Genomic DNA, 56,501 nt, shown 5'->3' on the forward strand with positions numbered 1-56,501 from the left:
CCTTGACGGAGATTTCATCAGGGTTGCCCAGCAGCGTGCGCGGGAAGCCGAGGCCGGCGGCGCCAGCTATACCGAAAGCTGGATCTCCTATGTGCTGTCGACCGGCGCCAACTGGGCGGGACCGATCAAGCGCTTCCAGCTGACGATCGACAAGGGCAAGCCCGGCAGCCTCATCAGCTTCTGCGGCAGCAACGTTCAGAAGATCGGTCCGACGACCTTCCGGATGAAGGCCGAGGATTTCGATCCTGCAAAGGATTTCGACATCCTGATCCTCAATCCTCCAGAAACGGCACAATAATCCGCAGGCTTGGCCGCTGTTGCGCCGCACAAATTTAAACAAATTTAAAGCCTGCCCGGATAGGTTCGGGGTGATTGTAGCGGTTCATCCAAGCCGCTCGGCGCCATGACGGCGCAAGCGTTTCCACGCCGATCATGTTCTCAGCTTCAAACATCCCGGCGGTTGCGTCTCGTGCGACCTGCCTCGCCGCGTCGACTGTCGTCAGGAGAAATCACCGATGTCCGCCAAAAACATATCCTTGAACGGTAAGCTTGCGGCCACGTTCGCAGCCCTCATCCTCATTTTCGTCTCCGTTTCCGCTTTCGTCTATTCCAAGGCGACGGCGTCCGCGGCCGCGTCTGCCGAGCAGGAAAAGTCCGAGCTGCTCGTCAACCAGATCGACGATGCGCTGCAGGCGATGCTCGAGCAGGCCGTCAACCTGCGCGGCTTCATCCTCTTCCGCAGCGACAGCACCTATGGCGATGTCTTCGCCAACCGCGAACGCATGCTGAAGGCGATTGCCGCCGCCAAGCAGACGGCGGCCGGGGAGCCGCAGCTGGTCGAGATGATCGACGGTATGCAGAAGGCCGCCGATCTCTATTTCCATGAACTCGCCGAGCCGCAGACCAAGGCGCGCAAGGAAACCGACATGCCGATCGCAGAGGTCGTCAAGATCGGCGTCAACGCCACCAAGGGCCAGCTCGACGGCTTCCGCCAGGCCTCGGCCAAGATCAAGGCCACCGCGCGTGAAAAGTCGGAAGCGCTGGCCGCGATCCGGGCCGATGCCAACAGCCATCTGAAGACGACGCTGCTTGCCGGCGGCATCGTCGCCTCGCTTGCCGCCGCCATGCTCGCCTGGCTGATGTCGCGCACCATCGTCCGCCCGGTCGTCGGCATGACTGCGGCCATGGATCGCCTCGCCGGCGGCCAGAACGATATCGAGGTTCCGGCGACCGACCGCGGCGACGAAATCGGCCGCATGGCTCAGTCCGTCCTGGTCTTCAAGCAGGCGGCGATCGAGAAGCTGCGCCTTGCCGGCGAGACCGACCGCATGCGTGACGATGCCGAGCGCCAGCGCCGGGCAGGCGACGAGCAGAAGGCGCGCGAGGAAGGCGAAATCCGCTATGCCATCGACGCTTTGGCGGGCGGCCTTGCCGAGCTTGCCAATGGCGATATGGCCGGTCGTCTCCAGACGCCGTTCGCCTCGCAATATGACAGCCTGCGCAATGACTTCAACCATGCCGTCGAAAAGCTGCAGGCAGCACTGCAATCGGTCGGCCGCAATGCCTCGGCGATCAATGCCGGCGCCGGCGAAATCCGCTCGGCCGCTGACGATCTTGCCCACCGCACCGAGCAGCAGGCTGCCGCCGTCGAAGAGACGGCCGCGGCACTCGAGGAAGTGACGACGACCGTCCGCGACAGCGCCAAGCGCGCCGAAGATGTCGGCAATCTCGTCGAGCGCGCCCGCCTCGGCGCCGAGAAATCAGGCGAAGTCGTCCGCAAGGCCGTCTCCGCCATGCAGCAGATCGAGAAGTCCTCGGGCGAAATCTCCAACATCATCGGCGTCATCGACGACATCGCCTTCCAGACTAACCTTTTGGCTCTGAACGCGGGCGTCGAAGCCGCCCGCGCCGGCGATGCCGGCAAGGGCTTTGCGGTCGTCGCCCAGGAAGTGCGCGAGCTCGCCCAGCGTTCGGCCAAGGCCGCCAAGGAGATCAAGGCGCTGATCACCACCTCGGGCGAACAAGTCGTTGCCGGCGTCGGCCTCGTCGGCGAGACCGGCAAGGCGCTGGAGGTCATCGTCTCCGAGGTGCAGGAGATCAACCACCACGTCAGCGCCATCGTCACCGCCACGCGCGAACAGTCGATCGGCCTGCAGGAGATCAACACCGCCGTCAACAACATGGACCAGGGCACGCAGCAGAACGCCGCCATGGTCGAGGAGCAGACCGCGGCAAGCCATGCGCTCGCCCAGGAGGCAAACGCCCTCGAAGAATTGCTGCGCCAGTTCAAGCTCGGCCAGGTGGCCCCGGCACCGCGCGCAAGCGTTGCCGGCACGAGTTCCCGCCCGGTCGCCTCTCCAGCCCACGCCCTGACCCGCACCGTCGCCAAGGCCTTCGGCGGAAGACAGGCAGCTGCTACGGCTACCGTTCAGGAAGAGTGGACGGAGTTCTGAGGGGGCCCTTCACAGGGACGTTAAATGAAGAGGGCGGTGCAGTGATGCGCCGCCTTTTTTGTTGGATGGACCTGCCGGGCAGCCCCCTCATCCGCCCTACGGGCACCTTCTCCCCGAGGGGAGAAGAGGGAATCGAGACGTTGCGGCATATCTCTTCTCCCCTCGGGGAGAAGGTGCCGGCAGGCGGATGAGGGGGCCACACGGCACGCCCTCACATAACCTTACCCCGCAACCCCAACCGCAACACCGCGCCCCAGCGCCTTGAACACCGTCGAGACGATGCCGGCGCGGTCCAGCCCCGCATGGGCGTTCATCGCTTCGGGCTTGGCCTGTTCCATCCAGATGTCGGGCATCACAAGCGAGCGCAGCTTCAGGCCGTTGTCGAGCAGGCCTTCGGTGGCGAGGAAATGCATCACGTGGCTGCCGAAGCCGCCGATCGAGCCTTCTTCGACGGTGATCACCATCTCGTGGTGGCGGGCAAGCTGGCGGATCAGGTCGTGATCGAGCGGCTTGGCGAAACGCGCATCGGCGACCGTCGTCGAAAGCCCGGCGGCATCGAGATCCTCGGCGGCCAGCAGACAATCGGCAAGCCGGGTGCCGAAGGAGAGCAGCGCCACCTTGGTGCCTTCCTTGACGATGCGGCCCTTGCCGATCTGCAGGATTTCGCCGCGTGCCGGCATGTCGACGCCGACGCCTTCGCCGCGCGGATAGCGGAACGAGATCGGCCCGCCATCATAGGCGACAGCCGTGCGCACCATGTGCTTGAGTTCGGCCTCGTCGGCGGCTGCCATCACCACGAAGCCGGGCAGGGTGGTGAGGAAGGCGGCGTCGAAGGAGCCGGCATGCGTCGGCCCGTCGGCGCCGACGAAGCCGGCACGGTCGATCGGGAAACGCACCGGCAAGCCCTGGATCGCTACGTCATGCACGACCTGGTCGTAGGCGCGCTGCAGGAAGGTGGAATAGAGGGCCGCGAACGGCTTGTAGCCTTCCGCTGCCAGGCCGGCAGCGAAGGTGACGGCATGCTGCTCGGCAATACCGACGTCGAAGCACCGTGACGGAAAGGCCTCGGCGAGCTTGTCGAGGCCGGTACCATTCGGCATGGCGGCGGTGATGCCGACGATCTTGTCGTCGAGGGTGGCTTCCTGCACCAGCGCTTCGGCAAAGACGCTGGTATAGCTCGGCGCATTCGGCTTGACCCTCGCCTGGGCGCCGGTGATGACGTCGAACTTGTTGACGCCGTGATATTTGTCGGCTGCGGCTTCCGCCGGCGGATAGCCCTTGCCCTTCTGGGTGACGACGTGGATCAGCACCGGTCCGCGCCCATTGTCGCGCACATTGCGCAGGACGGGCAGCAGGTGGTCGAAGGAATGACCGTCGATCGGGCCGATATGATAGAAGCCCATCTCCTCGAACATCGTGCCGCCGGTAACGTAGCCGCGGGCATGCTCGACGGCGCGGGTGATCGCCCGGTCGATATTCTTGCCGAGATAGGCCGTCAGCTTCTTGCCGAAGTCACGGAAGCCCATATAGGTGCGACCCGAGGCAAGGCGCGCGAGATAGGCGCTCATTGCGCCCGTCGGCGGCGCGATCGACATGTCGTTGTCGTTGAGGATGACGATGAGGCGCGCATCGAGTGCTCCGGCATTGTTCAGCGCCTCATAGGCCATGCCGGCCGACATCGCCCCGTCGCCGATGACGGCGATGACGCGGCGGTCCGATTTGTCGAGGTCGGCGGCAATCGCCATGCCGAGGCCGGCCGAGATCGAGGTCGAGGAATGCGCCGCCCCAAAGGGGTCATATTCGCTTTCGGCCCGGCGGGTGAAGCCGGACAGCCCGTCTTCCTGACGCAGCGTCCGGATGCGGTCACGCCGGCCGGTGAGAATCTTGTGCGGATAACATTGATGGCCGACATCGAAGATCAGCCGATCATCAGGCGTGTCGAAGACGCTGTGAATGGCGATCGTCAATTCGACGACGCCGAGACCGGCGCCGAGATGGCCGCCGGTGCGCGACACCGCATCGATCATTTCGTCCCGAACTTCGCGGGCAAGCTGCGGCAGGTCGCGATCCTCGAGCTTGCGCAGGTCGGCGGGATAGATGACCTGGTCGAGCAGGGGGGTCTTCGGCAGTTGTGTCACGGGCGGGCGCTCTTTCTTGCTTTTCCTTGTTCCGCTTTATTCGATTAGATTGCGGCAAAACAAGTGCATTTCAGGAACCGAAGGTTTTTACCTTAGAGCATGGTGCCGAAAAGTGTGAGCGGTTTTCGGCGGATATCACCCTCTATTTCTCCGATCCGGAGCATTCGGATCAGGGGTTCAGCCTTCCGGCAAAGGCACGAATTCCTCTTCGTCACCGGGAACGATATCGAAGCGGCCGGTGCGCCATTCCTCCTTGGCCTGTTCGATCCGCTCCTTCGAGGAGGAGACGAAATTCCACCAGATATAACGTTTCGAATTGAGCGCCGCCCCTCCGAAAAGCATCAGGTGGCAGCCATCGCGGCCGGCTTCCAGCGTGATCGCATCGCCCGGCCGGAAGACCAGCAACTGGTCGGCGGCGAAGCGGTCGCCTGATATGACGACCTCGCCCGACAGCACATAGACGGCGCGCTCTTCGTGGCCCGCGCCGAAGGGAAATTTGGCGCCCGGCTGCAGGTCGAGATCGACATAGAGCGTGTCGGAGAAAACGCCGACCGGCGATGTCATGCCTTCGAACGAGCCGATGACCACGCGCCCGCGCACGCCTGCCGTCTCGATCAGCGGCATGGCGGATTTTTCCGTATGGGCGAAGGCGGGATCGATCTCCTCCTTGTCGTCGGGCAGCGCCAGCCAGGTCTGCAGCCCGGACATCAGCAGCGGATGGCCGCGCAGATTGTCGGGCGTCCGCTCGGAATGGACGATGCCGCGGCCTGCCGTCATCAGGTTGATATCGCCGGGACGGATGACCTTTTCGGTGCCGAGGCTGTCGCGATGGCGGATCTCGCCGTCGAACAGATAGGTGACGGTCGACAGCCCGATATGCGGATGCGGCTTGACGTCGAGCGCCTCGTCGGGCTTCAGGATCGCCGGTCCCATGCGGTCGAAGAAGATGAACGGCCCGACCAGCCGCCGCTGCCGGCTGGGCAGCGCGCGGCGCACCTGGAAACCGCCGATATCGCTGGTGCGCGGGATGATCAGGTTCTCGATCGCATCACAGGCGAAGGCATCGCCGGGCAGGGGATCTTTACCGGGAAAGAAGGACATGGGGATCTCCGATCGCTACAGGGCCGCGCGTCATCGCCCACAGATAGCGCCTGGAGCGCCGCGCGTCCAATCGGACGCGCCAAGACGCTCCAACACTTGAAAGCGCGTCGCGCGTCCAATCGGACGCGCTAAGGATGCTCCGGCACCTTAAAGCGTGTCGCGATTGGTTCAGATCGCGGTAAAACCATTGTCGACGAAGAGATGGGCGCCATTGACGAAGCTCGACTCGTCGCTGGCGAGATAAAGTGCTGCCCGCGCAACGTCTTCGGGCTCGCCGATCCGCCCCTGCTGCGCGGCAATGGCGGCATCCGAGACATCGACGCCAAGCGCCTGCAGGTCGGCCACCTCGCGCAGGCCATGCGGCGTGCGGATGAAGCCGGGGCAGACGGCGTTGCAGCGGATGTTGCGGTCGCGGAATTCCACCGCGATGGCGCGGGCAAACATATGCACGGCTCCCTTGGTCGTGTCGTAAAGCACTTCCATCGGCGTGGCGGCGACCGCCGAGATCGACGAGGTGCAGACGATCGACCCGCCGCCGCTTGCAATCATCTTCGGCAGCACGGCCTTGGTCATCAGAAACATCGAGCGCACATTGACGGCGTGCAGCCAGTCCCATTCCTCGACGGTCGTTTCGAGAAAAGGTTTGATGACGATCGTGCCGGCATGATTGAAGAGCACGGTCACCGCGCCGTAGCGTTCTTCGACGCCGGCGACGGCGGCATGGACGGCGGCTTCGTCCGAGACATCGGCAGTCCAGCAATCGGCCTCGCCGCCGGCATCACGGATTTGCTTCACGGTCTCTGCGGCTGCATCGCCATTGCGGTCGATGATCGCAACGCGCGCGCCTTCAGCGGCAAAAAGCTTCGAGGCGGCACCGCCCATGCCGGTCGCGCCGCCCGAGATAATGGCGACCTTGCCCTTCAACCTGTCCGTCATTCCTATGTCCCCTCACTGTTTTGCAAAGGGATCATAGATCGGTCCGAAGCCGATAGCCAAGCATCTTCAAAAGGGAGTTTGCTGCCTCAGGCGCCGTCGAGCGGCTCGACGCCCTGCGGCTTGCCGGCGCGGTCGAGCCGGATCTTCTCGATGCGGTTTTCGGCGGCCGAAAGCAGCGTCTCGCAATGTTTCTTCAGCGCTTCGCCGCGCTCGTAGATCTCGATCGATTCATCCAGCGCCACATCGCCGCGTTCCAGCCGGGCGACGATGCTTTCGAGTTCGGCGACCGCCTTTTCGAAGGAAAGGCCGGACACCTCCGGCTTGGCGCTGTCAGTCATTCTCAACCCTTCATCATTCTCAAAATATGCATGCCCGCCGATTCGGCGAGTCCCTCGAGATCATAACCGCCTTCGAGCAGGCTGACGACCCGGTTCTTCGCGTGCCGATCCGCCAGTTCGAGCACCCGCCCGGTCGCCCAGTCGAAATCCTCGCCGGTCAGATTGATCTGCGCCAGCGGATCGCGGTGATGCGCGTCGAAGCCGGCGGAGATGATGATGAGATCCGGCCGGAAATCGTCAAGGGCGGGCAGTACGCGCGATTTGAATGCCTCGCGGAAGTGGTCGCTGCCGACATTCGGCGACAGCGGCGCATTGACGATGGTGTTGTGCTTGCCCTTCTCGTCCTTGGCGCCGGTGCCGGGATAGAGCGGCATCTGATGCGTCGAGCAGAACAGCACCGAGGGATCGTCCCAGAAGATATCCTGCGTGCCGTTGCCGTGGTGCACGTCCCAGTCGACGATGGCGATGCGCTCGGCGCCATGCGTCTTCTGCGCATGCCGGGCGGCGATCGCCGCATTGTTGAAGAAGCAGAAGCCCATCGCCGTCATCTTTTCGGCATGGTGCCCCGGCGGGCGGGCGGCGACGAAGACATTGTCGGCCCGGCCGGTAAAGACATCGTCCACCGCCGCCATCGCCCCGCCGATGCCGGTTAGCGCCGCCTGCAGGCTCTTGCTGCTGGCATAGGTGTCGGCTTCGATCTGGTTGATCTCGCCCTCTTCCTCGGGGATCTCCCGCATGACGGCGATGAGATGTTCTTCGGGATGGGCCAGCAGCACCGCATCCTCGTTCGCCTGCGGCGCCTGCCGGCGCTCCAGCCGCTCGAAATTTGGATGTTCCAGCGCAACGTTGATGGCGCGGATCCTGTCCGATCGCTCCGGATGGCCGGCGGGCGTGACATGTTCCAGGAAGATCGGGTGTTCATAAAGACGGGTGCTCATGAAGACACTCTATCGGTCGCTTATGTCATGTGCCACAGCAGATGGGGCATCGCCTGACGATTTCAACAAGCGCTCTTGCCGCGCCTTCCGACAGTTCGCTGATCAACACTGTCTCATTTGTGCCTTTTCCATCGAGCCGGTCCATTGCAGCGGCGCCGCATCTTTTCAGGCGCGTGGGGGACACTGTAACACTTTGAACTATTGCGTAATTTTATCCTTAAGCAGGTTCCGGTATAAGCAATTATGAAGTAGTGTTGCGATGGGAACTCTGTAAGGCAGATCTGTTGATGAGTCAGTCGAAACGTCCTGATGTGGCGGAAATACGCGTGCCGTTTCGCGATGTCGATATGACCGGCCGGATGTTTCTGGCATCCTATATTTCCTATGCCGAGTCCGTGCTTGCGAGCTTCTGGTCGTCGCGGCCCGATGTCGACGACGAACCCGTCTATAGCCCCAGCAAGGTTTCCTGCTTTCTCCACCGTCCGCTGCACTACGACGAGCCGGCAACCTTCACCGCCACCATCGACAAGATCGGCGTGCGCTCCATCGGCTTCCTCATTTCGATCGATACCGGCGAGGAGCGCGCCGCCGAGGTGGAAATCATCTGGCAGGCCCACGCCCCCGAAGACCAGTCCCCGGCTTCGTTGCCGGAGGAGACGCGCGACTGGCTTTATCGGTTTTTGAACTAGGGGATTGCCAGGAAAGGTGCAAAGCAGTTTCCTGGGGAATTGCGTGAGAACAAAAGGGTGTTCGGCCCATGTCGGGCGAAGGTGGCATTGTGTTGATTGGTTCGTGCCGACATGTCGGCATATTAGCTCCGATAGCCCTGTGCTTTCCTATGAAGTTTGCAGCATTTTTCTGAGACAAGTCTTCCGCGATGCAAGTTTGAATGGCAAAGATTAGCCCGGTGAGCAAATATCTTCCACTAAACATCGGGATCGCCATTCGGGCTAGCGCCAGCGACCTGCATTCCTTCCGCTGGAAGACCGGCAAACGCGTCGAAGCAGACTTTTTTGTCGATGACCCCGAACACTTGCTGAGGGTCTCATTTGATGGTCCCTGCATCGTCCGATTGATTGATGAAATGCCGCTGAGCACCGAACACGAGCACAGTGCCGACGAAGGCTTGGTTCGCGACCACTTCGCATATCAAGTGGAGGGAGCTGCCTTCAATAAGTCGCAGTCTGAAATCTGGAAGACGGCAGTTGGTATACACGGCCCGACTTCACACTTCCGCTTCGTAACTGGCTGGACTTGCATGGATGTTGTGACACCAGCCATGCCCGAATTTGAGATAGTCCCCCAAGCCATTGCACAACAAACCTAACCTGCTTCGGGTTGGGTTTTGTGCAATCAGCCAAGTTTAAATTCAGGGGGCGTGATGCTGCTTGCATCAACGTAAAATGATGCACGTCAGATGACATCCTGATTGCCTTCGATCAAATTGTGGAGTTTTCGATGAAAGACGAGCGCAAAGGGCAGTGGGACACTGATGACGTGGTGAGGTTCATGTACGGAAAATACAACGGCGCACTCCTTCTGGCGCTACGGGATTTCTGGAAGACACTTCGTTCAGCTTGGCCCGACAAGCAAAAACCTCCCATATCTCCGCATCGTGGAGATGAACCTCAAGACTAAGAACCCGTTGCTGCCGGTGACGAGCCAAGGAGGTCCGGGCAGGTCATAAGTCAAGAATCGTACAGCGACTTTATCCGACGTCACGGACAGCAAACCAAAGCGATCCGGCTTCGACACCTTCTTCCAGGTCGGCTCGGGCGGCAATTCCATCAGGACGGACGAGCAGGGCAGCCAGTCCCAATGGGCCTCTCACGTCGCCCTGGACCGGATCACCCAACGGTGCGTGATCGGCCGGAGCCCAGGCCCAGGCCCAAGCCCAAGCTACGCGATGACCGGCTCCGAAACGCTCTTTCGCGAACGCCACTCCTCCTTGGTCTGGGTCTTGACGTCGAACTGATCGCGCGTCCTTGTGTAGGTGTGGCCGCCCATCCTGCCGACGGCGTCCATCAGTTGCTGGTCGATATGCAGGTTTGTCGGATTGACCGCATCGCTTCTGACATAGACGCCGAGCACTTCGCCGAGGATGATTTCGCGCGCCGGGCCGACCTGCAGGGTGGTGTGGCGGCGGCATTCGAGTGCTGCGGGCGCTGCCAGGATGCGCGGGCTTCTGACCATCTGTCCCGGCGCCGTTGCCAGTCCGGCTTCCGAGAGTTCGTCGACCTCGGGCCCGAACTTGATGGCGCAGACCTCCATCTGGTCGACGAGGGCATCATCGCAGATGTGGACCGTGAACTCGCCGGTCTCGCGGATGTTGCGGGCGGTATCCTTGAAGCGCATGTCGGCATAATTCTCGACGCCGATGGCGACGATCGCCGGGTCGTGGGTCAGGACGTTGAAGAAGCTGAACGGCCCGGCATTCGGCAGGCCTTCCTTGCTCACTGTCGTCACCAGCGCGATCGGGCGCGGGATGACCGTGCCGATGAGGATCTTGTAACGCTCGCGCTCGGTCAGCTTGGCGAAATCGAAATGCGTGTGTTGTTTATGATTGCTCATGTCAGGCCTCGGCAGCGACGCGGTGGGTTTCAAGCGGGGTATGGCGGCTGAGGTTCTCGAAACCGTCCTTGGTCACGACATACATGTCGCCGATGTTGCAGCCGGCCGAGAGCGGCTCCAGCCATTGCGTGTGCAGCACGAAGACCATGCCCTCTTCCATCCTGTCGTAGTTATGCGAGGAGATGTTGAAGCTGTTCTGGCCGCCGGCCATGCCGACCGAATGGCCGAGGTTCGGATTGTGCGGTCCGTGCGTTGCCGGATAGACGTGCATAAGCTTGCGGCCCTGCGCCTCCCAGTCGATGTCCTTCACATACTGATGGGGGATCAGGCGTGCGCCGCCGTCTTCCATCGGCGACCAGTTGTAGGGCATGGTGCGCGCCTCGGCTGAGGTGAGCATGCCGCGCTCGATCATCGGTTCGAAGGCGGCATTGTTGACGTCGCGCATCAATGCGCCGGGCCTGATCAGCTTTTCGGCCCGCTTGACGCCTTCGGTGCAGGCGGCAAGCACATCCTCCTGACGGCTGGTAATATCGCCGACCGCGATCATGCGGGCGGTCTGGGCGGTGTAGCCGCGATAGGTGACGTTGGAGATATAGAGGTTGATGAGGTCGCCCGGGCGGACGATATGGCCATAGGGCTTGCCGCAATGGGTGCCGAATTCATTGATGCCGATCTGGTAGCCGTCGCCGGTTTCGCCGCCGAGCGCCATCTGCGCATAGGTAAAGGCGGCAAGGATTTCATGGTCGGTGACGCCTGACTTCGCCACATGATAGGCGGCCTGCGTGCCGATGCTGATCAGTTGGGCGGCGGCGCGGAACATCTCGATCTCGGGCAGTGAGCGGACCTTCTGCATGCGGTCGAGAATGGCGTTGTCAGCCACGAACTTGCTCTTCGGCATCAACTCGTCGAGCGCCGACCAGAAGGTCAGCGATGTGCGGTCGCCGATCCTGCCGATCTGGGCCTTGGCGAGGCCCAGGCTGGCGAGAACCTCGGCGCATTTCTCGGCGGTCTTGATGACGGAATCGCCCGGACGGTCGGCATATTCGCGGCCGATCGGGCCGATCTGCCAGATTTCGTCGACGAGCACAGGCTCGCCGCCCGGCGGCAGCAGGACGGATTGGGTGAAGAAGGAGAGAAGCACCATCGCCTTGTCGGCATCGGTCGGGATGATCAGCACGCCTTCGCGCATCCAGTCGCAGATGTAACGCAGATAGGCGTTCGAGGCGTGGAACCAGCCGACGCTGCCGGCATGGACGATCAGCGCGTCATGACCGGCTTCGACCGCCTGACGGCGAATTCTGCGAAGGCGATCCTCGAACTCTTCGACAGGAAGCGGCAGCGGAGCGGAGAAATCGAAATCCGGCTGGAAATCGGCCAGCAGCGATCCCATCCGGTAGCCGCCTGCGTTTGTCGCACGCATGTTCATGAATATGTTCCTTCCAAGTTCAGGCATAGGTCAAATGGCGGATTGTTCAGGCCTGCCGCGACGGCGCGAGCACGCGCCGGGCAACCAGCAGTCCGACCAGCGTCACGGCGATCAGAATTCCGGAGATTGCCGCGACGCGCACATCGAGCGATTCCTCGATCAGCGCGAACATGCGCAGCGGCAAGACGGTCGTTCTGGCGTCGGCGAGGAAAAGCGATACCGACACATTATCGAGCGACTGGATGAAGACGAGGAATGCGCCGGCCAGGATGCCGGGCATCAGCAGCGGCAGGGTCACGCGCCGCAATGTCATGAACCAGCTCGCGCCCATCGTCGTCGATGCCTCGGCAAGCGAGGGATTGAGGCCCTGGGCGACGACGGAAGCGGCGCGGTACATCAGCGGCCCGAAGACCACGACATGGCCTGATACGGTCAGCCAGAGCGACGGCTTGAAGCCGATGAAATTGGCGACGATCAGGGCGGCAAGGCCGTAGACGAGGCTCGGCAGGACGAGCGGGGCGAGCAGCAGTGGCTCGATCGTGCCGACCGCGCTGCGCTTCATGCGCGTCATGCCGATGGTTGCCGGAACCGCAAAGATCAGCGATCCGAGGACGGCAAGGCCGGCGATCTTCAGCGAATTCCAGGCGGCGATATGTTCGGTTGCCGAGCGCACCGGATCGAGCAGCGCCGCATACCACCTGAGCGAAAAGCCCTGTGGCGGATATTTCAATGTCTGCCCCGAGGTAAACGACATCGTCAGCGCAATCACGATGGGTGCCACGAGATAGATGACGCAGAGGCCGCCGAAACCGTAGACGAATGCCTTATAGAGCATGACGGGAATGGGATTTTCGCGACGATCAGGCATGACCGACCAACCTCCTGTGACGGGACATCATGGTAAGGGCGACCAGCAGGCAGCCGGTGGACAGCAGCAGAACGACGGCGATGGCCGAGGCCAGCGGCCAGTCGAACAGCGTGCCGACTTCGCGGTAGATCAGCTGCGGCACATAGACGTTGCGCGCACCACCGATGACGGCCTGGGTGACGAAGGAGCTGCTGGTGCTGGCAAAGACCAGAATCCAGCCCGCCAGCAGGCCCGGCAGCATCAGCGGCAGAAGCACGGTGACAAAGATGCGCCAGGTGCCGGCGCCGGAAACCTGAGCCGCTTCCGTCAGTTGCAACGGCGTGCGCGACAGGATGGCAATCAGCGGCAGGATGATCAGCGGCAGGTCGATCTGGCACATGGCCATGACCAGGCCGAGTTCGGTAAACAGCAGGCTGGTCGGCATTCCCGTCAGGCCGAGCGCGACCAGCGCTTCGCTGATCGGCCCCTGGCGTCCGAGGATGACGATCCAGGCGAAGGTGCGCACGACATTGCTGGTCAGCATCGGAATGAGCGTCAGGAAAATCAGCACCTGCCGAAGGTTTCGGCCGCCGTGCCAGTAGAGGAGTGCGATCGGTACGCCGAGCAAGGTCGTGCCGATGACGGTTTCGAGCCCAAGCCTTGCGGTATTGACGAGGACGCGGAAATTGAACGCGTCGCCGAAGAAGCGGGCATAATGTTCGAGGGTCGCTCCGCCGGGGCCGGCGAAGCTGAAACCGACGAGGACGGCGAGCGGCGTTGCGAAGAACGCCACGGAAAGCAACAGCATCGGTAGGACGTATGGGAAGCCGCTCGCCTTCATCACATCACCTCAACCGGCAACGAGGGCGTCGAACTGGCGGATCCAGCCGTCGCGGTTCTTGTTGATCGCGACCCAGTCCGGATAGACCATGGTCTTGATCTGGTCGCGGGTGACATAGGCTTCGATGCCCGGCGTCAGCGCCACGTCCTTGTTGGTCGGGAACATCTCGGTCGGCGGCTCCTTGAGCTGATCCTGGGCGGCCTTGGAGATCGCGGCATCCATATAGGCATAGGCCGCATTGAGATTGGCCGTGCCCTTGGTCAGGTGGATATTGACGGGGGCTGCCGGCGAGCCGGTTTCGGGTTGGACGAACTCGGCGTTGAGGCCGAGGCTCTTCAGGCGGGCGACGTTGCCGGTCGAGCACATGAAGACGGCGATTTCACCCTGCTGAAACAGCGTCATCTGGTGGTTGGTGCTGTCGACCACGCCCTTCAGATGCTCCGGATGATCCTTGAACAGCTTGAAGACCGCGTCCATGTCGTTGGGGCCGGAACCGAAGATCTTGGCGATCTCGGTATAGGCCATGACGGCGGTGTTCGAGGCAAAGCCGGTCCAGGAAACTTTGCCGCTATAGGCCGGGTTTTCGAAGAGATCGCGATAACCCTTCGGCTTCGGAACGAGATCGGGATTGTAGGCGATGCCGTTGACTTCGATGGTCACGGTCGGGCCGTATTCGCCCTGGAAGGACGGATCGAGCATGCCCCAGTTCTTGAGCTTGCTCGGATCGATCTTCTGGATGAGATCCTTCTCGATGGCGACGGCCATCTGGCCGGGCGACATCAGCAGCGTGTCATAGGGCGGGTTGCCGGGGCTCGCCATGATCTTGGCAAGCTGGTCCTGCGCCATCGCCGGGGCAATGGTCAGGTCATAGCCTGCATCCTTGACCATCGGCGTCAGCACTGTGCGGTAGGCGTCTTCCCAGCTGCCCGGGAAAGTGGCGGCAACGGCTCCGCCGCCGGCAGCGCGGGCGGCAAATGGAAGCATGGCCGATGCGGCAGCACCGGCCGCCAGGAAACCGAACCCACGACGGGTAATCTGAAAGTCCTTCATCACGTTCACCTCTGTTGAATTGTTTCTTCACTCATGATTTCCGGTTCGGCCGGAAAGGCGTGACACCTTGCGGTGTCGATCTCGGCAAATAGCTGCGTTCCCGGTTCGGGAATGAATGTGGTGGGTCCCCTGACCTCGGAGGCGCGCAGGCCCGTGCCGTCTTCCAGAACAAGGTCATGGACGAGGGAAGGGCCGAGCGGCACGGAAACCGTCATGCGAACCGGCAGGGTGCTCTCGCTTGGCTGCGTCGACAGGCGAACCTCTTCCGGCCGGAAGGTGATCGTGACCTTCGAGCCGAGGGTGAAATTCAACCGGCGCGGCAGGAGCAGGGTCCGGTCATTGGCAAGGCCGATCAGCGTGCTGTCGGCATCGAGGCGCAGCACCGTTCCATTGAGCAGGTTGGCCTGGCCGATGAAGGTGTTGACGAAGAGCGTCTTCGGGCGATCATAGACGGTCATCGGCGTGTCGATCTGCTCGACATTGCCCTTGTTCATCAGCACCAGGCGGTTTGCGAGGCTCTGGGCCTCCTCCTGATCATGAGTGACGATCAGCGTCGTGATGCCGAGCGTCTTCTGCAGGTGCAGCAGCTCCACCTGCAGATCGAAACGCAGGGCGCGGTCGAGCGCGCCGAAGGGTTCGTCTAGAAGCAGAAGGGAGGGGCGCCCGGCGATGGCGCGGGCGACGGCGACGCGCTGCTGCTGTCCGCCGGAGAGTTCCCGCGGCAGGCGGTTGCCATAATCCTTGAGCCTGACGAGAGACAGCATCTCCTCGACGCGCGCCTTGCGCTCGGTGCGGGGAAGCTTCTGGCAGGCGAGCGGATAGGCGATGTTTTCTGCGACCGTCAGATGCGGAAACAAAGCATAGTTCTGAAAGACCATGCCGACGCCGCGTGAGCGGGCCGAGACATCGGCCAAATCTCTCCCCCCGAGCACAATCCTGCCGGTCTTCGGCTGGATCAGCCCGGCAATGGCGCGCAGCACGGTTGATTTGCCGCAGCCGCTCGGCCCGAGCAGGGCAACGATCTCGCCGGCCTCGATATCGAAGGCCACGTCGCTGATGGCATTCTGGCCACCATAGCTGTGGGTGAGGCCCTGAACGCTGAGCCGTTTGCGTTCAGCCATATTCGGTATGCCTGGCATAGGGCCTCCCTGGTTCTGGGTCGAGGTCACGGATTGCTGCGCGGTCTCCGGCACAAGACGGAGATGCGGTCCAGCGAGAAATTTTGTGTCGAGCTTGTTCATGAGAAACGAATTGCAAGCGGCGTGCCAGTTTTGCCAATCGCCGTTGATGACGGTTCCAAGACTATGAAAATAAAGCGATATTTTTGACTTATAAAGTTTCGAAAGTTTGTAATAATGATTATTCGATTTGAAATTCGTATTTGCTTTTTGTATAAATTTTCGCCAGCGCCGTATATTAAATGGGCATCAAATAGAAATAGCCACGGCCCCTGAGCGGGTGATCAAGCGCCGAAAAGCGCGGGATTTGGCATCTGAAGAGGTGTTTTTGGGTCTCGTGAGCAAATAAGGCGGTCAAAAGTGATGCGGCAGGGCAGGGGAGCGTAAAAATTGTGCATCATATGTTCGAAACTTTATGCGAATTATATTGCGAAACTCTGTCCGAAATGTCGTCATCAACAAAAGTCCTATTGATATCAGATATTTATTGATCAAGAACTGCAAATGGCACGGCGATTGCATGGGTGATCCCGAGAATTCACCGATACAAAAATGAAGGGGATCACATGATGCGCATCCAGAAAATCTTGCGGGCCGGAGTTGCCGGAGCGATGGTCACTTTGATCGCGACCTCTGCTTACGCTGCCGGAGGTGCCGCCGAGAAGATGGCGGCCGACGCCGATGTCGCCAAGCTCCCCGGCGTCGTCCTCACGCAAAAATTGGCCGACGGGCTGCCGCCCTCCATCAAGTCATCGGGCGTGCTGAAGGTCGCGACCGACCTGACGCCGCCGATCAGCTTTCATGGCGAAGACGGCAAGCTGATCGGCATCGATGCCGATATCGCTGCCGCACTCGGCGTCATCCTGGGCCTCGATGTTGAGATGACCGATGTCGGCGCAGGTGCCGCAATCGTGCCCTCCATATTGGCGAAGCGCTTCGACCTCTCGATCTCGGGCATCAACGACGATCCGGAGCTGGAAAAGCAGGTCGACGTCATCGACTATATGTATGACGCGACGACGATCATGACGATCAAGGACAATCCTCTCGCCATCAAGGGCATGGAGGATCTGTGCGGCAAAAAGGTCGCCGTTCCCGTCGGTACCTTCCAGGCGAAGATGGTCGAGGCGGCATCGGCCAAATGCGCGACGCCGGTCAACATCATGTCGATCCCGAAAATGCCGGATGTGCTGCAGGCCGTCCGCACAGGGAGGGCTGACGCCACGGTCAACGGTTACGCCACCAGCGTCTACACGACCGAACACCAGACCGGAAACGGCAAGGGGCTGCAGGCGCTGCCGGATATCCGCCTTGCCGTCGGTTATCTCGGCATGCTGACCGCCAAGGACAATCCGCAGCTGCGCGACAGCGTCGTTGCCGCCTTGCAGCAGATGGTGGACTCCGGCGCCTACGAGACCATTATGAAGAAGTGGAGCCTGGGACCGCTGGCCGTGAAGACCGTCAAGGTCAACGATGCCGTCAGCATGCCCGCGGATTGACGCCGATGGCCCTGTTTCAAGCGTCACCCATATCGCTCTCCCTTGCGCCATCGGTCGGAAGACCGATGCGTTGGGGCCAGATCGCAACCGGTGCCATCGCGATTTCAGCGCTGGCCTTCTTCGCGCTCGTCGTCGGGCAGAGCCAGAGCATCCAGTGGTCCGAGATCCCCCGCTACCTGGTGGATCCTTCGATCCTGCGCGGCGTGCTGCTGACGCTTGAACTGACGGCAGGCGCCATGGTGTTCGGCATCGTGCTCGGATGCCTGCTGGCGCTGATGGCGACGAGCCAGAACCTGGTTCTCAAGGTGATCGCCGCCGGCTTCGTCTGGTGGTTTCGCGGCGTGCCGCTGATTGTCCAGATCTTCTTCTGGTTCAATATCGCCCTCTTCATCCCGCAGGTCGGGATGGGAAGCTTCACCATTTCGATCAACGATCTGGTGACGCCGGCCCTGGCCGGCTTCCTCGCACTCGGGCTGCATGAAGCCGCGAACATGTCGGAGATCATCCGCGGTGGCCTGATTGCGGTCGATCGCGGCCAGCGCGAAGCGGCCACCGCGCTCGGGCTGAAAAAGACACAGACGTTTCTGACCGTCATCATGCCCCAGGCTACGCGTATCATCGTGCCGCCGACGGGGAACCAGGCCATCGGCATGCTGAAGGCCAGCGCCATCGTCTCGGTCATCGGCATGCAGGATCTGCTGACGCAGGCCCAGGCGATCTACGCCCGGAACTTCCTCGTCATCGAACTGCTGTTCGTCGCTTCGATCTGGTACCTCGCCATCACGAGCGTCGCATCCATAGGCCAGCACTATCTCGAAAAGAGTCTCGTTCCGAAAGGCCGGACAGCGGAGAAGCCTCGCGCTCCCGGACGGGCGTGATCGCGGATCCATCGACCTGAATTGAGATCAACAACGAAGGGTCGCCAGTGCAGCGCGCCCCATCAGGAAACAGCAGAGGAGCATGACATGAAATTGGGAATCGACAGCATAAAGCTGCCCGAGGCAAAGAAGCGGGGGCCTCTGGCAAGCCTTGATCACGTCAAGGAACTTGGGCTCGCAGGCATTTTCTTCAGTACGGCGCTGGACATGAGCCCTGATCTCGACAGCGGCCTGCTGCGCGAGATCAGGGCGAAGGCCGACGACCTTGGCCTCTATCTCGAAAGCGGCATCGGCAAGATCAATCCCTATTGCAGCGCCGAGGAACCGGCGCTGCGGGCAGCCGGCGGCGGCGATATCATCGCCGGTTTCACGCGCATGATCGAGGCAAGTGCCGCGATCGGCTGCCACGAGCTCTGGGTTGCTCCGGGCAATTTCAAGAGCGAATATCGCGGCCGGCTGGCCAATGACCGCTTCCGCACCGATGTGACCTGGGAAGAGCAGCTGCTCGGGATCGAAAAGGTCCTCCGCAAGCTGGCGCCCGTCGCCCGCGCCAATGGCGCGCACATGAACATCGAAACCCACGACGAGATCACCTCCTTCGAGATCCTGCGATTGATCGAGAAGGTCGGCGCCGATTGCGTCGGCGTCGTCTTCGACACCGCAAACGGACTGCAGCGGGGCGAGCATCCGGTCTTCGCCGCCAAGCGGCTGGCTCCCTATATCCGCCAGACCCATGTCAAGGATGCCTATGTCGGGCGTGCTCCCGGTGGTCTCGATTTCCAGACCAGGCCCGTTGGCGGCGGCATCGTCGATTTCGCTGCGATCCTCCCCATTCTTGCGGAGGCCAACCCCGCGCTGAACCTGTCGCTGGAGGTTGCCCAGTCTGTCGCCGACAAGCCCCGCAGGGCCAATCCGCGCCAGTGCATCGAGATCGACGATCCTATCTGGCGCGCCGGCCACCCCGACCTGACGGCGGATGAGCTCGCGGCCTATATGGCGATGGTGGATGCCTATGAGAAACGGGTCGCCTCAGGGGCTGTTCTCGACTGGGAGGCCTATGAGAGCAGCCGCTACGGCTATCCGACCTATGAGGTGCAATCCTACGGTTTCGACGAGGCAATCGCTTTTATCCGGCAATCGGCGCGTCATGTCGAGACGGTTTGCGCTGAAAAGGGCGTTGCCCTGTCGGTGCCGGAAAAGAAGCAGAAAGCAGCTTGAGTCCCGAGGCGGTGCCGGTTTTTCCATCGGCACCGCCTATCGAAATGCTGGCGCCGGAATTATTTACGCAAAAATATTCTTATGGAAATAATTATGGCGCTTGGATATCTGGTGATCAATCGAATCCACGCCGAGCCGCCAGAGGCAATTTGGAGACTGCAATGAGGAAGATGCGCCGTCAGAGTGCCAAAGTGATGACAGCGGCCAATGGGCCGGTGGAAAGCACCGATACCAATGACGATGTTTCGGAACGCATCCGCTCCACGCTTGCCGCCGCCATCGGCGAAGGGGCGCTGAAGCCCGGCACCAAGATCCTGGAGGAAGCGATCGCCGAGCATTTCGGTGTCAGCCGAACGGTGGTGCGCGGGGCGCTCGGCGTGCTTGAAAGCGACCACCTGCTGGAGCGGAAGAGAAACCGCGGCACTTTCGTTGCCGAGCCGAGCGTCGAGCAGGCCAAGAGCCTTTTCGAGGCGCGCCGGAAGATCGAGGGCCTGCTGCTCGAACTGGTGATCGACCGCGTCACGCCCGAGCAGCTGGATGCGCTGCAGAAGCTGACGGATGAAGAAGAGCACATCCACCACCATGGTGACGAAAAGTCGAAGACGGTTCTGTCCGGCAAGTTCCACATCGTGCTTGCCGAAATCGCCGGCAACCCGGTGCTGACGGAAGTGCTCGCCAAGATCGTCGCCCGGCTTTCGCTGGTCATGTCCTTGTACGAAGAGGACCGCAAGGACGACTGCGGCGCGGACCACCATCGCATGATCGTTGCCGCCCTGAAGGAGAAAAACCTTGCCAAGGCGCAACAACTGATGGACCACCATCTCGCCGACATCGAGGGTCGCGTGCGTCTGACCGAAGGGCAGGGCGACCGGCACACATTCCTGGCCGTGCTGGAGAATTTTTCCTGATGGAGACCCGCGCGTATCGGATAACGGCTTCCATCGCGCGGGTGTGGGGCTTTCCTGCCGCCTGAGCTCGGTCACGCCGTCCAATCATCTCGCCGCCATGCTGGCTACCAGATCGCTGAACCTCTCTCCCTGAATGCCGACATGCGTCCGCAGCAGGCGGCGGGCTTCATCTCCATTTCCGGCAAAGATCGCATCGACGATGGCGCTATGTTCTGAGAAGGAGGTCGACAGGCGGTTGCGCACGCGCAGCTGGAGGCGGCGATAAGGCCGCAGGCGGCGGTGCAATTGCACACATTGCTCCTCGAGGAATTCGCTTCGGCCGGCTGCATAGATGGCCTTATGGAATTCCTCATTGTCGTAATAATAGGCATCGCTGTCACCGGCCGCGGCTGATTGCTCGCAGCGGCTGTGGGTGGCCGTGATCGCTTCCCGGGAAGCCTTGTCCAGCCGTCGTGCGGCGAGCGACCCGGCCAGGCCCTCCAATTCGGCCATCACCTCGAACATCTCGTAGACGCGGTGCGGCCCCGGATCGATGACGATTGCGCCTCTGCGCGGTCGAATTTCGATGAGGCCGATCGCATCGAGCTGCATCAGCGCCTCGCGCACCGGCGTGCGGGAGACCCCGAAACGCGTCGCAAGCACCATTTCGTCGAGCCGCTCACCTGGGGAGAACTCGTTGGAAAGAATTGAATTTTCAATCTCATCACGAAGCCATCGGCCGACATTCTCGGACATTCGTTTCAATTCCCTCATACATAAAAGCACTTCTTGTATACACGATCATTGACCTAGTGTACGAAGAGTGGCATTCTACATACTACCGGTGAAACCCGACGATGGGAAGCAGCCGTCAAACGGTCCGCACCCAGCCGGCCGGTAGAAGAGAGGAGAATGGCATGTCTGAGGCTTCCTTCTTCACCGACATGCTGCAGAGCATCACGGATCGCGGACGCCAGCTTCTGTTTTCCGGCTCCCGCGCCACGCAGGTCGCAGCCAAGGCCGATCTCCAGACACTCTGTGAAATGCTGCTGTCGAGCCGGGGCGAAGCCTCGGGCATGGCGTTTGCGGCCGAGATACTCGATCGCTGGGGCGCGCTCGAGAGCGAGGGCGCGCAGGCATTCCTCGATATGCTGCATGAAAAGTTCGGGCCCGACACGGCCAAGCTCGACCAGGCGATCGAAAATTACCGCACCGACAAAAGCTCTGCCGCGATCATCGCGCTCCACCAGGCAGCCGAGCCGCGGCGACAGGAGCTTCTGCGCCGATTGAATCACGCGCCGAACGGCACCGCCAAGCTTGTCCGGATGCGTGAGCAGCTGCTTGCTTCCAAAGACCAATCCGCAGGATATCACGCGCTTGACGCCGACTTCACGCATCTGTTCGGCTCCTGGTTCAATCGCGGCTTTCTCACGCTGCGCCCCATCGACTGGTCGACGCCGGCCTACATTCTTGAAAAGATCATCAAATACGAGGCCGTGCACGAGATCGCCGGCTGGGAGGAATTGCGCAGTCGTTTGGCACCGGCCGACCGCCGATGCTTTGCCTTCTTCCACCCCCGACTGGCCGACGAGCCGCTGGTGTTCGTCGAAGTGGCGCTGACACGATCCGTGCCCAGCGCGATCGGAGATGTGCTCGTCGAGGGCAGGGAGCAGATCAATGCCGACGAGGCCACGACGGCTGTCTTCTATTCGATCTCCAACTGCCAGGATGGCTTGCGCGGAATCTCGTTCGGCAACTTCCTGATCAAGCAGGTCGTGGAAGACCTGCGCAGAGACCTGCCCGGCCTGAAGAATTTCGTCACGCTGTCGCCCGTTCCAGGCTTTGCCCGCTGGCTTGCCAAGGCGCGTGCCTCGGCCGCCGACCGGTTGCTGCCGGAAGCGACCCGCGAAACGCTGATGCTGCTCAACGATCCGAGCTGGCCTGACAACGAGAATACGGCGAGCGAAGTGGAGCGCGTGTTGCTGCCTCTTGCCGCGCGCTATTTCCTGACCGAACGGACGCCGGAGGGCCGCCCCATCGATCCTGTCGCCCGCTTCCATCTCGGCAACGGCGCTCGACTGGAAAGACTGAATTTTCTTGGCGACCGCTCGAGCAAGGCGATGCAGCAGGCCCACGGCCTGATGGTCAACTACCTCTACAAGCTCGACGACATCGTGGCCAACCACGAGGCCCTGGCGCAGCGCGGCGAAGTGATTGCCTCGCCCGCCGTCAAGAGCCTGCTCAACCAGAACGACGAAAGCCGCCGCGGCGGCAATGGCCAGCAAGGCTCCCGGCCATTCGCACAGATAATGAACTCAACGCTTGGAGGAGGGCGAAAGTGAGCAACCATCTTTTCGACGCCATGCGGATGGCTGCGCCCGGTGACGCACCGTTCATCCGGATCGATAGCACGCGCACATGGACCTATGATGACGCGCTCGCTCTTTCCGGCCGCATTGCCGGCGCGATGGACACGCTCGGCATTCGCCCCGGCGACCGGGTGGCGGTGCAGGTCGAGAAAAGTGCCGAGGCACTGATCCTCTATCTCGCCTGTCTTCGAACCGGCGCCGTCTACCTGCCGCTCAACACCGCCTATACGCTGGCTGAGCTCGATTATTTTGTCGGCGATGCGGAGCCGCGTTTGGTGGTTGTTGCGTCGGCTGCGAGAGAGGGCGTGGAGAAAATCTCCAAGCCTCACGGCGCAATCGTCGAAACGCTCGATGCCGACGGCAGCGGCTCGTTGCTGGATCTCGCACGCGATGAGCCGGCCGACTTTGTCGATGCCTCGCGTTCCGCGGATGATCTGGCTGCGATCCTCTACACGTCGGGAACGACCGGACGCTCCAAGGGGGCGATGCTCACGCATGGGAACCTGCTCTCGAACGCCCTGACCTTGCGAGACTATTGGCGCGTCAGCGCCGGCGATCGGCTGATCCATGCCTTGCCGATCTTCCACACGCATGGGCTGTTTGTCGCCACCAACGTCACGTTGCTCGCCGGCGCCTCGATGTTCCTGCTGTCGAAGTTCGATCCGGAGGAGATCCTGTCGCTGATGCCTGAGGCAACGATGCTGATGGGCGTGCCGACCTTCTACGTGCGTCTCCTGCAAAGCCCGCGCCTCGACAGAGGGGCGGTCGCCAGCATCCGCCTCTTCATTTCCGGTTCGGCTCCCCTGCTGGCAGAAACCCATACCGAGTTCCAGGCGCGTACCGGTCACGCCATTCTCGAGCGCTACGGCATGACGGAAACCAATATGAACACGTCCAACCCCTATGAGGGCAAACGGATTGCCGGAACGGTTGGTTTCCCGCTGCCTGATGTGACGGTGCGCGTCACCGATCCCGCCACCGGGCTCGTGCTGCCACCTGAAGAGACGGGAATGATCGAGATCAAGGGACCGAACGTCTTCAAGGGCTATTGGCGCATGCCGGAAAAGACCGCGGCCGAATTCACCGCCGACGGTTTCTTCATCAGCGGCGATCTCGGCAAGATCGATCGGGAAGGTTATGTCCACATCGTCGGTCGCGGCAAGGATCTGGTGATCTCGGGTGGATACAACATCTATCCGAAAGAGGTCGAAGGCGAGATCGACCAGATCGAGGGTGTGGTTGAGAGCGCTGTGATCGGTGTGCCGCATCCCGATTTCGGAGAAGGCGTAACGGCCGTCGTCGTGTGCAAGCCCGGCGCTGTCCTCGATGAAAAGACCATCGTCAGCGCCCTCCAGGACCGTCTCGCCCGCTACAAACAACCCAAGCGCATCATCTTCGCCGACGACCTGCCGCGCAACACCATGGGTAAGGTTCAGAAGAACATCCTGCGGCAGCAATACGCCGATCTCTACACCAGGAGGTAAGGCGACCGCGCCCTCTGGGAGGAGGGTGCGTCGACATCCAGCATCGATCTTAAAACAGCAACTACGGCGCTGGAGGCGTCGGAGGGAGGGGAATCATGGGTATTGAATTACTGGCCATAGGCCTGCTGGTCGCTATGTTCATCATTGCGACGATCCAGCCGATCAACATGGGCGCGCTCGCCTTTGCCGGCGCCTTTGTGCTCGGCTCGATGATCATCGGGATGAAAACCAGCGATATTTTTGCCGGCTTTCCGAGTGATCTGTTCCTGACGCTCGTCGCCGTCACCTACCTCTTCGCCATAGCGCAGATCAACGGCACGATCGACTGGCTCGTCGAATGTGCCGTCCGCCTGGTGCGCGGGCGGATCGGCTTGATTCCCTGGGTGATGTTCCTGGTCGCCGCCATCATTACCGGTTTCGGTGCACTTGGGCCTGCCGCGGTCGCCATTCTCGCGCCCGTCGCGTTGAGCTTTGCCGTGCAATACCGCATTCACCCGGTCATGATGGGCCTGATGGTGATCCATGGCGCGCAGGCGGGCGGCTTTTCGCCGATCAGCATCTATGGCGGTATCACCAACCAGATCGTTGCGAAGGCCGGCCTGCCTTTCGCGCCGACCTCGCTGTTTCTCTCCAGCTTCTTCTTCAACCTGGCGATCGCGGTGCTGGTCTTCTTCATTTTCGGCGGCGCCAGGGTGATGAAGCAAGAACCCGCATCATTTGGCCCCTTGCCCGAACTCCATCCCGAGGGCGTATCGGAGTCGATCAGAGGTCACGGCGGCACGCCTGCAAAACCGATCAGGGAGCATGCCTATGGCACGGCGGCTGATACCGCGACGACATTGCGCCTGAACAACGAGAGAATTACCACCTTGATCGGCCTGACGGCGCTCGGCATCGGCGCCCTGGTTTTCAAGTTCAACGTCGGCCTCGTCGCCATGACCGTGGCTGTCGCCTTGGCGCTGCTGTCACCGAAGACCCAGAAGGCGGCAATCGACAAGGTCAGCTGGTCGACCGTGCTGCTGATATCAGGCATCATCACCTATGTCGGCGTCATGGAGAAGGCCGGGACGGTCGACTACGTGGCGAACGGCATATCCAGTCTCGGCATGCCGCTGCTGGTAGCACTCCTGCTTTGCTTTACCGGCGCCATCGTCTCGGCCTTTGCATCCTCGACCGCGCTGCTTGGCGCGATCATCCCGCTTGCCGTCCCATTCCTCTTGCAAGGACATGTCAGCGCCATCGGCGTGGTCGCGGCGATCGCGATCTCGACGACGATCGTCGATACCAGCCCATTTTCCACCAATGGCGCCCTTGTGGTCGCCAACGCGCCGGACGACAGGCGAGAGCAGGTGCTGCGACAGCTGCTGATATACAGCGCGCTGATCGCGATCATCGGCCCGATCGTCGCCTGGTTAGTGTTCGTCGTGTCCGGGCTGGTGTGACGACCGGCTGCCAGGAACCATCGCTTTCCGCCGCAGGTCATGGCCCGCGGCGGCCAACGCATCCGGATCAAAGAGCGCGCTTGTCCGAAACTTCCCTTGATGCTAGGAAATTTGCATGGACAACACCGTGATCAGCACTTTCGTGATGATGATGCCGCGCTCATAGCGTGGCGGGTTTCGTGCGTCCAGAATGCACCAGCGACCGCCCTCGAGGCGGTCTTTTCATGGGTCGATCCGTCTCGCGGGGCAAACAGCCTTCGAAAGGAACACCGATGAACAAGATCTACATCACCACCTCGATCCCCTATGTGAATGCCGCGCCGCATGTGGGCTTTGCCCTCGAACTGGTCCAGGCCGATGCCTATGCCCGCCATTTCCGCCTTCTCGGCCATGACGTCAGGTTCCAGTGCGGAACCGACGACAACAGCCTGAAGAATGTCGGGTCGGCGGAAGCCGCGGGAGTGCAGGTCAAGGACTTCGTCAATGCGAATGCGGACAGGTTCGAGCACCTTGGCGGCCTGCTCGATATCTCCAACGAGGAATTCGTCCGCACCTCCCGCGATCCAAGGCATATCGCCTGCGTTCACGCCTTGTGGAGGGCATGCGCAGGCAATGGCGACCTCTATCGCAAGGCATATGAGGGTCTCTATTGCGTCGGCTGCGAGCAGTTCTACGAGCCGTCGGAACTCGATGACGGGCGCTGCCCGGAACACGGCATTGCCCTTGAGACCATCCGTGAAGAGAACTGGTTCTTCCGTCTCTCCCGTTACGGCGACCGGCTCATCGAGCTGGTCGAGACCGGCGAGCTTCGGATCGTCCCGGCTCATCGGCGCAACGAAATCCTTGCCCTGCTGCGGCGTGGCCTGACCGACATCAGCGTGTCGCGCAGCGCGGAGCGGGCGCGAGGCTGGGGCGTTCCCGTGCCCGATGGAGATGAGGTGGTCTATGTCTGGTTCGATGCCCTTGCAAACTATCTCACAGGTCTCAGCCACGGCTTCGATGAAACCCTCTTGCAGCGCTATTGGAACGACGGCCAACGCATCCACGTCGTCGGCAAGGGTATTTCCAAGTTCCACGCCATCTACTGGCCGGCCATCCTCTTGTCCGCAGGCCTGCCGCCGCCATCGTCGATCCTCGTGCACGGCTACGTCACGGTGGACGGCAGGAAGATCGGCAAGTCCGCCGGCAACGGCATCGATCCGGAACGCATCATCCAATCCTACGCAACGCCGGACGCGCTGCGATATTACCTGCTCCGGCATATACGCTCGGGAGACGATGGCGATTTCTCCGCCGAGCGTCTCGAAGCCGCGTGGTCGGGCGAGCTCGCCGGGCAACTCGGAAACCTCGCCAACCGGGTGCTTGCGCTTCTGTCCACGTCATTCAGCGGAATCGTTCCGCCTGTGCCGGACAGCGCGTTCGTAGACGAGGCTGCCCGCCTTCCGGGGAAGGTGGCTGAAGCCTTCGATGCCTGCGAGCTCCATGTCGGCCTCGCCGATATTTTTGCGTTTGTCGGCGAGGCGAACAGGCGGTTTACAAAAGGCGCGCCGTGGGCGGATGCGAAAGCCCTGCTTGCCGATCTCTCGCCGGAGGATCGGAAGGCGACCACTGCGCGCCTCGGCGCTTGCCTGGCCGAGCAGGTCTACGGCCTTGCGGTCGTTGCCCGCTGCCTCCTGCCGTTCCTGCCAAGCTCGGCCGCAACGCTGCATTCGAGGCTTGGAATACCATCTCCTCGCCTCTATCGGGACCCCTTGATGGTCGGTGGGGCCAAAGCCGCTCCGCAAGCCGTGCTCTTTCCGCAACGCGCGGCAGCTTGAAGCAGCCCGAGATCCTCTGCGCTGCAACTGAGGCAGCGCAGAGTTCAAGCCTGTCTGGAGGCGGCAGGAGAGGGTATTCATCCTCGTCCGGATCGCACTGACAGCAAACACCAGCATGATCTGTAGGATCGACTAAAATTCTGTCTTCGATCACATCGCGGCAGCCAAAATCCCAGTGTAGGTCAAGTGATGCAATAACTGATCGGCTCCGTGCGCGGCCCAGTAAGGACGGGTTGTCACGGCAGCCGGATGGCGGCGCGAGTGAACGGCCTTTAAGTGATCAATGGTGAAGTGAATTAGAAATTCGCCTAGCGCCAAGACCGCGACCGTCACGCCATCGAGCCCGAACAAAAACAATCCCGGAAGGGTGCCTGCGACGTGGATCGCTGCATGGACATAGCCGCCCGGATGGCGGATGTCGCCCTTGCCCTGCAGAATCCAGGTCGACTGCAAGAGATAGTCGGCGGCGAAATGCTTGACCTGCAGCCAGGCGAGTAGGCCAATAAGGGAAGGTGCACTTTCCATGATCCCTCCTCCCTCAAATCGGGGGCGATTTCCGGTCCAGGGTAAAGATCGGCACCGGTTGCGATTTGCCGCGCACCACCGTCTTTCCGAGTGAGCGGGCATCGAGCCGCCCGTCTGCCCGTTCCAACGTCTCGCTACTCAACACGATTTCAACGCCTTTGTCTTTGGCGACGCCGACCAGGCGGCTTGCGAGGTTTACGGCATCGCCAATCGCCGTGTAATTCAGGCGTTCGGCCGAGCCGATATTGCCGACGAGTGCCGTCCCGCTGTTGATGCCGATCCTGACCCGCACCGCGTCATGCTGGGACGCGAGCGGCGGGATGGCATGCATCGCGGATCGCGGTGCCCCAGAATGTCATGAAAGTTTCATATTCAGGCTATTTTCGAGAGCGGGAAAATAATCTACTATTTTAATCAGGAAACAAGATTTCCTGAAACAAACGAAGGAGACTGATTGAGTATATTTCTTATGACTACCATGCTCATCGCAGGCTTTGTCCTGTATGCCCTGATCACCGGGGCAGCACGAGGGCGCACTGCCCAGACCACCGCAAACACCAAGCGTAGGTCAGGCAGTTCAGGAAGCTCCGGCGATGGAGGTGGAGGCTGGTTCGATGCCTCAAGCGACGGCGGCTGTGATGGCGGCGGCGGAGATGGTGGAGGAGGAGACTAAATCAAACTCAAATCGATAGAATGCCCGACCGCCTCAAGGCGGTTTTTTGTTGCCCGGATTCCGGCGCGGCTGTGCGCCCCGGATCAATCCAACGGCATCACAAAGGTGAAGCGCGTCTCCTTGTCATCGGAACTGACCGTGATCGTCCCGCCATGGGCGCGGGCGATTTCTGAGGCGATGTGCAGACCCAGCCCCAATCCTCTTTGACTTGTGCCGGCTTCGCCTGTGAAGAAAGGCTGAAAAAGCCGTGTCATCGCATCGCTGGAAATCGGAGCGCCGCCGTTGGCGATCCAGAGCTCCAACCTTCCGTCGACAGTTGCCGCCGATAGCCGCACGGGTTCGTCCGGTGTGCCATGGGTCAGGGCATTTCCCAGAAGATTGGACACCAGCTGGCCGATCCGGCCGCTGTCGCAGTTTATCGGCCCATCGAATTCGATCGTCACCTCAATTGCGCGGTCGAGATGACTGAAGCGAAGTTCTTCGATGACTTGCCGCAAGAGCGGCTCGAGATGCTCCGCCCGCCTATCGAGCGTGATGCCGCCACCCAATCGTCCGCGCGCGAAGTCGAGGACGTTATCAATCAGGGCGGACATGCGAACGACGCTACCCTGCATCAAATCGAGAACTTTAATCGCCCGATCGGTCTGCTTCTCTTTTCGCAGCATACGCGCCGCGGCTGCAATCGAGGCAAGCGGGTTGCGCAGGTCGTGGCCGAGAACAGCAATGAACTCCTCCCGCAACTCGGCGGTTTGCTGTTCGAAGGCGAGTTTGGATTTGATGGTGGCGCCGGCAGCATCGGCGGCTGTGCGCGCATCGACCAGGTCCCGCTCATAACGGCGACGCTCGGCAGCCTGGAACATCGTCACGCGGGTGAAAAGCAGGGCACCGTCTTCTGCACGTCTTTCCATGGCATTGGCGAGCACGGGCAGCTTTTTGCCGTCCACTGTGACAAGATCGAGGGCAACCTCGTTGAAAAACCCTTGCATGCGCAGCAAAGGCGCGAAATGGGTTTCGTAGAATATCCGGCCCGAGGTGTTGAGCAGGTCGTGAAGTCGTTTGCCGAGGAGCTGCTCGGCAGGGATGCCGATCCAGGTCGACAGCGTTCTGTTGACCTTGACGATGCGCCCGTCCGGCTGCAGCGAAAGATAGCCGCATGGCGCGTTTTCGTACAAGTCCTCGAGGTCTTCCGCCGGCATGGCGACCTGCATATCGGCACCGGTCATCGGACGAACCGCTGGATTGCAGATATGACCTCGTCGGGAGCGCTGAGGTTAGGGCAGTGGCCACTCGCATTCAACACGACCAATTGGCTGTTTGGGACCTGCTGATGGACGAATTCGCCGACCTCCTCGCAGGCTATGACATCATTCCGGCACTGAAGGATCAGCGTTCTGGCAGTGACTTCAGGAAGGTCGCTGCGATTGTCCGACGTGAATGTCACCCGTGCGAAGGCCTTGGCGATCTCAGGATCGGTGCGGCAGAAGCTATTTGTCAGCTCTTCGCCGAGTTCCGGTCGATCGGGATTGCCCATGATGACGGGCGCCATGGCGGCAGACCACCCCATGTGGTTGTCGTCCAACGACGTCAGCAGTTCGTCTATATCTGCCGCGCTGAAACCGCCGATATAGTCACCGTCGTTGATATAGCGCGGCGACGGCCCGACAAGGATCAGGCTTTCAAACAGTTCCGGTGCCTGCAGCGACGCGATGACGCCGATCATCGCGCTGACCGAGTGCCCGACGAAGACCGTTTGCGTCAAGCCAAGTTCGCGGCAAATTTCCACGAGGTCATCCGCATAACCCGACAAGGAAGAATATTTCCCGGCATCATAAGCCGTAAGATCGGATCGTCCCGCGCCGACATGGTCGAACAGCACTGTCTTGAAGTCGGCCTCAAAAGCCGGTGCCACGAAGCGCCACATATTCTGGTCGCAGCCGAAGCCATGCGAGAAGATCATCGCACGCTGGCCATCGCCCCGGATTTGAACATGATTTCGATCGATGACGGTCATCTCGTCCTCTTCCCTGCTTTCATAGCATGTTCAGGCTGTCTTGGATTGAGGAAAGATCATTCAGGCGCCAGCACTTTCCGGAGCTTGAAGAAGAACCGCCGAGGATCGCCGCGCACGCACATCATTCCGGCAATCTCGTCATCGTCGATCCTCCGGAAGTAGTCCACGATCGGCTGTTTGTCGTAGACCATCGCAGCCGTTTCGACGCCGTCGAGGGCCTGAAGCCTCAATGAAGCTGTCGTGCCTCTGGCTCGAAGCAGCTTCTGCAGGTAGGAGAAGCAGTGGCGGGCGACGAACGTCCGGCCAAGGGGCGCCATCTTGATCGCCAGCCCAATAGGGAAGAAATTTGGCTCGATCGGCACGAGGCGGCCCGGTCTCCACTGGAAGAGCAGGGCGTCCGCCCGCATGCCGGAATGGAAGCGCTTGCCAAACCAGTTGAGATTCTCGAGCACGCCGTCCAGTGGATGACCCGACGTAATGCCGACGCCGCGCCAAAGGCCGACCATGTCCTTTGGCTGGACGGGCTCCAGCGACCGGAACCAGGCAGCCATCTCCTCCTGCTGGTCGCCTCGCATGGGTTCTCCTTCAGGGACGGTCATTGCAGAAAAATGAAAAGAAGGTTTGGAAGTTCCCGTTCATGCGGATCGGAAGCGGCTTCTGGTAAACGGCTCTACGTCTTCAAGCCCAACGGCCCAGGGAAGTCGTTGGGGCATTCGCCAGACAAGACCGCTCTTATGCGTCAGGCGCGTGACGGTAGCAGGGGATAGCCGACCATGACGGCGCGGCCGAGCAGGGCTGCGACGAAAGCCTTGATCACATCGCCGGGAATGAAAGCCATCGAGCCGACGAAGGCTTTCGTAAAGCCGAGGCCGGCGACGGTCGCCAGATAGGTGATGCCGAAGGCGTAGAGCACGACGATGCCGCCGGCCATGGCGGCGAGAAAGAAGCTCACCGTCTGTACCAGGCCGGATTGCTGATGGTTGACCAGCCGCTCGCTGAGATAGCCGGTGACGAAGGCGGCAAAGATCCAGCCGATCAGGAAGCCGGCCGTTGGCGACGCGAAGATGGCAAGCCCACCGCGGCCGCCGGAAAGCACCGGCAGGCCGATCGCCACCAGCACCAGCACGATCAGCACGGCAATCGCGCCGCGCCGGGCGCCGAGCACGACGCCGGCCATCATGACGCCGAGGGATTGGGCGGTGATCGGCACCGGAATGAAACCGAGCGAGATCGGCGGCAGCAGGCCGAGCGCCACGATGATCGCGGCAAAGAGGGCGGTAAGAACGAGGTCGCGGGTGCTCATCATCATGAATTCCGTGTTTATCAATCGTTAACTCACATGCCGCCGAATGCCGCGCGCGTCAATCGCCGCGGCGATATTATCCGCATCCTTAAGGGTCAGGATGATCAGCGGCGCCAGCAGCGTCGCCGGCCGCACCTTCAGCCCGCGTGCCTTGTGCGCCTCGCGGATCGCCTGATAACGGCCGACGATCTCCGGCACGAAACGCAGCACCAACCCGAGCGCCAGGCCGATATCGTCGGCCTGCACCCAGCCGGTGCGTTCGAGCGGGCGGGCAAGCGCCGTCACCTCGTCGATGAACTCGGTGATCGACGTCGTCGCCGTTACGGTGGCGGCAAGCAGCATCAGCGCCGTCAGCCGCAGCAGGGGCACGAGCGCCTCCTGCCAGGGATTGAAGATCAGGTTGAAGAGTGCGACGACCGCGATCGTCAGGAAGATCGGCCGCAGCCGCCTGAGCCCATCGGCAAGCGGCAGCCCGACCATCCGGTAGAGAACCGCCGTCAGCAGCACGGCGATCGACAGCAGGATGAGGTTCCCGCTGATGAACAGCACCACGCCGAAGATCGTCAGCGACAACAGTTTTAGCCGCGGCGAAAGCCGGTGCATCACGCTGTTGCCTTCGACATAGAGCGACTGCATCAGGCGGCGATCTCCTTGTAGCGGGCGATCGCTTCGGCAGCCGGCGCATCGGCGGCAAGCTGCCCTTCATGAAACAGCAGCACCCGCTCGAAATCGGCGATCAGCTCCAGATCATGCGTGATGATGATGGCGCTTTCCGGCAGCCCGGCGATAATCCCTTCGACCAGCGCCCGGTTCTTGAGGTCGAGCTGGTTGGTCGGTTCGTCGAGGATGAGAATGCCAGGCCCCGTCGCCAGCACCGAGCAGAGGGCGGCCACCTGCAATTCACCGCCGGAAAGCTCATGCGCGCGCCGATCGGCCAGCGCCTCGGCGCCGAAGCGGGCCAGCACGCCCTCGACCTTCGCCTCGATTTCCGCCTTGGTGAAGCCGCGCCGCTTCAGCCCGAAGGCGATGTCGTCTTTGACGATCGGCAGGATGATCTGGTTCTGCGGTGACTGGAAAATGAAACCGACATCGGCCACCGCAGTCTTCTCGTCGCTCGTGTCGCGGCCGTTGACGGTGACGCGGCCGACCGACGGTTTGGCCAATCCATTGATCAACCGCGCGAACGTCGTCTTGCCCGAGCCGTTCAGCCCGATGACGCCGATGCGTTTTCCGCTGATGCCAAGCGTCAGCGGCTGCAGCGCCACCCGTGCCCCGAAACTGACCCCGGCACCTTCGAAACGAATATCCAAACCAATCCCTCGCACTTTTCACCGGAGGAGATTGCCGATGCCGGCCCCTCATCCGCCTGCCGGCACCTCTGCCTGGGTCGAGCCACGTGTCTCAACCCGTCCTTCGGACCCCCGCTCGCGGGGAGAAGGGATATGCTGCACCGGCTCCCTCAACCTCGACGCTGCGTTTGGCACGTCCCCTCTCCCCGCAGGCGGGGAGAGGGTTAGGGTGAGGGGCAGCCATTGGCGCCAACCTGACAGCAGTGCTTCTATACGGGGAACCCGTGATGATGAAAGTGCAAATCTCGCTGTCGATATTGGGTCGATATCGGGTGGCTAGGAAGATTTTCCGGATTATGATGTGGCCATGACGAATCTGCTTTCCAATTCCGACGCCCGCCGTGTCTTCCTTGCCAAGCAGGGCCTCAGCGCTCCGCCGAACCGCGCCTTGACCAAGGCCGGCCTGTTGCAGCTCATCCATGAGCTGGGTTTCGTCCAGGTGGACAGCATCCAGACGGTGGAGCGGGCGCATCATCAGATCCTGTTTTCCCGCAACCAGACCTACAGGCGCGAGCATCTGACGGCGCTGCTCGAAAAGGACGGTGCGCTGTTCGAGCACTGGACGCATGATGCTTCCATCCTGCCGAGCGCCTTCTTCGTCTATTGGAAGCACAAGTTCCTTCATCAGGAGACGGTGCTCATCGAACGCTGGCGCAAATGGCGCGGCGAGGGCTTCGAGGCGGCGTTCGCGGAGACCTATGAGCGCGTTGAGCGCGACGGCGCAATCCTCTCACGCGATATCAAGGCCGATGGCCACGTTTCCGGCGGCTGGTGGAACTGGCATCCGAACAAGACGGCGCTCGAATATTTCTGGCACACCGGCAAATTCGCCATCGCCGGCCGCTCGAATTTCCAGAAGATCTATGACCTGGCGGAGCGCGTCATCCCGACCGAGTTCCGCGAGCCGGAGGTGAGCCGCGAGGAATTCGTCGACTGGGCATGCCGCAGCGCGCTTACCCGGCTCGGCTTCGCCACCCATGGCGAGATATCGGCCTTCTGGAACTTGGTCTCGCCCGATGAGGCCAAGGCCTGGGTATCAGCCCATCGCGACGAACTGATCGAAGTGCTGATCGAACCGGCGCTCGGCGGCAAGGCGCGCCCATCCTGGGCTTTTGCCGATTTCCTCTCGACGCTCGACACTTACCCCGGCGCTCCGCCGCGCATTCGCGTGCTCAGCCCCTTCGACCCGATGATCCGCGACCGCAACCGCACCGAACGCCTGTTCGGCTTCTTCTACCGTATCGAGATTTTCGTGCCCGAGCCGAAGCGCGAATATGGCTACTACGTCTTCCCGCTGCTCGAAGGCGACAGGCTGATCGGCCGCATCGACATGAAGGCGGATCGGAAGAAATCGACGCTCGACGTCAAGCGGCTCTGGCTGGAGCCCGGTGTGAAGCCATCGGCCGGGCGGCTGGAGAGGCTGGAAGCGGAGCTGGAGCGGCTGGCGCGGTTTGCCGGCGTGGAGAAGGTCGTGTTTCTGGAGGGGTGGAGAGGGTAATCCCTTCTCCCCAGCGGGGAGAAGGTGGCGGCAGCCGGATGAGGGGGCCTCATGGCACGCCGCTCAATATTGCCCTTCGCTTGCGCTCAGTGCACTCGCTCCTAAACGTCGCTCACCCCCTCATCTGTCCTTCGGACATCTTCTCCCCGCTGGGGAGAAGAGGAGGAGTGCTCTAGCAGATCTCCGTCGTGCTGATCTTGATGCCGAAACCTTCGAGGCCGACATAGTGGCGCTCGCGGCTGGTGAGCAGCTTGATCGAGCTGACGCCGAGATCTTTGAGGATCTGGGCGCCGAGGCCGATTTCCAGCCATTCGCTGTCGCGCGTCTGGGCTTCGGCATGGGCTTCGCGGCCCTGGTTGCGGGCCTTGCGGCCGTTGTCGTGATGGCCGACGCCGACGGAGCCCTCGCGCAGATAGACGATGACGCCGCGGCCTTGCTCGGCGATCTTCTGCATGTAGAAATCGACCGGGCTGTTCTTGCCGAAGAGATCCTCGGCGACATTCTCCGGATGCAGGCGCACCGGGATGTCGACGCCGTCGCGGATGTCGCCGAAGACGACGGCGAGATGCTGCATCGGGTCCCAGGGCAGGGAATAGGTATGGGCCTTGGCCTTGCCGAACGGCGTCTCGATGTCGAAGCTGGTGCCGAGTTCGATCAGCGTTTCCTTGCGCTGGCGGTAGGCAATGAGATCGGCGACGGAGACGAGCTTCAGCCCGTGCTGTGCGGCGAAGTCGACCACCTGTGGGCCGCGCGTCACGGTGCCGTCGTCGTTGACCAGCTCGGAGATGACGCCGATCAGCGGCAAGCCGGCGAGCTTGCAGAGGTCGACGGCGGCTTCGGTATGGCCGGAGCGCATCAGCACCCCGCCTTCGCGGGAAACCAGCGGGAAGATGTGGCCGGGACGGACGAAATCGGAAGCGCCGACATTCGGATTGGCGAGGTTGCGCACCGTCAGCGTCCGGTCGTCGGCCGAGATACCGGTCGTCGTGCCGTGCTTGAAATCGACCGAGACGGTAAAGGCCGTCGTATGGGCCGAATCGTTTTCCGCCACCATGGCGTTGAGGTTGAGGCGCTTGGCCTCTTCCTTCGGCATCGGCGCGCAGACGATGCCGGAGGTGTGGCGCACGATGAAGGCCATCTTTTCCGGAGTGCAATGCACGGCGGCGACGATCAGGTCGCCTTCGTTCTCGCGGTCATTGTCGTCCATGACGACGACCATCTCGCCGGCCTCGAAGGCCCGGATGGCGTCGACGACGCGCTTCTGGTCATAAGACATGGGGCGAGCGCTCCTATTTCAGACGGCCGGTCTGGCCGCGGTCGCGAAGATAATGGTCGGCGATGGCGCAGGCGACCATCGCCTCGCCGATCGGCACGGCGCGGATGCCGACGCAGGGGTCGTGCCGGCCCTTGGTGCGGATATCGACATTCTTGCCCTCCGCATCGATCGACTGGCGTTCGGTCAGGATCGACGAGGTCGGCTTGACGGCAAAACGCGCCACCACCGGCTGCCCGGTGGAGATGCCGCCGAGAATACCGCCGGCATTGTTGGAAAGGAAGATCGGCGTACCGTCATTGCCCATGCGCATCTCGTCGGCATTGTCTTCGCCTGACGTTTCGGCGGCGGCAAAACCATTGCCGATCTCGACGCCCTTGACGGCGTTGATCGACATCAGCAGCGAGGCGATGTCCTGGTCGAGCTTGGCATAGATCGGCGCGCCGAGGCCGGCCGGCACACCTTCGGCGATCACTTCGATGACGGCGCCGATCGAGGAGCCGTTCTTGCGGATGCCGTCGAGATATTCCTCCCAGACCGGGACGATTGCGGCATCGGGCGAGAAGAACGGGTTCTGCCCGACCTGGTCCCAATCCCAGTTGCGGCGGTCGATCTTGTGCTTGCCGATCTGCACCAGCGCGCCGCGCACGGTGACGCCAGGCACGACAAGGCGGGCGATGCCGCCAGCGGCAACCCGGGCGGCGGTTTCGCGCGCCGAGGAGCGGCCGCCGCCGCGATAGTCGCGAATGCCGTATTTGAGGTCATAGGTATAATCCGCATGGCCGGGGCGGTATTGCCGGGCGATCTCGCCGTAATCCTTGGAGCGCTGGTCGGTGTTTTCGATCAGCATGGAGATCGGCGTGCCGGTGGTGGTCATCGTCTCGCCGTCGGCGTCGAGCATGACGCCTGATAGTACCTTCACCAGATCGTCCTCGCGCCGCTGCGTCACGAAGCGGGATTGGCCGGGCTTGCGCTTATCGAGCCAGACCTGCAGGTCCTCGAGCTTGAAGCTGAGCCCCGGAGGGCAGCCGTCGACGACGCAGCCGAGCGCCGGACCATGGCTTTCGCCCCAGGTGGTTACGCGGAAGAGGTGACCGAATGTATTGTGCGACATGTGTTCCGACCGGTGGCGCGCCAAAGCCGATCGCTGCCGGCCGCGCCATTGCTTGAAAAGGCGCGACACTCATAGGCCAAAAAACCGCCGAGGCAAAAGCCTTTCTTTGCGCCAAACCGGCAGCTCGGGAAATGCTGTTTCCGTTCGTTGCCAGGGATGGGCGTCTTGCCGCCATTTTCTCTGCGCAGGCGGGGAGGGGGCAGGGCGAGGCCGATCGGCAGGCGGCGATCAGGACGCCAGCCGCCACCCCGCTCCTGTGGCTTCGTTGGAGAAATCGTCGAAGGAGAGCGGCCGCGAGAAGGCGTAGCCCTGCAGGATATCGCAGCCGAGATCGCGCAGCAGTGCGGCATGGGCCGCCGTCTCCACCCCTTCGGCCACCGTTTCGACGCCGAGCGAGCGGGCGATCTCGATGATCGAGCTGACGAGTGCGCGCTCCTGCGAGGCATTGACGATCGGCTGCACCAGCTGGCGGTCGATCTTCAGCCGCTTCGGCTTCAGCTTCAACAGGCTGACGATCGAGGTATGGCCGGTGCCGAAATCGTCGATCTCGATATCGATGCCGAGCGCCTTGATGCGCTCGAGATTCTGCGAGACGACGTCCTCGCTCTCGTCGAGGAAGATCGATTCCACCAGTTCGAAGGAGATTTCGCCGGGGCGGATATGCAGGTCGGCGAGTGATTCCAACAGGCTGCCGTCATGCAGCCGCCGTGCCGAAACATTGACCGAGACCTTGGGCACGGCAATGCCGCGCGCCGTCCAGCGCATCTTGTCGTGCAGCGCCGTTTCCAGCACGATCCGGTCGAGCATCTGCACGACATTGATCTCGTCGGCGATGCGCAGGAACTTGTCGGGCGTGAGCAGCCCCTTGGACGGGTGCTTCCACCGCACCAGCGCCTCGACGCCGGTCAGTTCCATCGTCCGGGCGCAGAATTGCGGCTGATACCAGGCGGTGAATTCGCCATTGTCGATGCCGGCGAGGATCTCGTCGGCGGTGCGCTTGGTGTTAATGATATCGGCCTGGAGATTGTGATTGAAGAATTCGAAGCGGTTGCGGCCCATGCTCTTCGCGCGATAGAGCGCGATGTCGGCATTGATCAGCACCTTGCGCGCATCGACATGGATGCCGTTGGCGAGCGCAATCCCGATCGACACGCCGCAGCGGCAGGAAAACCCCTGGAAATCGATGGGCTGGCGCATCTCCTCGATGATCCGCGTCGAAAGCTGCGCCATCTCCTTGTCGCCGACGTCGAGGGCGAGGATGACGAATTCGTCACCGCCGATGCGCGCGACGATGTCGCTGCCGCGGACATTCTTGGCGAGCACCTTCGAGGCGTGCACCAGCATCGCATCGCCGGCGGCATGGCCGAGCGTGTCGTTGATGTCCTTGAAGCGGTCGAGGTCGATGTGCAGGATCGAGAATTTCTGCCGCTGTTGACGGCCGTCCTGGGTGAGATTTTCGAGCGCGATGTCGAGCTTGCGGCGGTTGGCGAGTGCGGTCAGCGGGTCATGCAGCGAATTGTGCTCGATCCTGTTCTTGACGAGCTCGAGCTCGATATTCTTGGCGACCGCCTCGTCCTTGGCCGCTTTCAGCCGGATCGTCATCAGCACGTCTTCGGTGGCGTCGAAGGCGATGCCCATGATCTTCATCTCTCCGGTCCCCGTCTGGTGGACCTTGCCGACCGAGCGCACATAGCGCACCGAGCCGTCGTCGACGATCACGCGGCAGACGAGGGTGTGCGTGTCGCCGTTGCGCTTGAAGTGGCGCGCGCTTTCGAGCGCGAGAGCCCGGTCCTCGGGGTGGATGCAGCCAAGCCAGGTCTCTTCGGTCATGAAGCCGTTGCGCGGCACAAGGCCATAGAGCTCGTGCATCCGCTCGTTCCAGATCGAGCCGCCGAGGCCCGGCCGCGCCTCCCATATGCCGCACTGATAGGAATTGAGCGCCAGGTCGAGCCGGCTGGAAAGCTCGGCGAGCTGCCCCTCGCGGCTTGAGAGCTCTTCAAGCGCCAGCTCCAGCTCGGCATTCTTGACCTCGCTCGTATCCTTGGCTTTGCGCAGCGTGTCGGTGATCTCCGCATCGGCGGTCACGTCCCAGACGATGCCGATCGTCTTGCTGACGCCGCCGGCATCCGTATAGAAGGCGCCGACCGAGCGCAGGTGGCGGATGCCGCCGTCGGCAAGCAGGATCCGGTACTGCGCCGTGCAGGCGGCACCCGCAATGCTGCAGCTGAAGAAATGCACTTCGGCGGTTTCACGGTCCGCGGGCACGATCGCCGCCAGCCATTCGTCGAGCGCCCGGCTTCCCTCTTCGGCCGATTTGCCGTGCAGGGCGGCGGCGCGCGCGTCCCAGAGCAGGCTGCTCGAATGATCCTCCAGCTCCCAGATGCCGATATTGGAGGATTCCAGCGCCAGGTTGAGCCGCTGCGACAGTTCCAGCAATTTTGCCTCGCGCGTTTCCAGCGCGGTGATGTTGCGATTGCGCTCGCCGAGCAGCAGGGTCGCGAAGAAGATCGGCACGATGATGATGAAGCCGGCGGCAACGATGATCAGGCGCAGCTCGGTGCGGTTTTCGGGTATCGCGTTCCAGCCGCTGTTCGGGACAGCGGAAAGCTCCCACTTGCCGCCGGCGAAACCGATCTTCTGGCGCATCGGATCCTTGCCGTCGATATCGGAGGACCCGAAGAACGGTGCGGGGGGAGGAGCTTTGGCGGCGGTCGGCGAGCCGATATCGCGAATGGCGATCGAAAGATGGCCGAGATGCGGATAGCGCTCCTGGTTTTCGCGGTCGCGCGCCGGCATCAGCCCGGTCGCCTGGTAGAACATCGTCTGGTCGATGGCGACTTCGACCGCCCCCCAGATCCGCCGCTGGCCATTCTCCTTGACGTAAACCGGGAAGAAGATGGCAAAGGCGTCCCGGCCTTCGGTGCTGATCGGGCCGTAGAAGCGCGCCGACTGATTGCCGGTTGCGCCGGTCATCGCCTGGCGAAAGAAGAGAGCCTCGCGCACGTCGCGGCCGATCCGCTCATTGCCGGATTGCGCCGGGTGGATGTCGCGGATGATGAAATCAGGCGCGACGGCGATATGAATGAAAGACGGGTTCTGGATCAGCAGCCAGTTGATCTGGCGCTCCATCTCCTCTCCGTTTGCCGCGCTGACGGAGATCAGGTTCGTCAGGTCGCGTACGACGCTGAGGTCCATATTGATCTCGGCCATGACCCGGGCGCGGATGAGGTTCGTCTCGTTTTCGGTGCGGATATGAAGTTCGCGCACATGAGACGCAGTATTGGCCTGGTCGAGCCCGAAGCCGACCATGATGACGACCAGGGCGACAAGCGACGAAACCAGAAACGAGACGCGGCTATTCTTCAACACGCGCCGCAACTGCTTGCTGTCGCTAAGCCTGGATAACAAAATGAAACCCCCATGTTGACGAGCAACTGTAGGGCGCGCGGGTTAATTTACGATTGCCCGCCAGCGATGCCGAGAGATCGCGGGAAGGGAAAAACCGCGGATTAACGCACCATCTTGATTATATTTAAAATCCTATTCATCAATTGGGCGGGAAAAGCCATTCTTACGGGCAATTTTCGCCATATTCAGGAGCTTATCTGTGGCCAGTCATGTTCTCGTGCAGCGTCTTAAAAGGATTGTCGCCATGCGTTTCGTCGTCGCCACGCTTTTGGCAACAGCAAGCTTCCTGTCACCGATGAGCGGTTTTGCCGAGAGCGCCGATGTCGAAGCGACGATCAAGAAGGTCGACACGGCCAACCTCGTCCTGACGCTCGACGACGGCAAGACCTATCAGGCGCCCGAGGAATTCAATTTCGACGGCCTCGAAGCCGGTGTGAAGGTGATCGTCTTCTATACCGAGGTCGACGGCAAACGCGTCATCAACGATCTCGATATCGTTAAATAGGCAGGTCTCGGCTATCTCCTGGGCCGAACAACTCGCTCGTATCCCAATCCGACCAACACTGCGGCCAGGCGTCCTGCAATACCTACAGCCAGGCGATCGTCCGCTCCGAGGTTTCGATCCGGATGATCCGGTCCTGCGGGATCGCGCCTTCCGCAGCGGTGCTTTTCGGCAGGTCGGCGATCGTCTGGAAAAGCGTGCGTATGACGCCGCCATGGGTCACGCAGACCGTCGGACGAACGACGGAGTTCAGCCAAGAGCCAGTGCGCCAGGAGAGGATTTCGTAGCTTTCCGCGTCATCGCCGGGCGGGATGAAATCCCATTTCGAGGCGTTGCGTTCCGCCACCCGCTCGCGCTGCGTCGCCTTCAGCTCCTTGATCGTCGAGCCCTCCCAGTCGCCGAAGGAAATTTCCACCAGCCTCGGATCGGTGCGATAGGCAAGCGGCGGCAGGCCCATGGCGGTGCGCATGATTTCCATCGTCGCGCGCGTGCGCTGGAGCGGGCTTGTGACAAAATCGAATTCGTCGACCGTGTCGCCCAGAATCTCCGCCAGCGCGACGCCGTTCTGCCGGGCCTGTTCCAGGCCCGTGGCATTCATCGGGATATCCTTCTGACCCTGCAGACGGCGCTCCGCATTCCAGTCAGTCTGGCCGTGTCTGATCACGTAGATAAGCACGGTCTCGCATCCCTATGGAGAAATCAGTCCTTGACGACGGAAATGTCGGGCGCGTCGACCGCCTTCATGCCGATGACATGATAGCCGCTGTCGGCGTGGTGCACTTCGCCGGTGACGGAGCGCGACAGGTCCGACAGGAGATAGAGGCCGACATCGCCGACTTCCTCGATGGTGACGGTGCGGCGCAGCGGCGCGTTATATTCGTTCCACTTCAGAATATAGCGGAAATCGCCGATGCCGGAGGCGGCAAGCGTCTTGATTGGTCCGGCCGAAACCGCGTTGACGCGGATGTTCTGCGGTCCGAGATCGACGGCGAGATATTTGACGCTCGCTTCGAGCGCGGCCTTGGCGACGCCCATGACGTTATAGTTCGGCATCACCTTTTCGGCGCCGTAATAGGTCAGCGTCAGCATGGCGCCGCCATCCGTCATCAGCTTCTCGGCGCGGCGTGCGACCGAGGTGAAGGAATAGACGGAGATCTGCATCGTCTTGGCGAAATTGTCGGCCGAGGTATCGACGTAGCGGCCGGTCAGCTCGTCCTTGTCGGAAAAGCCGATCGCATGCACGAGGAAATCGATCTTGCCCCACAGCTTTTCGACGTTTCCGAAAACCTCATCGATGGTGGCTTCATCGGCGACGTCACAGTGGCCGACGAGCGTCGCGCCGATTTCGGCGGCGAGCGGCTCGACACGCTTCTTCAGCGCATCGCCCTGATAGGTGAACGCAACTTCTCCGCCCTGCGCATGAATGGCCTTGGCAATACCCCACGCAATCGAGCGATTGTTGGCGACACCCATGATGACGCCGCGTTTGCCTGCCATGAGGCCGGATGCTTGAGCCATATTTCGCTCCCTAGGATTCTAATCGATCCTGCCTATGGCATAGGCCGTTAATCGGTTCAAGCTTGGCCGGGATCATCAACTGTTAGGGATCGTAATAAAGGGTGCGAATGTCATAAAAATTTCATAGGAACAGGCCTTCGCGCATGCTCCGCATGAGATCGGTGATTTTGTCGTCGGGTTTTTCCCACAGGATAATGCGCAATTCGACGACCAGATCGCCTCTGCCGCCCTCTTCGCGGGGCAATCCCTGGCCGGGAATTCTAATCGTCTTGTCCGAGCCGGACCATGCGGGGATCGTCACGTTCAGCGGCCCGCTCGGCCCTTCGATGCGCGCCTCTGTGCCGAGCACGGCATTTTCGATGCTGAGCGGCAGCACTGCGTGCAGATCGAAATCATCGACCGTGAAGCGCGGATCGGGCGCGATGCGAATGTTGATGACGGCGTCGCCGCGCTGCATGCCAGGCAGCTTGAAGCCCTGTCCCTTGAGCCTGATCTCGTGACCGTCCGTCGTGCCTGCCGGCAATGCGAAGCCGATTTCCCGGCCCTCAGGCAGCGACGCGGTAATCCAGCCGCTCTTCAACACGTCGTCGATCGTGACCGTCGCCGTCGTCACCTCATCCGGTGCTTTATCGAGGCCCGTATCCTTGGCGCCGGTGAAACGGCGCACCAGGTTTGTCAGGATGCTGAGCGGCAGCGACAGGTTGGCGGCGGCATTTGCCCCAGCTTCGCCCGCTTCCTCGTCGCCCTTGATCTCGGCCTCGGCGGCATCGCCATCCATGCGCTTGCCGGCCTCGCCCTGGGCGTTTTGTGTCTGCTGATATTGAGCCTGCTGATATTGCGTCTGCTGGGCGCGACCCTGCGCCTGGCCGCCGCCGGCCGCGCGCGCCTGGGCGCCGAAAATGCGATCCACCATCTCGTCGGCCGCCTCAGCGGAACCTGCCTGTTGCCTGGAGCCGTCGGCGGCAGCCTTCTGGGCGGCGCGCGCCAGCTCTTCCATCACGCGCTCGGCATTGGCCTGCGCCGCCTTGGCGCGCACGGCCGCCTCGCGGGCGGCCTGGCGCTGCTGCATGATCGTCTGTTCGTGCTTCTTGGCTTCCGCCATCCGCAGGGCATTGTCGAACAGGCTGCGTTTGCGCGGGTCCTTCAGGGTTTCATAGGCGCGGCCGATCTCGGCGAACCGGGCCGTCGCCGTCGGGTCGTCCTGATTGTGGTCGGGATGGGCAGATTTGGCCATGTTGCGCCAAGCCGCCTTGATCTCGTCTGCTGCCGCGTCGCGCTTGACGCCCAGAATTTTGTAAGGATCGCGCATGTTAAAACCGCCGGTGTTGCGATGCGGCAAGCCTCGTCCTTGCCCGGCATCCCCGTCCAATAAAACGTGTGTGGCGTCACCCGCCGCAAAGGCAGGAACAGCCACTCTCAACGCCGATCCTGCGGCGGAGTTGCTAATCACTTGTTATTTCTGTGACGAGATGTGAGGTGTTTCGCGGTGAATGGTTAGCTCTTTGCTAAGCATTCGGCAGAAAGCGGTCGCGCGTTAACCTGTTGGCGAGGGCGCGCCCCGCGTCTTTTCGAACGCGCAAAGGGACGCTGTCATATTTTGAACGACCTTAGGAAGATCAGCTCTCGGGCTGGAAGCTCAGAAGCTGCCAGTTGCCGCCGCCGACGAGGCAGGTCTTGCCGTAGAATTTGGCGATGCCGACATAGGAATGCCGGGTCGTGCGGAACTGGCGGCAGACCTGGCCGGACTCGTTGTTCTCGACGATCGTATCGATGACGCCGGCACTGCCGGTCGATGCGTTCGCCCAGGGAAGCGGCTGGCCCTCGAGCCTTTGCACGTCGGCCGAGGTCACGGCGTTGCGCACGGTCATTTCGTCGGAAAGCGTGTCGGTGCTCGGCGGCGTCTGCGGCACGGTGCCGGTTGCCACCGACCGGTCGACCTTGGCTTCACTCAGGAAATCCATGCCGCCGCCGACGCAGCCGGACAGCGACAACATCGCGACGCCGATGACGAAGAACACACTGCTGCGTCGCCGCAGGCCCTTTGTATGGCGAGATGACTTTGTTATGACTTCCACCCTGCATCCTGTCCAGTTATCAAAAGCTGGGCGAGTTTTGAATAATCCGGGGCATTTGAACCAATATGTCGGCAAACGAGTTAACAAGCGGTGACTTTACCGAAAGTGGCGAGCCCTTCAAGCTCTTTGCCGAATGGCTGAAAGAAGCCGAGCTTTCCGAGCCCAACGACCCCAATGCGGTGGCGCTGGCAACGGTCGATGAGGATGGTCTTCCCAATGTCCGCATGGTTCTCCTGAAGGGATTCGACGAAGACGGTTTCGTCTTTTACACCAATTTCGAGAGCCAGAAAGGCCGCGAAATTCTGGGCCAGAAAAAGGCAGCCATGTGCTTTCACTGGAAAAGCCTGCGTCGTCAGGTCAGGCTGCGCGGCCCCGTCGAGATCGTCACCGATGCCGAAGCCGACGACTATTTCAAGACGCGGGCGCGCGGCAGCCGCATCGGGGCCTGGGCCTCCAGACAATCCCGCCCGCTCGAAAGCCGTTTCGCGCTGGAAAAGGCCGTAGCCGAATATACCGCGCGTTATGCCATCGGCGAGATTCCGCGCCCGGCCCACTGGTCGGGCTTCCGCATCCGCCCGACCTCGATCGAATTCTGGAAGGACCAGAAATTCCGCCTGCATGACCGGGTCGAATTTCGCCGGCCGTCGCCGGAAGGCGAATGGGACAAGGTGCGGATGTATCCGTAACGGGCTTTACCTGCCCATCAGCTTCAGCGGTATGCCGGAGGCGAGCGCCGAGACGTAGCGTCGCTTCTGGTAGAAGCCGTTGAGCGAAATGCGCGGGAGATAGCCGGTCAGCCGCGCTGACGGCAGCCCGGGCTGCGTGGTGACCGCAAGGGTAAAGCCGAGATTGCGAGCGAGGCGCGCCTCCCGGGCGGTCGCAGCCGCCGGCGTGCCATAGGGATAGGCGATCGTCTCGGGACGGATGCCGGTCACCGCCTCGACGTAATCCGCCGAAACCTGCATTTCGATTCGCGCTTCGGCTTCCGGCAAGCGGCCGAGCGCCCGATGGCTGATCGTATGGGCGCCGAGCGTTGCGAGCGGATGTGCCGCCAGCCATTGCAATTCGCCAGGCCCCATCACCAGTTCGCGGACGATATCCGTCGGCTCGATGCCGTTTTCGCGCGCCAGCAGATCGATGGCGGCGACGGCGCGCGCCTCGTCGGAGCCGTGGACATAGGCGGCAAAGCGGTCGAAGGCATGCCATTGCTGCTGCGGGCTGTCGAGCGCCAGGCGCTCTCTGCCGTGGCCGAAATCGAAGTGGATTTCGCTTGGCCGGCGCAGGAGGACGGCGAGCGTCTCCCACCAGATGCTGTGGGAGCCTTCGGCAAAACCCTTGGCGACGAACACTGTGAACGGCGCCTGATGCCGCTCGAACACCGGCAGCGCATGTTCCAGATTGTTGCTGTATCCGTCGTCGAGCGTGAAGGCAGCGAAGGGCTTTGCGCCTTCCGGCTCCGCCAGCAGCACCGGCACCTGATCGAGCGGCACGAAGCTGTAGCCCTCTCGCCGCAGCCGCCGCAGCGCCGCGTCGAGAAAACGGGGGGTGATTTCGAGATGCGCATTCGGCTCGAAAGCCTGGGACAGGTGTGGGCGGACATGATGCAGGGTGAAGACGACGCCGCGCCCGCGTGCTTCGCGCATCAGTCCGACTGACGCGAGCAGCCAGGAAAATTCGAGCCCGGCGCCGATCGCCAGTCGCTTGCCCAATCGCTTGAATTGTCCCGTCATGCGGCGCTTTTCCCTTGCCTTTTCCGGAAACTAGCAAGTGCGACTTAAGCCTTGCTGAATCCCGATCCGGCACGGGTCTTTCATTTCCTGTTTACCAAGACGATGAAAAGACTAGAAAAATGATAGGCGTTGCCTCAAAGTCGCGCCAAACTTGCGGCTTCTGTCACATTACGGCACAAATGCCGGTCTGACCGAGAGCCCGCATCAAGGGCTGCGCATCAGGGCCAGCGTATGAGGGGCCAGGGTATGAGGGGAAAGTGCATGAGAAAGCTTTTGGCGGCTGTTTTGACCGTAACGCTTGCCGTTTCGGCGCCGCTTGCGGCCCTTGCCGGCAACGCTTCGCTGATCCTCGATGCCCGGACCGGCAAGGTTCTCGCCTCCGAAAACGCCGATACGCTGAACCATCCGGCCTCGCTGACGAAGATGATGACGCTCTATCTCACCTTCGAGGCGTTGAAGCGCGGCAAGATCACCTGGGACACCCCGATCCGGATGTCGAAATACGCCGCCTCCCGGCCGCCGACCAAGCTTGGCGTCAAGGCGGGCGGCACGATCACCGTGCGCGAGGCAGTCTATGGCATGATCGTCAAATCCGCCAATGATGCCGCCTCCGCCATGGGCGAGAAGCTCGCCGGCTCGGAAAGCGGCTTTGCCCGGGTGATGACGGCCAAAGCCCGCCAGCTTGGCATGAGCCGCACCGTCTTCGTCAACGCATCCGGGCTGCCGGACGGCCGCCAGGTCACCACGGCGCGGGACATGTCGACGCTCGCCATCGCGCTGATGAAGAATTATCCGAACGAATACCGGCTGTTTTCGACGGCAAGTTTCAATTTCCGCGGCCGGACGGTGCGTGGTCACAATAATCTCATGTACCGCTACCAGGGCATGGACGGCATCAAGACCGGTTATACCAATGCTTCCGGCTTCAACCTCGTCAGTGCGGTCAGAGACGGCAACCGCCGCGTCGTCGGCGTCGTGCTCGGCGGCCGCACCGCCCGCAGCCGCGATGCCAAGATGGCTGGTTTGCTCGACCGTTATCTCGGCCGTGCCTCGTCTTCCGGCGGCGCAAGGCTGATGGCGAGCGTCGGCGCGAGGGAACCCGTCGAAGTCGCGTCCGCCGCCGAGGCCTCCGATGTTCCCGTGCCGCTCAACGCACCGCGCCCGGCCGACGATCTCGCAGCCAAAAGCCTTGCCTATGCCGACGATGCCGTCGTGCCGCTGGAGCGTCCCGTCGCGATGGACGAGATCCTGAACGCCGGCAAGACGCCGAAGACATCGGCAGAGAAGACCAATGGCGACTGGCAGATCCAGATCTCGGCCGCACCGAGTGCCGATGCGGCGCGTGCACTTCTCGCCCAGGCGAAGTCGGAAGGCGGCGCGCCGCTCGTGTCCGCTTCGCCCTATACGGAGGCGGTCGGGCAGGGCGCCAACAAGATCTATCGCGCCCGGTTCGTCGGCTTCGCCAGCAGGGATGCCGCCGTCTCGGCCTGCGATGCGCTGAAGCAGCGCTCCTATGACTGCATGCTGCTGCCGGACCACGGCTGATCGCCGCGCGGCGATCTGGACAATCCCGTTCTGGACAATCCCGTTCTGGACAATCATTGGGAATCAGCGTCTCCTCCATAAACAAAAGGAGAACGCTCATGCTACGTCGTCTCGCCGATCAGTTCGAAACCTCATCCGCGGCCTATGCCGCAGCCAACGGCATCGAGCGTGACGCCGACTGGTTTTTGCTGAAGCTGCAGGAAGAGGTGGGCGAACTCACCCAGGCATGGAACCGCCTGACCGGCCGCGGGCGCCGCAGGGAACGGACGCAGGAAGAGCTCGACCGCGATCTCGCCGACGAAACCGCCGACCTGCTCGGCCACATCCTGCTCTTTGCCCGCCGCAACGATATCGACCTTGCCGCTGCGATCGAGCGGAAGTGGCGGTTCCAGCCGGCGCTGACGTCGAAGGGCTGATGCAAGGCGCCTAAAATTGCGCAGTGTTTTGGAATGACGGCGGAAGGTCGATGTCACTCGCTTTCATAGCAGTTGGCAGGAAATGTCAGGAGCTACTTTGGATCAGAAAACACGTAAGCTCCTCACTGAGCGAGGACTCGCTTCGCATATAAACGACACGAAATGGCGGGAACTCTGTGCAGGAATAAGGGAACTTCCGTTTCCGCCTGCGTATCAAGTCAAGGTGCTCGACGCGCACGAACCGTATCCTTCTACCATCGAACCGGCTCCCACATACTGGGGTGATTGGGCTTCAACGCCTGAGGCCGCATTGGGAGTTCACGTTGAATGGATCAGGCTCGCTCCAAGATATACGCGCCACGTAGCACGTTTGCTCCCGCCGGTTATTGAGGATTGCGCGGATCAACTGCGCTCATTGCTCCGACGGCTGCGTATCCCTTTTGTTGAAAGTGAGGGCTTTTTCACGATTTATGGGTATGCTTCCGGCATCGATTTTGACACAACGTGAACGGTATTCTGCCTCAGAAACTCGTTCCGCAGACGCCAATTTGTCAACAGAACCTGTGACTTGCAGCCTTCAGCCGACCTTATAGCGGTAGAATTTGCTGTCCACCGCCATCAGCGGGAAGGCGCGGGGCAGGGCGCTCTTGGCAATCTCGCTAAAGCCGTTCTTCTCGTAGAAGCGATGTGCGGCGACGAACTTGTCCGTCGTGCCGAGGAAGATATCGGTGAGGCCGGCATCCCTGGCATGGGCAAAAAGCCGATCGAGGAGCCGCGCCGCCACGCCATGCTCGTGGCCGCGAACCTCGGCGGCAACGAACATCTTGCGCAGCGCCGCTCGGTTGTTGCCGATATCCTTGAGCCCGACCGTGCCGACGATGGCGCCATCCTTCACGGCAACCCAGAACTGCCCCTTGCCGGACTGGTAGAAATCCGGGATGACCCTGAGATCCGGCTGCTCATCCGCGGTGATATCGATACCGAATTCCTCGCGCTGGATCGGCAGGATCACCGAAAGCACGGCATCGGCGTCGTCGGCGGTGAAGGTTCTGATTTCGACGTCCGCCATGACAGGTCCTTTCGCCTCAGGTCTGCGTGCCGCCGACCGTCACCTGATCCATGCGCAGATGCGGCTGGCCGACGCCGACGGGGACCCATTGACCGGCTTTGCCGCAATTGCCGATGCCGGTATCGAGCTTCATGTCGTTGCCGATCATCGACACCCGCTTCATCGCATCCGGACCGTTGCCGATCAGCATCGCGCCCTTGATCGGCGCGCCGACCTTGCCGTTCTCGATCAGATAGGCCTCGGTGCAGCCGAAGACGAACTTGCCGGAGGTGATATCAACCTGGCCACCGCCGAAGGAGACGGCGTAGATGCCCTTCTTCACCGAGGCGATGATTTCCTCAGGCGTCTTGTCGCCGCCGAGCATATAGGTGTTGGTCATGCGCGGCATCGGCACATGGGAATAGCCCTGGCGGCGGCCGTTGCCGGTCGGCGCCATGCCCATCAGCCGGGCATTCTGCCGATCCTGCATATAGCCGACGAGCTTGCCGTTTTCGATCAGCACGTTGTAGGCGGACGGCGTGCCCTCGTCATCGATGGTGATCGAGCCGCGGCGATTGTCGATCGTGCCGTCATCGACGACGGTAACGCCGGGAGCGGCGACCATCTGGCCGAGAAGGCCTGAAAAGGCCGAGGTTTTCTTGCGGTTGAAATCGCCTTCCAGCCCGTGGCCGACAGCTTCGTGCAGCATCACGCCCGGCCAGCCGGAGCCGAGAACGACGTCCATCGTGCCCGCCGGCGCATCGATCGCCTCGAGATTGACGAGCGCCTGGCGCAGCGCCTCGTCGGCGCCGTATTGCCAGCTGCCCTCGGCGATGAAATCGCCGAAGCCGATGCGCCCGCCGTGGCCATAGGAGCCGCTCTCCTGCCGATCGCCTTCGCCGACCATCACCGAAATGTTGATGCGCGTCATCGGCCTGATGTCGCGCACACGGTGTCCGTCGGCGCGCAGGATGTCGACGACCTGCCAGCTTGCGGCGACCGAGGCCGTCACCTGGCGCACCTTGTCATCCTTGCCCCTGAGATAGGCGTCGATGTCCTGCAGGACCTTGACCTTCTCCTCGAAGCTCGGCTGGCCGATCGGGTTCTCGTCGCTGTAGAATTTTTTGTTGGTGCCCTGGGGTGCGGCCGCATAGGAGCCGGAATAGCCGCGCGTCACCGCGCCGACGGCATCAGCCGCCCGCTTCAGCGCCGCCACCGAGAGATCGCCGGCATGGGCATAGCCGACCGCTTCGCCGGCAACGGCGCGCAGGCCGAAACCCTGCTCGGTGTTGAAGCTGCCGCCCTTGAGTCGGCCATTGTCGAAGGTCAGCGCTTCCGCCTGCGCATGCTCGATGAACAGTTCGCCGTCATCGGCGCCGGACAAGGCCTCGGCGACAAGGCCACGCATCGTGGCTTCGTCGGCATCGAAAAGCGTCAGGAGATCGGTGGTCATGATATGGCTCCAATGGGCATGCGTTCAGGAGTGCACTGACTCCCTAGATAGGACTCCACATAATAAGGAGTGAAGCCCCGCCGTCGAATTATTCTTTTTTAATGGGATGGGAGCGGCAAACCGCCTTGCGCTGCGTGGCGGCGCGGCCTTTCTACATAATCAGCTTGGGAGCCGATTTGTTCGAGATGGTGAGCAAACAAATGCCCCTCACCCTAACCCTCTCCCCGTAAAAACGGGGCGAGGGGACGTGCCATGAGAGAGGCTGGCGGGGAACGGAGAGGTCTGCGGCATATCCCCTTCGCCCCGCGTGCGGGGGTCCGAAGGACGGGTCGAGACCCGTGGCTCGACCCCGGTCGGTGGCGGCAGCCGGATGAGGGGCGCGCCACGGAGACGACGGTTGCCCTCACGGCAGAGCGTCGAAACCTTCGGCGAAGCCCTTGAGGTCGACGGGGATGCCGATGCCTTCTTCCGGGGTCTGGAAGACGATGAAGGTTGCCTGGGCGCCGCTGCGGAAGGTCTTGAGCAATTCATCCTCGAGCACGACCTCGGCGTAGCAGCCGTCGGCAAAGCAGCGGACGAAATAGGCGCGGCCGATATCCTTGCCGTCGACATTGAGCCCGAGGCCGTTCGGCAGCAGCACGCCAAGTGGTGCCAGCACGCGCAGAATCTTCGACTTGCGGTCGGCTGTCTTCAGGACGACGACGGAAAGCCCGACCTCCGGCCGATCCTCGGCGATGACGTTTTGCATCAGCGCGCATTGTTCGGTCGAAGCCCCTGCCGGCTTGTCGCAGACGACGGACCATGCGCCATGATTGGATTTCACCGTGCCCGGCGCCGGCGGCTGTGTCTGGCCAGGCACCGGTTCGACATTCGGTTTGGCGGCGCTCGGCTGTTGCGGCGCCGGAGCAGGGGCCGGCGCGGAAGCCGGGGGCTTGGCCTGCGACGGGGTGGGTTGCTGCTGTGCGAAAACGGGCGTCGTCGCTGCGGCCGCGATGCTGGCAGTCAGGAGAAGCGACTGCGCGAGGGAACGGAAACCCATGGAAACCTCTGGATATCGAATCATTGCGGCTATTGTTGAAGCTGCCCACCAAAAATGAAAAGCCCCACCCCGTGAAAACCGGGGGACTGCGGCGGAAATTGGACCTTTGCGAAATAATGTGTCGCGCGCGGATTGGCCGGAAAGCCGATTTTTCATATGCTGATGAAAAACTTGGGATGTTTTGCCGTTCTGGCCTGCCTATGCTTTGAGCAAAAATGCCGCATAGACAATTGCTCTGACCTGTTGCGGCAAATGCCAAACTGTGGTTTGAAGCGCTGAAGATGGCAAGGATTCTGCGTTCTATTTTGCAGGTCAAGCGCTCGAGGGAGATACTAAGGTGATGAAGAAGGCTTATGCAGCCCTGACCACGCTGGTCTGTCTGCTTTTTGCTTCCGGCACATATGCCGACCAGCCCACGCCGTGGCAGGCGACGCTGCAGCCGGCGGCAACGCCGATCATGCGGGAAATCCATTGGTTCGAACAATATACCCTGTGGTTTATCGTTCCGATCACGCTCTTCGTTCTGGTCCTGCTCATCGTCGTCTGTTTCAAGTTCCGCGCCAGCGCGAACCCGGTTCCCTCGAAGACGAGCCACAACACGCTGATCGAGATTGCCTGGACCGTGGGGCCGGTCCTTGTGCTTCTTCTTCTCGCCATTCCTTCGTTCAACCTGCTGACGGCGCAGCTGACGCTGCCCGAAAACCCCGACGTGACGATCAAGGCGACCGCCACCCAGTGGCAGTGGAACTACGAATATGAAGGTTCGGGCGAAAGCCCGCTGGCTTTCGATTCCTACCTCTTGAAGGATCAGGACCGCGCGGCCGCCGGCAAGGAAGACAAGTCGATCTATCCCAGACTTCTCGCCGTCGATAACGAACTGGTCCTGCCGGTCAACAAGACGGTCCGCGTTCTCGTGACTTCCGCACCGACCGACGTCATCCACGCTTTCGCCATGCCGTCCTTCGGCGTCAAGATCGATGCCGTGCCGGGTCGCCTGAACGAGACCTGGTTCAGGGCCGAGCGCGAAGGCCTGTTCTACGGCCAGTGTTCCGAGCTCTGCGGCAAGGACCATGCGTTCATGCCGATCGCCATCCGCGTCGTCTCCGAGGACAAGTACAAGCAGTGGCTGACCGCAGCCGCCAGCGACCTGCCCGGCGCCTACAAGACACTCATGGCCGCAACCGATGGTCCCGCAAAGACCGTCAACGTCGCCGAAGCACAGTAATAAGGGGATCGGGACAATGGCTGGACCTTCCGCTCACGACGATCATTCTCATGATCACGCCGCCCATCATGACCACGCGCATGACGATCACGATCACGGGCACAAGCCGAGCTTTGCCAATCGCTGGCTGTTCTCGACCAACCACAAGGACATCGGCACGCTCTACCTGATCTTCGCGATCATTGCCGGCATCATCGGCGGCGCGCTGTCGGTTGCCATGCGCATGGAGCTGCAGGAGCCGGGCATCCAGATCTTCCACGGCCTGGCCTCGATGGTCTACGGCTATGAGGGCGATGCCGCGATCGACGGCGCCAAGCAGATGTTCAACATGTTCACCACAGCGCACGCGCTGATCATGATCTTCTTCATGGTCATGCCGGCGATGATCGGTGGTTTCGCCAACTGGATGGTGCCGATCATGATCGGCGCGCCGGATATGGCTTTCCCGCGCCTCAACAACATCTCCTTCTGGCTGATCGTTCCCGCCTTCGCGCTGCTGCTGCTGTCGATGTTCGTCGAAGGCCCGGCAGGCGCCTATGGCACGGGCGGCGGCTGGACGATGTATCCGCCGCTGGCGACAACCGGCACGCCGGGACCGGCAGTCGACCTTGCGATCTTCGCGCTCCACATTGCCGGCGCCTCGTCGATCCTCGGTGCGATCAACTTCATCACCACGATCCTCAACATGCGCGCTCCCGGCATGACGCTGCACAAGATGCCGCTGTTTGCCTGGTCCGTGCTGATCACCGCCTTCCTGCTGCTGCTGTCGCTGCCGGTTCTGGCAGGCGGCATCACCATGTTGCTCACCGACCGCAATTTCGGCACCGCGTTCTTCTCTCCGGAAGGCGGCGGCGATCCGATCCTTTACCAGCACCTGTTCTGGTTCTTCGGTCACCCTGAGGTCTACATCCTCATCCTGCCGGGCTTCGGCATGGTCAGCCACATCATCTCGACCTTCTCGAAAAAGCCGATCTTCGGTTACCTCGGCATGGCCTACGCCATGGTCGCGATCGGCGCCGTCGGCTTCGTCGTCTGGGCCCACCACATGTACACGGTCGGCCTGTCGCTCGACGCGCAGCGCTACTTCGTCTTCGCGACGATGGTCATCGCCGTTCCGACGGGTGTGAAGATCTTCTCCTGGATCGCGACGATGTGGGGCGGCTCGATTTCGTTCCGCACGCCGATGCTCTGGGCGATCGGCTTCATCTTCCTGTTCACGGTCGGCGGCGTCACCGGCGTCCAGCTGGCCAATGCCGGTCTCGACCGCTCGCTGCATGACACCTATTACGTCGTGGCCCACTTCCACTACGTTCTGTCGCTCGGCGCCGTCTTTGCGATCTTCGCCGGCTGGTACTACTGGTTCCCGAAGATGACCGGCTACATGTACAACGAGCTGGTCGGCAAGCTGCATTTCTGGATCATGTTCATCGGCGTCAACCTGGTGTTCTTCCCGCAGCACTTCCTCGGCCTCGCCGGCATGCCGCGCCGCTACATCGACTATCCGGATGCCTTTGCCGGCTGGAACTATGTTTCCTCGATCGGCTCCTATATCTCGGCCTTCGGTGTGCTGATCTTCCTCTATGGCGTCTTCGAAGCCTTTGCCAGGAAGCGTGTCGCCGGCGACAATCCGTGGGGTGAGGGTGCAACGACGCTCGAATGGCAGCTGCCTTCGCCGCCGCCCTATCACCAGTGGGAACAGCTTCCGCGCATCAAGTAAATTGCGCGGACATCAGGACGCCGCATTCGATACGGCGTCCTGATGGTAAGACATTCAGGACGGAATGATGACGGTTATCGACAATCACGAGGTGCTTGCAAAGGACGGCGAATTGTCGGAAGCGAGTGCGCGCGATTATTTCGAATTGTTGAAACCACGGGTCATGTCGCTCGTGGTCTTCACTGCGTTTGCCGGTCTCGTGCTGGCGCCGGGCCACATCCATCCCGTCCTCGGCATGATCGCCATCCTCTGCATCGCCGTCGGCGCCGGCGCCTCCGGCGCGCTGAACATGTGGTATGACGCCGATATCGACGCCATCATGAGCCGCACCGCCAACCGTCCGATCCCGGCCGGCCGCATCGCGCCTTCCGAGGCACTCGCCTTCGGCCTGGTGCTGTCGGGCTTTTCGGTGGTGATCCTCGGCCTGGCCGTCAACTGGCTCTCGGCTGGCATCCTCGCCTTTACCATCTTCTTCTATGCCGTCGTCTACACCATGTGGCTGAAGCGCTCGACGCCGCAGAACATCGTCATCGGCGGTGCTGCCGGCGCCTTCCCGCCGATGATCGGCTGGGCCTGCGTGACCAACAGTGTGACGATCGAGAGCACCGTTCTCTTCCTCATCATTTTTCTGTGGACGCCGGCGCATTTCTGGGCGCTCGCCCTCTTCAAGATGCGCGATTACGAGGCCGTCGGCGTGCCGATGCTGCCGAACGTTGCCGGCGAACGGGTGACCAAGCATCAGATCGTCGCCTATGCGGTGCTGACCGCCGTCTGCGCGGTATTGCCGTCCTTCCTCGGTTTCGCAAGCCTCGGCTATGGCCTCGTCGCCGCCGCCCTCGGTGCGATCTTCATATACTGTTCCATCGCCGTCTGGCGCATGCCCGACGGCGATTTGAAGATGATCCCGGCGAAGAAGCTTTTCGGCTTCTCGATCTTTTATCTCTTCGCCGTGTTCTCCGCCTTGATGATCGACCGGCTGGCGTCGGTGCTGGTCTCGCATGCGGGAGGTTGGTTCTGATGGAATTGGTCAAGCTCACGGAAAAGCAGCTCAAGTCGCGCCGCAACCGCAACATCGCGCTGGGGCTGGTGCTTGCCGGCCTCGTCGTTCTCTTCTACGTGATGGCAATCGTGAAGATCGGCGGGGGAACGGCCGGATGAGCGATAACCCCGCCGCACCGAAAAAGCCCGGCCGCAACAACGGCGCCGTCGTCATGATGTGCCTGAGCTTCGTCTTCGGCATGGGCGCGATGAGCTATGCCGCCGTGCCGCTCTACCGCATCTTCTGCCAGGTGACCGGCTATAACGGCACGACGCAGCGCGTCGACCAGGTGTCGAGCGTCGTGCTCGACCGCACGATGCGCGTCACCTTCGACGCCAATGTCGCCCCCGGCCTGCAGTGGGACTTCAAGCCGGTCGAGCGCGAGGTCAACCCGAAGATCGGCGAGACCATCCAGGTCAATTTCACCGCCGAGAATCGTTCGAACGAGACCCAGCGCGGCCAGGCGGTTTTCAACGTCACGCCGGGCGAAGCCGGCGTCTATTTCAACAAGGTGCAATGTTTCTGCTTTACTGAAACGGACCTGAAGCCGGGCGAGAAGCTCGACATGCCTGTCGTGTTCTACATCGATCCTGAAATCGTCAAGGCGGTGGAATCGAAGAATATCCATA

The 56,501-nt window shown here is 61.8% G+C and carries 54 protein-coding genes and 1 pseudogene (2 of these 55 cut by a window edge); 24 read left to right on the forward strand and 31 right to left on the reverse strand.

Annotated elements, in window-relative coordinates; genetic code table 11:
- Together GR198_RS30385 and GR198_RS30390 are read left to right on the forward strand one after the other, a co-directional pair.
- Positions 1-298, forward strand: partial view of a DUF4424 domain-containing protein gene (locus tag GR198_RS30385; RefSeq protein ID WP_164070148.1) — the 3' portion only. The gene continues 698 nt to the left of window position 1, outside the view; 298 of the gene's 996 nt are visible here — the last part of the coding sequence; its start codon lies beyond the left edge, outside the window; the stop codon is at positions 296-298.
- A gap of 217 nt (positions 299-515) precedes the next feature.
- Complete coding sequence (locus tag GR198_RS30390; protein WP_029872669.1) at positions 516-2,453, forward strand: methyl-accepting chemotaxis protein; 1,938 nt, start codon at positions 516-518, stop codon at positions 2,451-2,453.
- A gap of 221 nt (positions 2,454-2,674) precedes the next feature.
- Here the strand turns inward: GR198_RS30390 and dxs are convergent, their stop codons facing one another.
- From dxs to GR198_RS30415, 5 genes are all read right to left on the reverse strand, one after another.
- Positions 2,675-4,591, reverse strand: a complete 1,917-nt coding sequence (gene dxs, locus GR198_RS30395; RefSeq protein WP_164070149.1) for a 1-deoxy-D-xylulose-5-phosphate synthase — start codon at positions 4,589-4,591, stop codon at positions 2,675-2,677.
- 177 nt (positions 4,592-4,768) lie between these two features.
- Positions 4,769-5,692, reverse strand: a complete 924-nt coding sequence (locus GR198_RS30400; protein ID WP_017959229.1) for a pirin family protein — start codon at positions 5,690-5,692, stop codon at positions 4,769-4,771.
- Between the two features lie 168 nt (positions 5,693-5,860).
- Positions 5,861-6,628, reverse strand: a complete 768-nt coding sequence (locus tag GR198_RS30405) for an SDR family NAD(P)-dependent oxidoreductase (protein WP_029872670.1) — start codon at positions 6,626-6,628, stop codon at positions 5,861-5,863.
- Between the two features lie 86 nt (positions 6,629-6,714).
- The gene (locus GR198_RS30410; RefSeq protein WP_003545921.1) at positions 6,715-6,966 is read right to left on the reverse strand and encodes an exodeoxyribonuclease VII small subunit; all 252 of its coding nucleotides are present in this window, start codon (positions 6,964-6,966) and stop codon (positions 6,715-6,717) included.
- A 2-nt stretch (positions 6,967-6,968) separates the two neighbouring features.
- A complete protein-coding gene (locus GR198_RS30415) occupies positions 6,969-7,904 on the reverse strand; it encodes a histone deacetylase family protein (protein ID WP_017993140.1) in 936 nt (311 codons plus the stop codon).
- A 287-nt stretch (positions 7,905-8,191) separates the two neighbouring features.
- On the opposite strand from GR198_RS30415, the gene GR198_RS30420 reads away from it, so the two are divergent.
- From GR198_RS30420 to GR198_RS30430, 3 genes are all read left to right on the forward strand, one after another.
- Positions 8,192-8,593 carry an acyl-CoA thioesterase gene (locus GR198_RS30420; protein ID WP_025393423.1) on the forward strand — a complete coding sequence of 134 codons (402 nt, stop codon included), beginning with the start codon at positions 8,192-8,194 and terminating at the stop codon, positions 8,591-8,593.
- 200 nt (positions 8,594-8,793) lie between these two features.
- A complete protein-coding gene (locus GR198_RS30425; protein ID WP_029872671.1) occupies positions 8,794-9,231 on the forward strand; it encodes a hypothetical protein in 438 nt (145 codons plus the stop codon).
- Between the two features lie 131 nt (positions 9,232-9,362).
- Positions 9,363-9,542 carry a hypothetical protein gene (locus tag GR198_RS30430; protein ID WP_155248928.1) on the forward strand — a complete coding sequence of 60 codons (180 nt, stop codon included), beginning with the start codon at positions 9,363-9,365 and terminating at the stop codon, positions 9,540-9,542.
- Between the two features lie 261 nt (positions 9,543-9,803).
- Here the strand turns inward: GR198_RS30430 and GR198_RS30435 are convergent, their stop codons facing one another.
- Genes GR198_RS30435 through GR198_RS30460 form a run of 6 tightly spaced genes read right to left on the reverse strand, consistent with a single transcriptional unit; the run spans position 9,804 to position 15,880 of the window.
- Complete coding sequence (locus GR198_RS30435) at positions 9,804-10,475, reverse strand: flavin reductase family protein (RefSeq protein ID WP_029872672.1); 672 nt, start codon at positions 10,473-10,475, stop codon at positions 9,804-9,806.
- 1 nt (position 10,476) lies between these two features.
- The gene (locus GR198_RS30440; protein ID WP_029872673.1) at positions 10,477-11,901 is read right to left on the reverse strand and encodes a M24 family metallopeptidase; all 1,425 of its coding nucleotides are present in this window, start codon (positions 11,899-11,901) and stop codon (positions 10,477-10,479) included.
- Positions 11,902-11,947: 46 nt separating this feature from the next.
- A complete protein-coding gene (locus tag GR198_RS30445) occupies positions 11,948-12,769 on the reverse strand; it encodes an ABC transporter permease (protein ID WP_029872674.1) in 822 nt (273 codons plus the stop codon).
- Positions 12,762-13,589 carry an ABC transporter permease gene (locus GR198_RS30450; RefSeq protein ID WP_029872675.1) on the reverse strand — a complete coding sequence of 276 codons (828 nt, stop codon included), beginning with the start codon at positions 13,587-13,589 and terminating at the stop codon, positions 12,762-12,764. The genes GR198_RS30445 and GR198_RS30450 overlap by 8 nt, the downstream gene beginning before the upstream one ends.
- 9 nt (positions 13,590-13,598) lie before the next feature.
- The gene (locus tag GR198_RS30455; protein WP_210163742.1) at positions 13,599-14,648 is read right to left on the reverse strand and encodes an ABC transporter substrate-binding protein; all 1,050 of its coding nucleotides are present in this window, start codon (positions 14,646-14,648) and stop codon (positions 13,599-13,601) included.
- Positions 14,645-15,880, reverse strand: coding sequence for an ABC transporter ATP-binding protein (locus GR198_RS30460; protein WP_029872677.1), 1,236 nt, complete (start codon positions 15,878-15,880; stop codon positions 14,645-14,647). The genes GR198_RS30455 and GR198_RS30460 overlap by 4 nt, the downstream gene beginning before the upstream one ends.
- A 503-nt stretch (positions 15,881-16,383) precedes the next feature.
- Between GR198_RS30460 and GR198_RS30465 the strand changes: the two genes are divergently transcribed.
- The 4 genes from GR198_RS30465 (at position 16,384) to GR198_RS30480 (ending at position 20,320) form a co-directional block, all read left to right on the forward strand.
- On the forward strand, positions 16,384-17,316 hold the full coding sequence (locus GR198_RS30465; protein ID WP_029872678.1) for an ABC transporter substrate-binding protein: 933 nt from the start codon (positions 16,384-16,386) through the stop codon (positions 17,314-17,316).
- 5 nt (positions 17,317-17,321) lie between these two features.
- The gene (locus tag GR198_RS30470) at positions 17,322-18,194 is read left to right on the forward strand and encodes an amino acid ABC transporter permease (protein WP_029872679.1); all 873 of its coding nucleotides are present in this window, start codon (positions 17,322-17,324) and stop codon (positions 18,192-18,194) included.
- Positions 18,195-18,281: 87 nt separating this feature from the next.
- Positions 18,282-19,412, forward strand: coding sequence for a sugar phosphate isomerase/epimerase family protein (locus tag GR198_RS30475; RefSeq protein ID WP_029872680.1), 1,131 nt, complete (start codon positions 18,282-18,284; stop codon positions 19,410-19,412).
- A 161-nt stretch (positions 19,413-19,573) separates the two neighbouring features.
- The gene (locus GR198_RS30480) at positions 19,574-20,320 is read left to right on the forward strand and encodes a GntR family transcriptional regulator (protein ID WP_017990491.1); all 747 of its coding nucleotides are present in this window, start codon (positions 19,574-19,576) and stop codon (positions 20,318-20,320) included.
- A gap of 84 nt (positions 20,321-20,404) precedes the next feature.
- Here the strand turns inward: GR198_RS30480 and GR198_RS30485 are convergent, their stop codons facing one another.
- Positions 20,405-21,055 (reverse strand): GntR family transcriptional regulator, encoded by a 651-nt coding sequence (locus GR198_RS30485; RefSeq protein ID WP_026158550.1) that lies wholly within the window; start codon positions 21,053-21,055, stop codon positions 20,405-20,407.
- 161 nt (positions 21,056-21,216) lie between these two features.
- On the opposite strand from GR198_RS30485, the gene GR198_RS30490 reads away from it, so the two are divergent.
- From GR198_RS30490 to metG, 4 genes are all read left to right on the forward strand, one after another.
- Positions 21,217-22,641, forward strand: a complete 1,425-nt coding sequence (locus GR198_RS30490; protein WP_164070151.1) for a malonyl-CoA decarboxylase — start codon at positions 21,217-21,219, stop codon at positions 22,639-22,641.
- On the forward strand, positions 22,638-24,152 hold the full coding sequence (locus GR198_RS30495; protein WP_029872682.1) for a malonate--CoA ligase: 1,515 nt from the start codon (positions 22,638-22,640) through the stop codon (positions 24,150-24,152). The genes GR198_RS30490 and GR198_RS30495 overlap by 4 nt, the downstream gene beginning before the upstream one ends.
- 95 nt (positions 24,153-24,247) lie before the next feature.
- A complete protein-coding gene (locus GR198_RS30500) occupies positions 24,248-25,594 on the forward strand; it encodes an SLC13 family permease (RefSeq protein WP_029872683.1) in 1,347 nt (448 codons plus the stop codon).
- 272 nt (positions 25,595-25,866) lie between these two features.
- Positions 25,867-27,411, forward strand: a complete 1,545-nt coding sequence (metG, locus tag GR198_RS30505; RefSeq protein ID WP_164070153.1) for a methionine--tRNA ligase — start codon at positions 25,867-25,869, stop codon at positions 27,409-27,411.
- 150 nt (positions 27,412-27,561) lie between these two features.
- Here metG and GR198_RS30510 read toward each other — a convergent pair whose 3' ends face one another.
- From GR198_RS30510 to GR198_RS30545, 8 genes and pseudogenes are all read right to left on the reverse strand, one after another.
- Positions 27,562-27,936, reverse strand: a complete 375-nt coding sequence (locus tag GR198_RS30510; protein ID WP_029872685.1) for a DUF3307 domain-containing protein — start codon at positions 27,934-27,936, stop codon at positions 27,562-27,564.
- Between the two features lie 13 nt (positions 27,937-27,949).
- Positions 27,950-28,288, reverse strand: a pseudogene (locus GR198_RS30515) (adenylate/guanylate cyclase domain-containing protein); the annotation flags it as partial.
- A gap of 404 nt (positions 28,289-28,692) precedes the next feature.
- Positions 28,693-29,832 (reverse strand): PAS domain-containing sensor histidine kinase, encoded by a 1,140-nt coding sequence (locus GR198_RS30520; RefSeq protein ID WP_029872687.1) that lies wholly within the window; start codon positions 29,830-29,832, stop codon positions 28,693-28,695.
- Positions 29,829-30,620, reverse strand: coding sequence for an alpha/beta fold hydrolase (locus tag GR198_RS30525; protein WP_029872688.1), 792 nt, complete (start codon positions 30,618-30,620; stop codon positions 29,829-29,831). Before GR198_RS30525 ends, GR198_RS30520 begins: the two co-directional genes overlap by 4 nt.
- 56 nt (positions 30,621-30,676) lie before the next feature.
- Positions 30,677-31,219, reverse strand: coding sequence for a GXWXG domain-containing protein (locus GR198_RS30530; protein ID WP_029872689.1), 543 nt, complete (start codon positions 31,217-31,219; stop codon positions 30,677-30,679).
- A gap of 140 nt (positions 31,220-31,359) precedes the next feature.
- Positions 31,360-31,923, reverse strand: a complete 564-nt coding sequence (locus tag GR198_RS30535) for a biotin transporter BioY (protein ID WP_029872690.1) — start codon at positions 31,921-31,923, stop codon at positions 31,360-31,362.
- A 27-nt stretch (positions 31,924-31,950) separates the two neighbouring features.
- Entirely contained in the window at positions 31,951-32,559 is a 609-nt protein-coding gene (locus GR198_RS30540; protein WP_029872691.1) for an energy-coupling factor transporter transmembrane component T family protein, read from the reverse strand.
- Positions 32,559-33,233: an energy-coupling factor ABC transporter ATP-binding protein gene (locus tag GR198_RS30545; RefSeq protein WP_027666663.1), complete on the reverse strand. Its 675-nt coding sequence runs from the start codon at positions 33,231-33,233 to the stop codon at positions 32,559-32,561. The genes GR198_RS30540 and GR198_RS30545 overlap by 1 nt, the downstream gene beginning before the upstream one ends.
- Before the next feature lie 346 nt (positions 33,234-33,579).
- On the opposite strand from GR198_RS30545, the gene GR198_RS30550 reads away from it, so the two are divergent.
- Positions 33,580-34,770, forward strand: coding sequence for a winged helix-turn-helix domain-containing protein (locus tag GR198_RS30550; RefSeq protein ID WP_029872692.1), 1,191 nt, complete (start codon positions 33,580-33,582; stop codon positions 34,768-34,770).
- A 172-nt stretch (positions 34,771-34,942) separates the two neighbouring features.
- Here GR198_RS30550 and ribB read toward each other — a convergent pair whose 3' ends face one another.
- The 3 genes from ribB to GR198_RS30565 all read right to left on the reverse strand — a co-directional run bounded on the left by ribB (position 34,943) and on the right by GR198_RS30565 (position 40,565).
- On the reverse strand, positions 34,943-36,046 hold the full coding sequence (ribB, locus tag GR198_RS30555; protein ID WP_027666665.1) for a 3,4-dihydroxy-2-butanone-4-phosphate synthase: 1,104 nt from the start codon (positions 36,044-36,046) through the stop codon (positions 34,943-34,945).
- Between the two features lie 13 nt (positions 36,047-36,059).
- The gene (gene aroC, locus GR198_RS30560; RefSeq protein WP_029872693.1) at positions 36,060-37,157 is read right to left on the reverse strand and encodes a chorismate synthase; all 1,098 of its coding nucleotides are present in this window, start codon (positions 37,155-37,157) and stop codon (positions 36,060-36,062) included.
- Between the two features lie 228 nt (positions 37,158-37,385).
- Complete coding sequence (locus tag GR198_RS30565) at positions 37,386-40,565, reverse strand: bifunctional diguanylate cyclase/phosphodiesterase (RefSeq protein ID WP_029872694.1); 3,180 nt, start codon at positions 40,563-40,565, stop codon at positions 37,386-37,388.
- Between the two features lie 244 nt (positions 40,566-40,809).
- On the opposite strand from GR198_RS30565, the gene GR198_RS30570 reads away from it, so the two are divergent.
- On the forward strand, positions 40,810-41,070 hold the full coding sequence (locus GR198_RS30570) for a DUF1344 domain-containing protein (protein ID WP_003569889.1): 261 nt from the start codon (positions 40,810-40,812) through the stop codon (positions 41,068-41,070).
- Between the two features lie 82 nt (positions 41,071-41,152).
- On the opposite strand, the gene GR198_RS30575 is transcribed toward GR198_RS30570, so the two are convergent.
- The 4 genes from GR198_RS30575 to GR198_RS30590 form a co-directional block, all read right to left on the reverse strand.
- Positions 41,153-41,743 (reverse strand): histidine phosphatase family protein, encoded by a 591-nt coding sequence (locus tag GR198_RS30575; RefSeq protein ID WP_029872695.1) that lies wholly within the window; start codon positions 41,741-41,743, stop codon positions 41,153-41,155.
- A 23-nt stretch (positions 41,744-41,766) separates the two neighbouring features.
- A complete protein-coding gene (fabI, locus tag GR198_RS30580) occupies positions 41,767-42,585 on the reverse strand; it encodes an enoyl-ACP reductase FabI (protein WP_003545976.1) in 819 nt (272 codons plus the stop codon).
- A 121-nt stretch (positions 42,586-42,706) separates the two neighbouring features.
- On the reverse strand, positions 42,707-43,924 hold the full coding sequence (locus GR198_RS30585; protein WP_029872696.1) for a J domain-containing protein: 1,218 nt from the start codon (positions 43,922-43,924) through the stop codon (positions 42,707-42,709).
- Positions 43,925-44,201: 277 nt separating this feature from the next.
- Positions 44,202-44,660: an RT0821/Lpp0805 family surface protein gene (locus tag GR198_RS30590; protein ID WP_029872697.1), complete on the reverse strand. Its 459-nt coding sequence runs from the start codon at positions 44,658-44,660 to the stop codon at positions 44,202-44,204.
- Positions 44,661-44,725: 65 nt separating this feature from the next.
- Here GR198_RS30590 and pdxH point away from each other — a divergent pair, with 65 nt between their 5' ends.
- On the forward strand, positions 44,726-45,346 hold the full coding sequence (gene pdxH / locus GR198_RS30595; RefSeq protein ID WP_029872698.1) for a pyridoxamine 5'-phosphate oxidase: 621 nt from the start codon (positions 44,726-44,728) through the stop codon (positions 45,344-45,346).
- A 6-nt stretch (positions 45,347-45,352) separates the two neighbouring features.
- On the opposite strand, the gene GR198_RS30600 is transcribed toward pdxH, so the two are convergent.
- A complete protein-coding gene (locus GR198_RS30600; protein WP_029872699.1) occupies positions 45,353-46,390 on the reverse strand; it encodes a polysaccharide deacetylase family protein in 1,038 nt (345 codons plus the stop codon).
- A 261-nt stretch (positions 46,391-46,651) separates the two neighbouring features.
- Here GR198_RS30600 and GR198_RS30605 point away from each other — a divergent pair, with 261 nt between their 5' ends.
- From GR198_RS30605 to GR198_RS36400, 3 genes are all read left to right on the forward strand, one after another.
- Entirely contained in the window at positions 46,652-47,935 is a 1,284-nt protein-coding gene (locus tag GR198_RS30605) for a D-alanyl-D-alanine carboxypeptidase family protein (RefSeq protein ID WP_029872700.1), read from the forward strand.
- A gap of 98 nt (positions 47,936-48,033) precedes the next feature.
- Complete coding sequence (locus tag GR198_RS30610) at positions 48,034-48,351, forward strand: MazG nucleotide pyrophosphohydrolase domain-containing protein (RefSeq protein WP_028742779.1); 318 nt, start codon at positions 48,034-48,036, stop codon at positions 48,349-48,351.
- An 82-nt stretch (positions 48,352-48,433) separates the two neighbouring features.
- Positions 48,434-48,859 (forward strand): DUF6678 family protein, encoded by a 426-nt coding sequence (locus tag GR198_RS36400; RefSeq protein ID WP_409514062.1) that lies wholly within the window; start codon positions 48,434-48,436, stop codon positions 48,857-48,859.
- A 69-nt stretch (positions 48,860-48,928) separates the two neighbouring features.
- Here the strand turns inward: GR198_RS36400 and GR198_RS30615 are convergent, their stop codons facing one another.
- The 3 genes from GR198_RS30615 to GR198_RS30625 form a co-directional block, all read right to left on the reverse strand.
- On the reverse strand, positions 48,929-49,420 hold the full coding sequence (locus tag GR198_RS30615) for a GNAT family N-acetyltransferase (RefSeq protein ID WP_029872701.1): 492 nt from the start codon (positions 49,418-49,420) through the stop codon (positions 48,929-48,931).
- Positions 49,421-49,436: 16 nt separating this feature from the next.
- Positions 49,437-50,852, reverse strand: a complete 1,416-nt coding sequence (tldD, locus tag GR198_RS30620; protein WP_029872702.1) for a metalloprotease TldD — start codon at positions 50,850-50,852, stop codon at positions 49,437-49,439.
- A 403-nt stretch (positions 50,853-51,255) separates the two neighbouring features.
- Positions 51,256-51,915, reverse strand: coding sequence for an invasion associated locus B family protein (locus GR198_RS30625; RefSeq protein ID WP_029872703.1), 660 nt, complete (start codon positions 51,913-51,915; stop codon positions 51,256-51,258).
- A 316-nt stretch (positions 51,916-52,231) separates the two neighbouring features.
- On the opposite strand from GR198_RS30625, the gene coxB reads away from it, so the two are divergent.
- From coxB to GR198_RS30645, 5 genes are all read left to right on the forward strand, one after another.
- Positions 52,232-53,116: a cytochrome c oxidase subunit II gene (gene coxB, locus GR198_RS30630; RefSeq protein ID WP_029872704.1), complete on the forward strand. Its 885-nt coding sequence runs from the start codon at positions 52,232-52,234 to the stop codon at positions 53,114-53,116.
- A 16-nt stretch (positions 53,117-53,132) separates the two neighbouring features.
- Entirely contained in the window at positions 53,133-54,833 is a 1,701-nt protein-coding gene (gene ctaD, locus GR198_RS30635; RefSeq protein ID WP_029872705.1) for a cytochrome c oxidase subunit I, read from the forward strand.
- 67 nt (positions 54,834-54,900) lie between these two features.
- Entirely contained in the window at positions 54,901-55,851 is a 951-nt protein-coding gene (locus GR198_RS30640) for a heme o synthase (RefSeq protein WP_026264989.1), read from the forward strand.
- Positions 55,851-55,991, forward strand: a complete 141-nt coding sequence (locus tag GR198_RS35590) for a hypothetical protein (protein WP_020048779.1) — start codon at positions 55,851-55,853, stop codon at positions 55,989-55,991. Before GR198_RS30640 ends, GR198_RS35590 begins: the two co-directional genes overlap by 1 nt.
- Positions 55,988-56,501, forward strand: partial view of a cytochrome c oxidase assembly protein gene (locus tag GR198_RS30645; RefSeq protein ID WP_130788898.1) — the 5' portion only. Its footprint extends 95 nt past the window's final position; the window shows 514 of its 609 coding nt (coding positions 1-514); it begins with the start codon at positions 55,988-55,990; the stop codon falls past the right edge of the window. Before GR198_RS35590 ends, GR198_RS30645 begins: the two co-directional genes overlap by 4 nt.

The organism is Rhizobium leguminosarum (genome assembly GCF_010668065.1).
GTDB lineage: Bacteria > Pseudomonadota > Alphaproteobacteria > Rhizobiales > Rhizobiaceae > Rhizobium > Rhizobium leguminosarum_S.

What these genes read in the sequence shown, in the direction of transcription:
- GR198_RS30390 (WP_029872669.1), top strand. Translation starts at nt 516, where the DNA reads ATGTCCGCCAAAAACATATCCTTGAACGGTAAGCTTGCGGCCACGTTC.
- GR198_RS30400 (WP_017959229.1), bottom strand. Translation starts at nt 5,692, where the DNA reads ATGTCCTTCTTTCCCGGTAAAGATCCCCTGCCCGGCGATGCCTTCGCC.
- GR198_RS30405 (WP_029872670.1), bottom strand. Translation starts at nt 6,628, where the DNA reads ATGACGGACAGGTTGAAGGGCAAGGTCGCCATTATCTCGGGCGGCGCG.
- GR198_RS30410 (WP_003545921.1), bottom strand. Translation starts at nt 6,966, where the DNA reads ATGACTGACAGCGCCAAGCCGGAGGTGTCCGGCCTTTCCTTCGAAAAG.
- GR198_RS30415 (WP_017993140.1), bottom strand. Translation starts at nt 7,904, where the DNA reads ATGAGCACCCGTCTTTATGAACACCCGATCTTCCTGGAACATGTCACG.
- GR198_RS30420 (WP_025393423.1), top strand. Translation starts at nt 8,192, where the DNA reads ATGAGTCAGTCGAAACGTCCTGATGTGGCGGAAATACGCGTGCCGTTT.
- GR198_RS30425 (WP_029872671.1), top strand. Translation starts at nt 8,794, where the DNA reads ATGGCAAAGATTAGCCCGGTGAGCAAATATCTTCCACTAAACATCGGG.
- GR198_RS30430 (WP_155248928.1), top strand. Translation starts at nt 9,363, where the DNA reads ATGAAAGACGAGCGCAAAGGGCAGTGGGACACTGATGACGTGGTGAGG.
- GR198_RS30435 (WP_029872672.1), bottom strand. Translation starts at nt 10,475, where the DNA reads ATGAGCAATCATAAACAACACACGCATTTCGATTTCGCCAAGCTGACC.
- GR198_RS30440 (WP_029872673.1), bottom strand. Translation starts at nt 11,901, where the DNA reads ATGAACATGCGTGCGACAAACGCAGGCGGCTACCGGATGGGATCGCTG.
- GR198_RS30445 (WP_029872674.1), bottom strand. Translation starts at nt 12,769, where the DNA reads ATGCCTGATCGTCGCGAAAATCCCATTCCCGTCATGCTCTATAAGGCA.
- GR198_RS30450 (WP_029872675.1), bottom strand. Translation starts at nt 13,589, where the DNA reads ATGAAGGCGAGCGGCTTCCCATACGTCCTACCGATGCTGTTGCTTTCC.
- GR198_RS30460 (WP_029872677.1), bottom strand. Translation starts at nt 15,880, where the DNA reads ATGAACAAGCTCGACACAAAATTTCTCGCTGGACCGCATCTCCGTCTT.
- GR198_RS30465 (WP_029872678.1), top strand. Translation starts at nt 16,384, where the DNA reads ATGATGCGCATCCAGAAAATCTTGCGGGCCGGAGTTGCCGGAGCGATG.
- GR198_RS30470 (WP_029872679.1), top strand. Translation starts at nt 17,322, where the DNA reads ATGGCCCTGTTTCAAGCGTCACCCATATCGCTCTCCCTTGCGCCATCG.
- GR198_RS30475 (WP_029872680.1), top strand. Translation starts at nt 18,282, where the DNA reads ATGAAATTGGGAATCGACAGCATAAAGCTGCCCGAGGCAAAGAAGCGG.
- GR198_RS30480 (WP_017990491.1), top strand. Translation starts at nt 19,574, where the DNA reads ATGAGGAAGATGCGCCGTCAGAGTGCCAAAGTGATGACAGCGGCCAAT.
- GR198_RS30485 (WP_026158550.1), bottom strand. Translation starts at nt 21,055, where the DNA reads ATGTCCGAGAATGTCGGCCGATGGCTTCGTGATGAGATTGAAAATTCA.
- GR198_RS30490 (WP_164070151.1), top strand. Translation starts at nt 21,217, where the DNA reads ATGTCTGAGGCTTCCTTCTTCACCGACATGCTGCAGAGCATCACGGAT.
- GR198_RS30500 (WP_029872683.1), top strand. Translation starts at nt 24,248, where the DNA reads ATGGGTATTGAATTACTGGCCATAGGCCTGCTGGTCGCTATGTTCATC.
- metG (WP_164070153.1), top strand. Translation starts at nt 25,867, where the DNA reads ATGAACAAGATCTACATCACCACCTCGATCCCCTATGTGAATGCCGCG.
- GR198_RS30510 (WP_029872685.1), bottom strand. Translation starts at nt 27,936, where the DNA reads ATGGAAAGTGCACCTTCCCTTATTGGCCTACTCGCCTGGCTGCAGGTC.
- GR198_RS30520 (WP_029872687.1), bottom strand. Translation starts at nt 29,832, where the DNA reads ATGACCGGTGCCGATATGCAGGTCGCCATGCCGGCGGAAGACCTCGAG.
- GR198_RS30525 (WP_029872688.1), bottom strand. Translation starts at nt 30,620, where the DNA reads ATGACCGTCATCGATCGAAATCATGTTCAAATCCGGGGCGATGGCCAG.
- GR198_RS30530 (WP_029872689.1), bottom strand. Translation starts at nt 31,219, where the DNA reads ATGACCGTCCCTGAAGGAGAACCCATGCGAGGCGACCAGCAGGAGGAG.
- GR198_RS30535 (WP_029872690.1), bottom strand. Translation starts at nt 31,923, where the DNA reads ATGAGCACCCGCGACCTCGTTCTTACCGCCCTCTTTGCCGCGATCATC.
- GR198_RS30540 (WP_029872691.1), bottom strand. Translation starts at nt 32,559, where the DNA reads ATGCAGTCGCTCTATGTCGAAGGCAACAGCGTGATGCACCGGCTTTCG.
- GR198_RS30550 (WP_029872692.1), top strand. Translation starts at nt 33,580, where the DNA reads ATGACGAATCTGCTTTCCAATTCCGACGCCCGCCGTGTCTTCCTTGCC.
- ribB (WP_027666665.1), bottom strand. Translation starts at nt 36,046, where the DNA reads ATGTCTTATGACCAGAAGCGCGTCGTCGACGCCATCCGGGCCTTCGAG.
- aroC (WP_029872693.1), bottom strand. Translation starts at nt 37,157, where the DNA reads ATGTCGCACAATACATTCGGTCACCTCTTCCGCGTAACCACCTGGGGC.
- GR198_RS30570 (WP_003569889.1), top strand. Translation starts at nt 40,810, where the DNA reads ATGCGTTTCGTCGTCGCCACGCTTTTGGCAACAGCAAGCTTCCTGTCA.
- fabI (WP_003545976.1), bottom strand. Translation starts at nt 42,585, where the DNA reads ATGGCTCAAGCATCCGGCCTCATGGCAGGCAAACGCGGCGTCATCATG.
- pdxH (WP_029872698.1), top strand. Translation starts at nt 44,726, where the DNA reads ATGTCGGCAAACGAGTTAACAAGCGGTGACTTTACCGAAAGTGGCGAG.
- GR198_RS30600 (WP_029872699.1), bottom strand. Translation starts at nt 46,390, where the DNA reads ATGACGGGACAATTCAAGCGATTGGGCAAGCGACTGGCGATCGGCGCC.
- GR198_RS30605 (WP_029872700.1), top strand. Translation starts at nt 46,652, where the DNA reads ATGAGAAAGCTTTTGGCGGCTGTTTTGACCGTAACGCTTGCCGTTTCG.
- GR198_RS30610 (WP_028742779.1), top strand. Translation starts at nt 48,034, where the DNA reads ATGCTACGTCGTCTCGCCGATCAGTTCGAAACCTCATCCGCGGCCTAT.
- GR198_RS36400 (WP_409514062.1), top strand. Translation starts at nt 48,434, where the DNA reads ATGTCAGGAGCTACTTTGGATCAGAAAACACGTAAGCTCCTCACTGAG.
- GR198_RS30615 (WP_029872701.1), bottom strand. Translation starts at nt 49,420, where the DNA reads ATGGCGGACGTCGAAATCAGAACCTTCACCGCCGACGACGCCGATGCC.
- tldD (WP_029872702.1), bottom strand. Translation starts at nt 50,852, where the DNA reads ATGACCACCGATCTCCTGACGCTTTTCGATGCCGACGAAGCCACGATG.
- GR198_RS30625 (WP_029872703.1), bottom strand. Translation starts at nt 51,915, where the DNA reads ATGATTCGATATCCAGAGGTTTCCATGGGTTTCCGTTCCCTCGCGCAG.
- coxB (WP_029872704.1), top strand. Translation starts at nt 52,232, where the DNA reads ATGAAGAAGGCTTATGCAGCCCTGACCACGCTGGTCTGTCTGCTTTTT.
- ctaD (WP_029872705.1), top strand. Translation starts at nt 53,133, where the DNA reads ATGGCTGGACCTTCCGCTCACGACGATCATTCTCATGATCACGCCGCC.
- GR198_RS30640 (WP_026264989.1), top strand. Translation starts at nt 54,901, where the DNA reads ATGACGGTTATCGACAATCACGAGGTGCTTGCAAAGGACGGCGAATTG.
- GR198_RS35590 (WP_020048779.1), top strand. Translation starts at nt 55,851, where the DNA reads ATGGAATTGGTCAAGCTCACGGAAAAGCAGCTCAAGTCGCGCCGCAAC.